At 63.5% G+C, this 57671-nt stretch carries 48 protein-coding genes and 1 tRNA gene (1 of these 49 running past the window's edge); 30 read left to right on the forward strand and 19 right to left on the reverse strand.

The window, feature by feature from the left end:
- From HXS66_RS14350 to HXS66_RS14370, 5 genes are all read right to left on the reverse strand, one after another.
- Positions 1–3122, reverse strand: a 3122-nt coding sequence (locus tag HXS66_RS14350) for a retention module-containing protein (protein WP_176503929.1), incomplete at its 3' end; no start/stop codon positions are given.
- Between the two features lie 217 nt (positions 3123–3339).
- Positions 3340–5418 (reverse strand): DUF3488 and transglutaminase-like domain-containing protein, encoded by a 2079-nt coding sequence (locus HXS66_RS14355; protein WP_176503930.1) that lies wholly within the window; start codon positions 5416–5418, stop codon positions 3340–3342.
- Entirely contained in the window at positions 5415–6365 is a 951-nt protein-coding gene (locus HXS66_RS14360; RefSeq protein ID WP_170877499.1) for a DUF58 domain-containing protein, read from the reverse strand. The genes HXS66_RS14355 and HXS66_RS14360 overlap by 4 nt, the downstream gene beginning before the upstream one ends.
- Positions 6366–6409: 44 nt before the next feature.
- Positions 6410–7339 (reverse strand): MoxR family ATPase, encoded by a 930-nt coding sequence (locus HXS66_RS14365; protein WP_077380031.1) that lies wholly within the window; start codon positions 7337–7339, stop codon positions 6410–6412.
- 100 nt (positions 7340–7439) lie between these two features.
- Entirely contained in the window at positions 7440–7952 is a 513-nt protein-coding gene (locus HXS66_RS14370) for an NUDIX hydrolase (protein ID WP_254696562.1), read from the reverse strand.
- A 153-nt stretch (positions 7953–8105) separates the two neighbouring features.
- On the opposite strand from HXS66_RS14370, the gene HXS66_RS14375 reads away from it, so the two are divergent.
- Both HXS66_RS14375 and HXS66_RS14380 read left to right on the forward strand, forming a co-directional pair.
- Entirely contained in the window at positions 8106–9800 is a 1695-nt protein-coding gene (locus tag HXS66_RS14375) for an acyl-CoA dehydrogenase family protein (RefSeq protein ID WP_176503931.1), read from the forward strand.
- Positions 9801–9822: 22 nt separating this feature from the next.
- Entirely contained in the window at positions 9823–10317 is a 495-nt protein-coding gene (locus tag HXS66_RS14380; RefSeq protein ID WP_176503932.1) for a copper chaperone PCu(A)C, read from the forward strand.
- 124 nt (positions 10318–10441) lie between these two features.
- Here the strand turns inward: HXS66_RS14380 and HXS66_RS14385 are convergent, their stop codons facing one another.
- Together HXS66_RS14385 and HXS66_RS14390 are read right to left on the reverse strand one after the other, a co-directional pair.
- Positions 10442–11053, reverse strand: a complete 612-nt coding sequence (locus HXS66_RS14385; protein WP_084209598.1) for a LysE family translocator — start codon at positions 11051–11053, stop codon at positions 10442–10444.
- Between the two features lie 1182 nt (positions 11054–12235).
- Positions 12236–12321, reverse strand: a tRNA-Leu gene (locus HXS66_RS14390).
- Between the two features lie 334 nt (positions 12322–12655).
- On the opposite strand from HXS66_RS14390, the gene queA reads away from it, so the two are divergent.
- The 5 genes from queA (at position 12656) to secF (ending at position 18305) form a co-directional block, all read left to right on the forward strand.
- Positions 12656–13747, forward strand: coding sequence for a tRNA preQ1(34) S-adenosylmethionine ribosyltransferase-isomerase QueA (gene queA, locus HXS66_RS14395; protein ID WP_077380204.1), 1092 nt, complete (start codon positions 12656–12658; stop codon positions 13745–13747).
- A gap of 112 nt (positions 13748–13859) precedes the next feature.
- Complete coding sequence (gene tgt, locus HXS66_RS14400; RefSeq protein ID WP_084207905.1) at positions 13860–14996, forward strand: tRNA guanosine(34) transglycosylase Tgt; 1137 nt, start codon at positions 13860–13862, stop codon at positions 14994–14996.
- A 131-nt stretch (positions 14997–15127) separates the two neighbouring features.
- Positions 15128–15463 carry a preprotein translocase subunit YajC gene (yajC, locus tag HXS66_RS14405; protein WP_077380041.1) on the forward strand — a complete coding sequence of 112 codons (336 nt, stop codon included), beginning with the start codon at positions 15128–15130 and terminating at the stop codon, positions 15461–15463.
- Between the two features lie 73 nt (positions 15464–15536).
- A complete protein-coding gene (gene secD / locus HXS66_RS14410; protein ID WP_077380043.1) occupies positions 15537–17387 on the forward strand; it encodes a protein translocase subunit SecD in 1851 nt (616 codons plus the stop codon).
- Between the two features lie 12 nt (positions 17388–17399).
- Positions 17400–18305 carry a protein translocase subunit SecF gene (gene secF / locus HXS66_RS14415; protein WP_077380045.1) on the forward strand — a complete coding sequence of 302 codons (906 nt, stop codon included), beginning with the start codon at positions 17400–17402 and terminating at the stop codon, positions 18303–18305.
- A gap of 122 nt (positions 18306–18427) precedes the next feature.
- Here secF and HXS66_RS14420 read toward each other — a convergent pair whose 3' ends face one another.
- Positions 18428–19222, reverse strand: coding sequence for an inositol monophosphatase family protein (locus HXS66_RS14420; protein WP_077380047.1), 795 nt, complete (start codon positions 19220–19222; stop codon positions 18428–18430).
- Positions 19223–19576: 354 nt separating this feature from the next.
- On the opposite strand from HXS66_RS14420, the gene trmJ reads away from it, so the two are divergent.
- The 14 genes from trmJ (at position 19577) to der (ending at position 34294) form a co-directional block, all read left to right on the forward strand.
- The gene (gene trmJ, locus HXS66_RS14425) at positions 19577–20374 is read left to right on the forward strand and encodes a tRNA (cytosine(32)/uridine(32)-2'-O)-methyltransferase TrmJ (protein ID WP_077380049.1); all 798 of its coding nucleotides are present in this window, start codon (positions 19577–19579) and stop codon (positions 20372–20374) included.
- A gap of 9 nt (positions 20375–20383) precedes the next feature.
- Positions 20384–21280: a serine O-acetyltransferase gene (gene cysE / locus HXS66_RS14430; protein ID WP_077380051.1), complete on the forward strand. Its 897-nt coding sequence runs from the start codon at positions 20384–20386 to the stop codon at positions 21278–21280.
- A gap of 142 nt (positions 21281–21422) precedes the next feature.
- Positions 21423–21896, forward strand: a complete 474-nt coding sequence (gene iscR, locus HXS66_RS14435) for a Fe-S cluster assembly transcriptional regulator IscR (protein WP_077380053.1) — start codon at positions 21423–21425, stop codon at positions 21894–21896.
- A 30-nt stretch (positions 21897–21926) separates the two neighbouring features.
- On the forward strand, positions 21927–23075 hold the full coding sequence (locus HXS66_RS14440; protein ID WP_176503933.1) for an aminotransferase class V-fold PLP-dependent enzyme: 1149 nt from the start codon (positions 21927–21929) through the stop codon (positions 23073–23075).
- Between the two features lie 15 nt (positions 23076–23090).
- A complete protein-coding gene (locus tag HXS66_RS14445; RefSeq protein ID WP_077380057.1) occupies positions 23091–23417 on the forward strand; it encodes an iron-sulfur cluster assembly accessory protein in 327 nt (108 codons plus the stop codon).
- A gap of 241 nt (positions 23418–23658) precedes the next feature.
- On the forward strand, positions 23659–24084 hold the full coding sequence (ndk, locus tag HXS66_RS14450) for a nucleoside-diphosphate kinase (protein WP_043333812.1): 426 nt from the start codon (positions 23659–23661) through the stop codon (positions 24082–24084).
- Between the two features lie 357 nt (positions 24085–24441).
- Positions 24442–25599 carry a 23S rRNA (adenine(2503)-C(2))-methyltransferase RlmN gene (gene rlmN, locus HXS66_RS14455; RefSeq protein WP_077380059.1) on the forward strand — a complete coding sequence of 386 codons (1158 nt, stop codon included), beginning with the start codon at positions 24442–24444 and terminating at the stop codon, positions 25597–25599.
- 269 nt (positions 25600–25868) lie between these two features.
- Positions 25869–26678, forward strand: coding sequence for a type IV pilus biogenesis/stability protein PilW (gene pilW, locus HXS66_RS14460; RefSeq protein WP_077380061.1), 810 nt, complete (start codon positions 25869–25871; stop codon positions 26676–26678).
- A 362-nt stretch (positions 26679–27040) separates the two neighbouring features.
- Positions 27041–28045, forward strand: a complete 1005-nt coding sequence (locus tag HXS66_RS14465; protein ID WP_176503934.1) for a RodZ domain-containing protein — start codon at positions 27041–27043, stop codon at positions 28043–28045.
- Positions 28046–28056: 11 nt separating this feature from the next.
- On the forward strand, positions 28057–29172 hold the full coding sequence (gene ispG, locus HXS66_RS14470) for a flavodoxin-dependent (E)-4-hydroxy-3-methylbut-2-enyl-diphosphate synthase (protein ID WP_077380065.1): 1116 nt from the start codon (positions 28057–28059) through the stop codon (positions 29170–29172).
- Between the two features lie 113 nt (positions 29173–29285).
- On the forward strand, positions 29286–30569 hold the full coding sequence (hisS, locus tag HXS66_RS14475; RefSeq protein ID WP_255303288.1) for a histidine--tRNA ligase: 1284 nt from the start codon (positions 29286–29288) through the stop codon (positions 30567–30569).
- An 87-nt stretch (positions 30570–30656) separates the two neighbouring features.
- A complete protein-coding gene (locus HXS66_RS14480) occupies positions 30657–31313 on the forward strand; it encodes a tetratricopeptide repeat protein (RefSeq protein ID WP_084207900.1) in 657 nt (218 codons plus the stop codon).
- Complete coding sequence (gene bamB / locus HXS66_RS14485) at positions 31310–32470, forward strand: outer membrane protein assembly factor BamB (protein ID WP_077380072.1); 1161 nt, start codon at positions 31310–31312, stop codon at positions 32468–32470. Before HXS66_RS14480 ends, bamB begins: the two co-directional genes overlap by 4 nt.
- A gap of 399 nt (positions 32471–32869) precedes the next feature.
- Positions 32870–34294, forward strand: coding sequence for a ribosome biogenesis GTPase Der (gene der, locus HXS66_RS14490; protein ID WP_077380074.1), 1425 nt, complete (start codon positions 32870–32872; stop codon positions 34292–34294).
- A gap of 142 nt (positions 34295–34436) precedes the next feature.
- Here der and HXS66_RS14495 read toward each other — a convergent pair whose 3' ends face one another.
- The gene (locus HXS66_RS14495) at positions 34437–35300 is read right to left on the reverse strand and encodes an ATP-binding protein (protein WP_176503936.1); all 864 of its coding nucleotides are present in this window, start codon (positions 35298–35300) and stop codon (positions 34437–34439) included.
- A 239-nt stretch (positions 35301–35539) separates the two neighbouring features.
- On the opposite strand from HXS66_RS14495, the gene HXS66_RS14500 reads away from it, so the two are divergent.
- Both HXS66_RS14500 and HXS66_RS14505 read left to right on the forward strand, forming a co-directional pair.
- Positions 35540–36379, forward strand: a complete 840-nt coding sequence (locus HXS66_RS14500) for a M48 family metallopeptidase (RefSeq protein ID WP_170877501.1) — start codon at positions 35540–35542, stop codon at positions 36377–36379.
- 284 nt (positions 36380–36663) lie between these two features.
- Positions 36664–37851, forward strand: a complete 1188-nt coding sequence (locus HXS66_RS14505) for an EAL domain-containing response regulator (protein ID WP_164850252.1) — start codon at positions 36664–36666, stop codon at positions 37849–37851.
- Between the two features lie 241 nt (positions 37852–38092).
- Here the strand turns inward: HXS66_RS14505 and HXS66_RS14510 are convergent, their stop codons facing one another.
- Complete coding sequence (locus tag HXS66_RS14510) at positions 38093–40504, reverse strand: ATP-binding protein (RefSeq protein WP_176503937.1); 2412 nt, start codon at positions 40502–40504, stop codon at positions 38093–38095.
- A gap of 48 nt (positions 40505–40552) precedes the next feature.
- Entirely contained in the window at positions 40553–41092 is a 540-nt protein-coding gene (locus HXS66_RS14515) for a hypothetical protein (RefSeq protein WP_240499648.1), read from the reverse strand.
- Positions 41093–41322: 230 nt separating this feature from the next.
- Between HXS66_RS14515 and HXS66_RS14520 the strand changes: the two genes are divergently transcribed.
- On the forward strand, positions 41323–42048 hold the full coding sequence (locus HXS66_RS14520) for a response regulator transcription factor (protein WP_077380082.1): 726 nt from the start codon (positions 41323–41325) through the stop codon (positions 42046–42048).
- Between the two features lie 144 nt (positions 42049–42192).
- Here the strand turns inward: HXS66_RS14520 and aroE are convergent, their stop codons facing one another.
- From aroE to HXS66_RS14535, 3 genes are all read right to left on the reverse strand, one after another.
- The gene (gene aroE, locus HXS66_RS14525; RefSeq protein ID WP_103751502.1) at positions 42193–43026 is read right to left on the reverse strand and encodes a shikimate dehydrogenase; all 834 of its coding nucleotides are present in this window, start codon (positions 43024–43026) and stop codon (positions 42193–42195) included.
- 45 nt (positions 43027–43071) lie between these two features.
- Positions 43072–43992, reverse strand: a complete 921-nt coding sequence (hemF, locus tag HXS66_RS14530) for an oxygen-dependent coproporphyrinogen oxidase (protein WP_077380086.1) — start codon at positions 43990–43992, stop codon at positions 43072–43074.
- A gap of 154 nt (positions 43993–44146) precedes the next feature.
- On the reverse strand, positions 44147–44728 hold the full coding sequence (locus HXS66_RS14535) for an L-threonylcarbamoyladenylate synthase (protein WP_077380089.1): 582 nt from the start codon (positions 44726–44728) through the stop codon (positions 44147–44149).
- A gap of 255 nt (positions 44729–44983) precedes the next feature.
- Here HXS66_RS14535 and HXS66_RS14540 point away from each other — a divergent pair, with 255 nt between their 5' ends.
- Positions 44984–45877 (forward strand): 5'-nucleotidase, lipoprotein e(P4) family, encoded by an 894-nt coding sequence (locus HXS66_RS14540; RefSeq protein ID WP_176503938.1) that lies wholly within the window; start codon positions 44984–44986, stop codon positions 45875–45877.
- 190 nt (positions 45878–46067) lie between these two features.
- Here the strand turns inward: HXS66_RS14540 and dprA are convergent, their stop codons facing one another.
- Together dprA and HXS66_RS14550 are read right to left on the reverse strand one after the other, a co-directional pair.
- Positions 46068–47327 carry a DNA-processing protein DprA gene (dprA, locus tag HXS66_RS14545; RefSeq protein WP_255303289.1) on the reverse strand — a complete coding sequence of 420 codons (1260 nt, stop codon included), beginning with the start codon at positions 47325–47327 and terminating at the stop codon, positions 46068–46070.
- A gap of 56 nt (positions 47328–47383) precedes the next feature.
- Positions 47384–48436, reverse strand: coding sequence for a LysM peptidoglycan-binding domain-containing protein (locus HXS66_RS14550; RefSeq protein WP_218015102.1), 1053 nt, complete (start codon positions 48434–48436; stop codon positions 47384–47386).
- Positions 48437–48675: 239 nt separating this feature from the next.
- On the opposite strand from HXS66_RS14550, the gene def reads away from it, so the two are divergent.
- The 5 genes from def (at position 48676) to HXS66_RS14575 (ending at position 54878) form a co-directional block, all read left to right on the forward strand.
- On the forward strand, positions 48676–49185 hold the full coding sequence (def, locus tag HXS66_RS14555) for a peptide deformylase (protein ID WP_077380095.1): 510 nt from the start codon (positions 48676–48678) through the stop codon (positions 49183–49185).
- A gap of 175 nt (positions 49186–49360) precedes the next feature.
- Positions 49361–50365: a methionyl-tRNA formyltransferase gene (gene fmt, locus HXS66_RS14560; RefSeq protein WP_077380097.1), complete on the forward strand. Its 1005-nt coding sequence runs from the start codon at positions 49361–49363 to the stop codon at positions 50363–50365.
- Entirely contained in the window at positions 50362–51813 is a 1452-nt protein-coding gene (gene rsmB, locus HXS66_RS14565) for a 16S rRNA (cytosine(967)-C(5))-methyltransferase RsmB (RefSeq protein WP_084207894.1), read from the forward strand. The genes fmt and rsmB overlap by 4 nt, the downstream gene beginning before the upstream one ends.
- A gap of 160 nt (positions 51814–51973) precedes the next feature.
- Complete coding sequence (trkA, locus tag HXS66_RS14570) at positions 51974–53347, forward strand: Trk system potassium transporter TrkA (RefSeq protein WP_077380101.1); 1374 nt, start codon at positions 51974–51976, stop codon at positions 53345–53347.
- Positions 53348–53429: 82 nt separating this feature from the next.
- The gene (locus HXS66_RS14575; protein ID WP_077380103.1) at positions 53430–54878 is read left to right on the forward strand and encodes a TrkH family potassium uptake protein; all 1449 of its coding nucleotides are present in this window, start codon (positions 53430–53432) and stop codon (positions 54876–54878) included.
- Between the two features lie 106 nt (positions 54879–54984).
- Here the strand turns inward: HXS66_RS14575 and HXS66_RS14580 are convergent, their stop codons facing one another.
- From HXS66_RS14580 to HXS66_RS14590, 3 genes are all read right to left on the reverse strand, one after another.
- On the reverse strand, positions 54985–55857 hold the full coding sequence (locus HXS66_RS14580) for a tRNA-uridine aminocarboxypropyltransferase (RefSeq protein WP_077380105.1): 873 nt from the start codon (positions 55855–55857) through the stop codon (positions 54985–54987).
- A 110-nt stretch (positions 55858–55967) separates the two neighbouring features.
- Entirely contained in the window at positions 55968–56912 is a 945-nt protein-coding gene (locus HXS66_RS14585) for a bile acid:sodium symporter family protein (protein ID WP_077380107.1), read from the reverse strand.
- Positions 56913–56992: 80 nt separating this feature from the next.
- Positions 56993–57671: the 3' portion of a Sir2 family NAD-dependent protein deacetylase gene (locus tag HXS66_RS14590; RefSeq protein WP_077380110.1), read on the reverse strand. Its footprint extends 71 nt past the window's final position; 679 of the gene's 750 nt are visible here — the last part of the coding sequence; its start codon lies beyond the right edge, outside the window — the gene reads right to left on this strand; it ends in the stop codon at positions 56993–56995.

Raw genomic sequence — 57671 nt, forward strand, 5'->3', positions numbered from 1 at the left:
GCATTCGCTTCTGTCAGACTGGCCGCGGCACTGTCGTCCGCGTCCACACGGATCACCGGGGCATCATTGTCACCGGTGATCGTCACCGTGACGGTCGTGGTCGAGCCATCGGTCAGCGCGACGGTGTAAGTCTCGGTGACGGTCTCGCCCGCGGCCAGTGCCTGGGTCTCGGTGGCGTCATTGTCGAGGGTGTAGGTCCAGCTGCCGTCGGCGGCGACCTCGAAGCTGCCGTAGACACTGCTGTCATCGGTGGCGGCGACGAAGGCCAGATCCGGGTTGTCGGCATCCGTGGCCGTCAGCGTGCCAGTGGCTTCCAGAGTGCCGTCTTCTTCCACGGCGCCAGAATCGGCCGTGATGACCGGCAGGTCGTCGGTGCCGGTGATGACGATGTCGACCGTGGTGGTCGAGCCATCGGTCAGCGCGACGGTGTACTGCTCGCGGATGGTGTCATCCGGCGTCAGGCCCTGCACCGCGGCCGAGTCGTTGGCGAGGGTGTAGCTCCAGTTGCCCTCGGCATCGACCGTGAAGGTGCCGTAGTCGCTGTCATCGGTCGCGGCGACGAAGGCCAGATCGGCATTGTCGGCGTCAGAAGCGCTCAGCGTACCGCTGGCGTCCAGGGTGATGTCTTCTTCCAGCGCGCCTGCATCGGTGGTGATGACCGGGGCATCGTCGGTGCCGGTGATGACGATGTCGACCGTGGTGGTCGAGCCATCGGTCAGCGCGACGGTGTACTGCTCGCGGATGGTGTCATCCGGCGTCAGGCCCTGCACCGCGGCCGAGTCGTTGGCGAGGGTGTAGCTCCAGTTGCCATCGGCGGCGACCTCGAAGCTGCCGTAGACACTGCTGTCATCGGTCGCGGCGACGAAGGCCAGATCCGGGTTGTCGGCATCCGTGGCCGTCAGCGTACCGCTGGCTTCCAGGGTGGTGTCTTCGGTGACTTCACCGCTGTCATCAGAGATCACGGCGCCGTCGTCCACGCCGGTGATGACGATGTTGACCGTGGTGGTCGAGTCATCGCTCAGCGTGACGGTGTAGGTCTCGGTGACGGTCTCGCCGGCAGCCAGTGCCTGGGTTTCCGTCGCGTCATTGTCGAGGGTGTAGGTCCAGCTGCCATCGGCGGCGACCTCGAAGCTGGCGTAGACACTACTGTCATCGGTGGCGGCGACGAAGGCCAGATCCGGGTTGTCGGCATCCGTGGCGGTCAGCGTGCCAGTGGCTTCCAGAGTGCCGTCTTCTTCCACGGCGCCAGAATCGGCCGTGATGACCGGCAGGTCGTCGGTGCCGGTGATGACGATGTCGACCGTGGTGGTCGTCCCATCGCTCAGCTCGACCACAAATGACTGGCTGACAGTATCGCCTGCATCCAGCCCCTGGACGGCAGCGGCTTCGTTATCGAGCGTGTAGGTCCACTCACCTGACTCATTGACGCTGAAAGTGCCGTAATCATCGCTTTGGGAGCCAGCGACCACATCGGTGCTTTCAACATCGACAAGCGTGCCAGAAGCTTCGGTAACGCCATCCTCTGTTACCGCGCCAGAATCACTGCCAACCAGTGTGCCCACGTCATTGCTGGTCGCGGTGTTGCCGGCCGGGTCGGTGACAGTGGCTTCGACGCTGTACTCGCCTTCGCTCAGCGGCGTCTCGGTATCGACGCTGTAGGTGCCATTCTCGACGGTCGCGGTAACGGTCTGCTCGTTGCCTTCACTGTCGGTGATGAGCAGCGTGACGGTGCTGCCATCTTCGGCATCGGTGGTACCGACGATGGTCGGCGTGGTGTCGGAGGTCAGCGCCGGCGCATCGACGGTCAGAGCCGGAGCGGACAGATCGATCTCGCCCACGTCATTGCTGGTCGCGGTGTTGCCGGCCGGGTCGGTGACAGTGGCTTCGACGCTGTACTCGCCTTCGCTCAGCGGCGTCTCGGCATCGACGCTGTAGGTGCCATTCTCGACGGTGGCGGTGACGGTCTGCTCGTTGCCGTCACTGTCGGTGATGACCAAGGTCACGGTGCTGCCGTCTTCGGCATCGGTGGTGCCGACGATGGTCGGCGTGGTGTCGGAGGTCAGCGCCGGCGCATCGACGGTCAGAGCCGGCGCGCTTGCGTCGATCTCACCCACGTCATTGCTGGTCGCGGTGTTGCCGGCCGGGTCGGTGACGGTGGCTTCGACGCTGTATTCGCCTTCGCTCAGCGGCGTCTCGGCATCGACGCTGTAGGTGCCATTCTCGACGGTCGCGGTGACGGTCTGCTCGTTGCCGTCACTGTCGGTGATGACCAGGGTCACGGTGCTGCCGTCTTCGGCATCGGTGGTGCCGACGATGGTCGGCGTGGTGTCGGAGGTCAGCGCCGGCGCATCGACGGTCAGGCTCGGCGCGCTTGCGTCGATCTCGCCCACGTCATTGCTGGTCGCGGTGTTGCCGGCCGGGTCGGTGACGGTGGCTTCGACGCTGTACTCGCCTTCGCTCAGCGGGGTCTCGGCGTCAACCGTATAGGTGCCGTTCTCGACGGTCGCGGTAACGGTCTGCTCGTTGCCGTCACTGTCGGTGATGAGCAGCGTGACGGTGCTGCCGTCTTCGGCGTCGGTGGTGCCGACGATGGTCGGCGTGGTGTCGGAGGTCAGCGCCGGCGCATCGACGGTCAAGGCCAGGTCGGTTTCCGTCGACTCAGGATCCAACCCGAGGCCATCTTCGTCTTCATCGGTATAGGTGGGATCGGTGAACCCACCTTCATATTCGTAGGAAGTGCGCTCGACACGGCCATCCCGGCCGACGCCAGAGGCATCCAGGAAGCCACTGCGACTGCTGCCCGGAGACCCTGCATTTTCCCCCGCTGCCGGTGCCTCCTGGATGGCCGTCGGGTCTTCGCCTCGGGCAATCGCTTCGCGCAATGCTTCTACCGTCGGGTCGACAGGTGCGTCATCGCGAGACTCAGCGAGCAGCACCTCGATACCGATCGGGGCCCCTTGCGGCACCACCAACCGAGAACCGTCTTCCAGCACGATGATCGCTCCCTGCGGCGCGATCAGGGTGGCAGTAGGTTCAAGCGTCATTCCATCGACGACACGCTGCGACTCGTTAGTGGCGGAAACAACAAGTACTGTGCCTTCTGTGCGAATGACCTGAACCATGGGGACTTACTCCTGCTGGGGAAAGGTGCTGCATCATGCTGCGAAGGGCGCAATGGCATGATCGACAAAATCAGATGGTTACATTTTGATACACAAAAACACTTACCGCAACCTAGCAATTTTCCGTAGTGGTGCCACGCAACGAGACTGAGATACCTAATCTCGAAAAATACCCAGAAAACAAGGAATCACACACCACCACGATGGAAAACGTGAACTATGACAACTTACGGCATAACGCTGACCACTGGCGACGCATGCTACGAGAAGACGAGCCGCCGGCATGAGAAGCGCCCTCTTGCGCGTCATCATTGTAAATCCATTGTTCAACGACTTCCGACAACTGTAACAATTCTTTAACATTATCCGGCTGCAGCCGTGCGACACGCCGCAGGTGACTGCCGGGCGCCTCACCCGGGCCAGGGCCAAGCCCGGAGCGCTCCAGACGCTTCGCCAGACGACGGTAGGCTCTGACACCGGCATGTGTCGTTACCTCACGGCCAGACCAGAGCACCAGCACCGCCCCTACCAGTACCACACAGGCCAGCAATCCGAGTACCCCCCAGACCAGCCACTCCCAGCGAAACTCGCCGAACATCCGCTGCCACAGACTACGCTGCTGTTCCAGGCGGAACCCCACGACACTTCGCTGCCAGCGGTACTCGAAACGCTCCCACTGACGCCTCAGATCACGAAGCATGGAATTATTCAGCGTGAAGGCGCGCAGACCGGCATCTGCCATGAAACCCGGCTGACCTTGCAGACTGAGCGCCCCCTGGGCAATACGCTCGGGAGCCACCGCCGCCGTCGGGTCGAACCGGTGCCAGCGCCCACCATGGAACACCTCGACCCAGGCATGGGCGTCATACTGCCGAATGCTCAACTCACGCTCACCGCTCGCGGCGCCACCCTGCGCCTCTCCACCGAGATAGCCCGCCACCATGCGCGCCGGGATTCCTGCTGCCCGCGCCAGAAAGACGGTAGTCGATGCGTAATGCGTGCAATACCCCTGCAGGCTATCAAACAGGAAATCGTCCACACGATTCATGCCCTCAAGACGCGGGGGCGTGAGGGTGTAGTGGTAAGGCTGACGATGGAAATGCTGGAACAGGAGGCGAAGGAAGCCTTGGGGGTCTCCACCCGCCTGATGCATCAGATCACGAGCGAATGCGCGAGCACGGAGGTTGCCATCCTCAGGCAACAGCAGATCCAGACGCTGCATCCATTGTGGTGCCGCCAAGGGAGGCTGACCGGAGGAACTCAATTTCAGCAATGCACGGGTGTTGAGTGACGACATCCCTTCCAGAGTGCCGTCCACCAGATAACGCGCCTCCTGATCACTCGACAACGGAGCGCCGAGGCTTGGCCGCCAAGGGCGCGGGTCCGGCTCCAGCAACAGCTCATAACGGTGCCGGGGGCTGCCGCCGCCCACGCCCCTGCCACGCACGGCATAGCGCGACGCCGGCCCACCCAACGCACTCTGCAGCCTATCAGGGGAGGCACGTGACCAGCGCACGCCATCAAACAGACTCAAGGTATAGACACGCCAGTAGCGCTCTGAAGCTGCCGGCAAGGCACCGTCGAAACGGGCTCGGAAAGCCAGCTCGTCACTGCGCCCCAGCGCTGCGATATCACCGGGCGATACGCTATCCGTCAGACCGGTCGTGGCCTCTTCCAGCTGAGGAACGTTCCAGAGTGGCGGCAGACGGGGAAACAGCACGAACAATCCCAGCATCAGCGGCAATGACAAGCCCATCAACCAGCAAGTCTCACGCAGTGCCTCACCACTGCGGCGCGCTCCGGCGATCAGGACCAGACCACCGATCAGCCAGCCAGCGGCCAGAATCGCCGCAGCTGCCATCACCGGCCCCTGATCATGCAGGAATGCGGAGGCCAGCACGACAAACCCCAGCCCACAGACCACGCGACCATCACGCAGGCTGTCAGTTTCCAGCAGCTTGAGCAGATAGATTCCCACCAGCAGGCCGATCATCGCCTCCAGGCGCAACATCTGCCCGTATTCCAGAAACAGCCCTGCTGCCACCAGACATACCGCCGCCAGCCGCAGCAGAATGCCGGCACGCGGCACGCGGGCGCGCAATTGCTGAAACCGCCATAGCGCCGCCAGCAGCGCAGGGAGTGCAAGCCAGATCGGCATCCACAACAGATGCAGCGCCAGCACGAGACACTGGCCAATGAACAGGTGGCGCAGTTCAAGCCAGCCAAGCGCCTGATCAGGCGTCAGAGGTTTGCGTTGCCACCAGCGGCGAGAGACATTGCCATGTGCTCGCGTCATGTCTTTGCCCTCCCGGCCAGCTCTCGAGACGCCACGGCCTGCTGCTGAACCTCCCAGGGCAGCACCGTCTCTCCTCCAAACAAGGCCAGCGCTTCCAGTACGCGTCGCCGATGCGCCCCACCACTGGCGATGGCCAGCGTCTGGCCCGGCAGGCGCAGCCCATAGGTCGCCTGTGACTTCTCCGCCGCCAGCACGCGTGCCGTCAATTCGCCGAGACGCTGTTCCATGTCGCCATGGCACGCCTCGTAGTCCAGCCACAAGGAGGGGCGTGCCGGCGTCTCGAAACGCTTGGTGACCAGCTCACCGCTGCGCCCCCAGTGCTTCCAGGCCACATGCGCCGGTGGATCACCGGCCACATAGCGACGCAGGCCGGCGAAGTCGCCCTGCTCGACCTGTTCCAGCGTATTGCGACTGCCCTGCGGTGCGGCCGGCATCTGCGGACAGGGGTGGATCATCACCGGCATCTCGATCGCGACCCAGGACCACAGACGCACCAGCCCCAGCGGCCAGCGAGACTCCAGCGTCAATGGCGGCAAGGTGAACTGCCCACGAAGAGCGACCGGCAGCCCCATAGGCGCACTGCCCTCTCCGGCATGAATCTCGAGACGCTGACGACTATTCCCGAGACGCACATCGATGGCGCGCGCCCGCGCCCGCCCGCTCAGCCGGACCAGCAGGCGCAACTCACCGCCTGCGTAGGCCTCGCCATCCGCGATCAACTGGACGCGCACACCGGCAAGATTGCGCCAGCTTCGAAAGATGCTGATCACCGCCAGCGAGAACAACCAGAATGCGAGCGCATGCGCGAGGGAATTCTCGTAGTTGATCCCCAGCAGCAGCAGCATGCACACCAGCACCGCCCAGAACAGGCCGAAGGGCGTGGGCAGGATCATCAGACGGGCATGATGGAGCGCCTCACCGCCGGCGATGGACATCCTGCGCAACATGCGCGCCTTGAGTCGGCCCCATGGTCCGACACTGGCCGCTCGTGTCATGCAGGCACCACCGCCACCTGCCCCAGCAGATGGCGAGCCACGGCATCTCCCTCCGCGACACTGCCCTCGCTCAGTCGATGGCCGACCACCGGCGCCCAGACGGCCTGGACATCCTCTGGCAGCACGTAGTCACGCCCCGCGAGCAACGCCCAGCCACGCGAGGCGTTGGCCAATGCCAGCACGCCTCGCGTCGACAGGCCGTAAGGCACTTCCGGCGACGACCGTGTGGCAGCGACCAGTGCCTGCAGGTAATCCAGCAGCGGTTCAGAGAGACGCACGCGCGTCACGGATGCCTGCCACTCGCGCAGTACCTCGAGCGGCAACAGGGGACGCAGCGCCTCGATGTGCTGGCGACCGGCATTGCCTCTCAGTATCTCTCGCTCAGCCGCAGGCTCTGGATATCCCAACGAAAGACGCATCAGAAAGCGATCCAGCTGGGACTCAGGCAACGGGAAGGTACCGGATTGCTGAAGCGGGTTCTGAGTGGCGATGACGAAGAAAGGCTCCGGCAGACGACGCGTCTCGCCCTCCACGGTCACCTGTCGCTCTTCCATGGCCTCCAGCAGCGCACTCTGGGTCTTGGGCGTGGCACGATTGATCTCATCCGCCAGCACCAGCGAGTGAAAGACGGGGCCCGGATGGAAATGGAAGGCGCTCTCACGAGGGTCGAAGACCGACACGCCGAGAATGTCGGCGGGCAGCAGATCACTGGTGAACTGGACGCGCTGCATGTCGGTGCCGATCAGACGCGCCAGCCCCTGGGCCAGCGTCGTCTTGCCAAGCCCGGGCAGATCCTCGATCAGCACGTGGCCCTGACACAGCAGGCAGCACAGAGCGAGCCGGATCTGATGCGGCTTGCCCGCCAGCACGCTCGACAGTGCAACCTCCACCTCTTCCAGCTGTTGGGGCGATACCTTGGCATTCATGCGCAGACTCCAGCACAGAGAGTGGTAGGGAGAGTGGGACAGAGAAAGCACATGCAGGCGCGCGCAGGGACATGGCGCGCCGCCGACAGGCCATCATTGCCTACTCTTCCATGGCAGAGACGAGAAAGCCCTCACGAATGAGGCGTTCAAGCGCCATACGGCTGTCCGGCGTTGAAGGATGCAATTCCAGCGCCTGTTGCGGTGTCACCCAGAAGGCGTCAGCCACCTCCTCGGCCTGAAGCGTCAAGGGACCGTCATAACGTGCGAGGTAGGCGCTGCCATAGACATGATTGGTGGCATCGCGATAGCAGAAATCGAAGCAATGTCTGAGCGCGACGCCCCGGGCACCGATCTCCTCCTCCAGCTCGCGTCGTGCGGCCACGTGGACCGCTTCGCCCGCGCCGACCACACCTCCGCTGGCGAGGTCGAAATACCCTGGAAAGACTTCCTTGCTCATGGTGCGTTTCTGAATGCACAGCTCTCCACTGGCATTGAGCACGAAGGCATAGGTCGCTCGATGCCAGTAGCGATAACGTCGCATCTGGCGACGAGGAGCCGTACCGCATGGGCGATTGCGTGCATCAACCAATTGAATGATTTCGTCCTGGATCACCGTACCCTGTCCTTTCCCTGTGCTGATCGTCGCGATGCCACGCACCGACTGATGCCCCCACGGTAGCAGAATGCGACGCAGCTGCCTTCCACTCCGCCAGCAGGCCGCAGGTGTTCTACGCTCAAGGCATACCTCTCATGACAGGACCCCACGATGCCCGACTCGCTGCCTGCGTCCTCGACTGAGCACTCTCGTGAAGAGGAGCGGCCTGCTCCATGGCGCGATGAGGTGCTCAATCAATCGGCACCACCGCTGCGCCATGCCTTCGTCGATGACCTCCCCTTGCGTGAGGCGCTGCGCTGCCACGCGCCTGGGCTCTCGGCGGACCTGCTCACTCGCCTGGCCGACCTCGGGGCGCAGGTGGGCACGCTAGAGACCCGCGCGATGGGGTTTGCCGTCAATGCGCATCCGCCGGTCCTCCACACCCATGACCCACAAGGGCGGCGGCGGGATGACGTCGAGTATCACCCCGACTATCACCGGCTGATGCGCATCGCTCTGGAAGGTGGCTGGCACAGTGTCGCCTGGGAGGCGGAAGGCTGCGGAGGACATCAGGCCCATGTCGCCGCCCTTTACCTGCTCACCCAGGCCGAACCCGGTTTCTGCTGCCCGATCACCATGACCCATGCCGCCTGGCCCGCGCTGCGTCAGGATGAATCTCTGGCCGCCTTCTGGGGCCCTCGCCTGCGGGCCCGCAGCCACGACCCGAGAACCTGTGCCCCTCGCGACAAGCACTGCGCGACCTTCGGCATGGCCATGACGGAACGTCAGGGCGGCAGCGACGTCCGTAGCAACCTGACACAGGCACACGCTGAGGGTGAAGGCTATCGCCTCAACGGTCACAAGTGGTTCATGAGTGCCCCGATGTCAGATGCCTTTCTGACTCTGGCGCAGCTCGAGGAAGGGCTGACCTGCTTCGTGGTACCGAGGCGACGGGAGGATGGCAGCCACAATGGCCTGCAACTGCAACGCCTCAAGGACAAGTGCGGCAATCGCGCCAACGCCTCAAGCGAAGTCCGGCTGGTCGATGCGCGAGGGCAGCGCCTTGGTGAGCCAGGACGTGGCATCACCACCATTCTCGAGATGGTCCACCAGACCCGACTGGATGCTGCCACCGCACCGGTGGCACTGATGCGCCAGGCACTGGTCGAGGCACTGCACCACTGCCAGCAACGTCATGCCTTCGGCAAGCCGCTGGCCAGTCAACCTTTGATGCAGCAGGTGCTGGCAGACATCGCACTGGAAGTCGAAGCCGGCATCGCACTGTGTCTGCGCATTGCGCGACAGTTCGATGACGCCACACGGGAACCGGATGCGCGCCCCCTGGCCCGCCTTGCGCCGGCGATCGCCAAGTACTGGCACAATCGTCGTGCACCGCCACTGCTGGCAGAGGCCATGGAATGCCTGGGCGGCAATGGCTACATAGAGGAACACCTGACAGCGCGCCTGTATCGCGAAGCCCCTGTCAACGCCATCTGGGAAGGTTCTGGAAACGTGCTGTGTCTGGATGTCCTGCGCACTCTGGCCCGTCACCCCGACGCAGGCGAGGCGCTGCTCAGCGAGCTCAGGGACGCCCGGGGGCAGAGTCCTCGCTATGACGCCGCACTGGCCACCTTCGAACGCGGCAACCTCCTTCATCACGCCGAGGAAGCCCGAGCCCGGCAACTGGTCCAGTCACTGGCCGTGCTATGGCAGGCTGCCCTGCTGATTCGCCATGCCCCTGCCGACGTGGCCGAGGCCTTCTGCGCCACACGACTGGCAGGCACCGACATCCCCGGCGCCACTGGCGTACATGGGCTGCCGCCGGGCATGTCACCCCGCCATCTGTTGGCACGGGTACTGCCATGAAAGGCCAAGGAGACGACACCACGTGACACGACTCTCACGCGCGAGCCTGATGCTGGCAATCGCCATGAGCGGCATCCTGTGGATGCGCACCGATGCAAGCACGGCGACGCCCCCCGTGGCGACAGACCCCATGCTGGAAAATCCCGTACTGGAAGATGCCTTCGCACTACCCACGCCTCCGGGCGCGACGACCGCTGCACTCTATATCACGCTCTCGCTCCCCCGAGGCAAGGTCACGCTGACAGGCGCCAGCTCTCCCGTGGCGCAGAGCATCGAGCTGCACGAGATGCAGATGCGCGAAGGCCGGATGCACATGCGCCAGCTGGGACACCTGACCCTCTCCCCCGAGTCCCCACTGGAGATGCGGCCGGGAGGTGGGCCCCATCTGATGCTGACTGGGCTGACTCAGCCCATCTCGTCAGGCGATGAAATCCCCGTGACCCTGCACTTTCAGGCACGTCCGGACCAGCAGATCCGGGTTCCCGTGAAGGATTACTCCGACATCTTCACTCCGTGATCTTCCGGCTCCACCAGCCACCCCCTGCAACGCAACGCGGCCCTGACATCACCTGTCAGGGCGGCCGTCTTCTACCAGGCAATCTCATTCCTCAACGGTGCATGTCACTCCCGACATGCGCCGGTCAGACACCCCATACGACCCGCAGCGCCAACGCCAGCAACACGATACCGGTCAGGCGATTGATCCATACCGCCCGCGCCTGAAGCCAAGGCAACACCCGAGAGTGCGACAGTGCCATCGCCACCAGCACATACCAGGCACCGTCGATGCCCATCGCCGTCACGACCACCAGCCACTTGCCCATCTCGCTCATCTCCGGCGTGATCAGCTGACTGAGCAGCGCCACGAAGAACAGGATCAGCTTGGGATTGGCCAGCGCCACCATGAAACCATCGCGAATCGCCATGGAACGGGATGTGGTGACGGCCTGAGCCTCAAGCGCCCCGCCACGGCCCGCCCGCAATGCCTTGACGCCCAACCAGGCCAGATAGGCCGCCCCCAGAATCATGATCGCCTGGAACATGCCCGGATAATGAACGATCAAGGCACCAAGTCCCCAGGCGGTGAGCGCGGCATACAACCCGACCCCCAATGCATGGCTGATACCGGCGGCGACTCCCGCACTTCTGCCACCTCCCAGCGTGTGGCGAAGCACCATCGCCAGACTCGGCCCGGGCGACATCGCCCCCATGGCGCACAGCGCAACCAGTGACAACCACAGATTCAGTGGCATCCAATGCATGACAGTCTTTCCATGTTCCATGGCAGTTCGTGAAAGCGATGCTTGAACAGCGGTTCGCCGCCAGGCGCCCCTCGAGCATCACGCGAGTTCCATTCAAGTTCAGTACAGGTTCTGAATCCCCTGCCCGCGATGGCTGACGGGATGAGAGCGCTTTCCGTGTTCAGCCTTCCCCTCTGCAGCTCCAGCGGATACGCCCGATTGTACCAAGCGTCAGACTGGCCCGGCAGCGACATCACCATGTCATGTAGGCGACATTGGTCTTGCACATGACGTGAACCATCAAGCGAGCCGGACAGCGTCGCCAGCGAATCAGAACGATCGAACGCCACATTACATGAGAACATCTTGATATGAGACTATCTTGAAGTACACGATCTTACATACCTGAAAACTTGTGCAACAAATTAACTCTTGTACAAGTTTTCAATAATCAGTAATTTCATAATCGCTGCTCAGGGAGAGCGGCGAGTTCAGCGTAGTGATGGGCTAAGTGCACAGGCAAGTGCAGCCAGGGAAAGGCCCTGTCAGAGGATGACTCGCGAGTGTGGGGGCTATGCCACGCGGCCAGAAAGATCCGTAAGCCTGAGCTGGTGGGCTTACGAATCTTGATGACTGGCAAGCTCGCGAACTCAAGGAAATGAGACCACTACGCTGAACCTCACCGAATTCAGCCGAATGCTGAGAGGGAGAGGAGAAATGAAAGGGAAAGCTCGAGCGGCTCTGTGTTGTCCGGTATGTTCCGGCCTCAAGATGGACTATCAATACCATGCACCATCCGCCGACCATCTCGTGAACTGCCAGGATTGCCGCGAGTTCATCGGCATGTGGTCTACCCTGCGCCAGGAACTCGCGATACAGAGCACGCGCATTGCACTCCTTGACCCTTCCCTCGCAAGCAACAGCATCTACCGACGCGTCAAGAGCGTTCCACATCAGGCGTGAATCGCCGGCAGATGCGCCAGAGACAAGAAAGCCCCGACATCCGGTCGGGGCTTTTTTTATGCCTCAGACACCCAGACCATCATCTGGCAAGAGCGCGAAGAAAGGACAGAGAGGAGAGAGGAAATAGAAAGAAGAGTGCTCTGGGATCACAAGGCAATGAAGTTGAGAGCAATGAATCTGAGGCGAAGGCCAGAAACGCAAACAGCCGCTCGTGAGCGACTGTTTTCAAGATGGTGCCGGTGGTCGGACTCGAACCGACACGCCTATTAAGCGGCGGATTTTGAATCCGCTGCGTCTACCAATTCCGCCACACCGGCAATGGAGCGAAATTATACGGAAGCCTACGCCGAGGTCAACGAGTTTTCACGCCAGATCAGACACATGCAGCGCATCCCAGCGACGGATTCACGCACTGAGCGGGACAGGTCGTTCGAAAACGGGACTTCGCGCGAGCCATGCCATTCGGTATCATGAGCGACCTTTTTCGCCTGCCCAGGCTCGCCAGTCCATCCTGCGTATCGCCCCTGACCACTGCCGCTCGAGAGCGGGCAGACAGACAGACGCGCTAACGGCATGAACGCCTGCGAGCAGGGTATCTCCATTGCAGCGGAGCGCCTTCTGCGCGCCGTGCCACCAGAGTTTCCGTTGGCCATGTCACGAATCGATTCCGGCGATGCCTCTGGCGTTGCCCCCTCCGCTTCCGAGCGCCCGCTCCAGCGCAGTGATTATGATTTCAGTCTGCCGGATGAGCTGATTGCCCGCTACCCTTCCGAGCAGCGCAGTGATTGCCGTCTGCTGCACCTGGACGGCAAGAGCGGCGAGATCGTGCATCGCCACTTTCCTGACCTGCTCGAGCAGCTGGAACCCGGCGATGTCGTGGTCTTCAATGACACCCGCGTGATCCCCGCGCGCCTGCACGGCCAGAAGGCCTCCGGCGGCAAGATCGAGATGCTGCTGGAGCGTCCGCTGGATGCACACCGTGGTCTGGCGCACATCCGCTCCAGCAAGTCGCCGAAGCCGGGCACCGAGCTGATCTTCGAAGGCGGCATCACCGCCGTGGTCGAAGGTCGGCAGGACGCGCTGTTCGAGCTGCGCTTCCACGGCGAGACGCCGATGATCGAGCTGCTCAACCAGCATGGTCACATGCCGTTGCCGCCCTATATCACCCGCGATGACGAGCTGTCGGACCGCGAGCGCTACCAGACGGTCTATGCCAGGCGCGATGGCGCCGTGGCCGCACCGACGGCTGGCCTGCACTTCGATGAGCCGATCATGGCCGCCATGGCCGAGAAAGGCATCGAGACCGCCTTCGTCACCCTGCACGTCGGTGCCGGCACCTTCCAGCCGGTGCGTGTCGACAGCATTCTCGAGCACCACATGCACAGCGAGTGGATCGAGGTCGGTCAGGAAGCCTGTGACACGATCGCCCGCGCTCGTGCCGCCGGCCGTCGCGTCGTCGCTGTCGGCACCACCAGCGTGCGATGCCTTGAAAGTGCTGCCAAGGCCCACGGTGGCGAGCTGGCACCTTACTCCGGTGACACCGACATCTTCATCTACCCCGGTTATGAATGGCAGGTGGTGGATCTGCTGATCACCAACTTCCATCTGCCGGAATCGACCCTGCTGATGCTGGTCTCGGCCTTCGCCGGGTACGAGCACACCATGGCCGCCTACCAGGCTGCCGTGCAGGAGCGCTACCAGTTCTTCAGCTATGGCGATGCCATGCTGCTGGAACGCGCCTGACCCGAGCGATACCTCATCACATGAGCCACGTCATGCGCAGTTAACACGACGTGGCTTACGCTAGCCCCACACCCGCTGCGGCCTGTTTCGCCGCCAAGCCTTAGAGAGAACCATGCGCAAAGAATGCTTCATGAGCTTTGAGAAGCTCGCCACCGATGGTCGCGCGCGACGCGGCCGCATGACCTTCCCGCGCGGCACGGTGGAAACCCCGGCCTTCATGCCGGTCGGCACCTACGGCACCGTGAAGGGCATGACACCGGAATCCATCAAGGAGATCGGCGCCGAGATCATCCTCGGCAACACCTTCCACCTGTGGCTGCGCCCGGGCACGGAAGTCATCGAAGCGCATGGTGACCTGCATGATTTCGCGCAATGGGACAAGCCGATCCTGACCGATTCCGGCGGCTTCCAGGTCTTCTCGCTGGGCAAGACGCGCAAGATTACCGAACAGGGCGTTCACTTCCGCTCACCGGTGGATGGCTCCAAGGTCTTCATGGGCCCGGAAGAGTCGATGGCCGTCCAGCGCTCGCTGGGGTCCGACATCGTGATGATCTTCGATGAGTGCACGCCGTATCCGGCCACACATGACGAAGCCCGCAAGTCGATGGAGATGTCACTGCGCTGGGCCCAGCGCTCCCGCGATGCCCATGGCGATTCCCCCTCGGCACTGTTCGGCATCATCCAGGGCGGCATGTATCCGGACCTGCGCGAGAAATCCCTCGAGGGCCTGAAGAAGATCGACTTCGATGGCTACGCCATCGGTGGCCTGTCCGTGGGCGAACCCAAGGACGAGATGATCAAGGTGCTCGACTACCTTCCCGAGTGGATGCCGGAGGACAAGCCGCGCTACCTGATGGGTGTCGGCAAGCCGGAGGATCTCGTGGAAGGCGTGCGCCGTGGTGTCGACATGTTCGATTGCGTGATGCCGACCCGCAACGCGCGCAACGGCCACCTGTTCACGCCGACCGGTACGGTCAAGATCCGCAATGCCGTCCACAAGCACGATACGTCACCGCTGGACCCGGACTGCGATTGCTACACCTGCACCAACTTCTCACGCGGCTACCTGCATCACCTTGATCGCTGTGGAGAAATGCTCGGTTCCATGCTCAACACCATCCACAATCTGCGCTACTACCAGACCGTGATGGCTGGTTTGCGCGGTGCAATTGAAGCGGGTACATTGCAGGACTTCGTGGAACAGTTCTATGCCGCGCGCGGCCTGCCGGTGCCGCCGCTGGCCGACTGATCGAATCGAAGCGCGACCGGAGAGCAACCCGCTCCGGTCGCCTTGGTATCTGACTCGAGACAGGCGTGAAGCAGCGCTCGAATCACGCTCATTGCATAACAACAGTTCACTCGTAACCTCTGGAGATACACATGCTGGAATTCCTGATTCCTGCCGCACACGCGGAAGCCGAAGCGGCTGTCGCCGGCGGCGGCGCCATCGGCCAGATCGTCATGCTGGTCGGCTTCGTGGTCATTTTCTATTTCCTGCTCTGGCGTCCGCAGTCCAAGCGCGCCAAGGAACACAAGAACCTGATCAGCAACCTGGCCAAGGGTGACGAGATCGTCATCGGTGGTGGCCTGGTCGGCCGCATCACCAAGGTCAGCGAGCAGTTCATCACCATGGAGCTGAACGAAGGCAACGAAGTCAACGTGCAGAAGTCCGCCGTGGCTGCGGTCCTGCCGAAGGGCACCATCAAGTCCATCTGATCTCCCTCCTGCTGCCGGCCCCTGTGCCGGCAGCATGCTATTTCTCTCCCGCTCCACCAAGGACAGGGCTGCCATGCTCAACCGCTATCCGCTTTGGAAGTACCTGGTGATCTGCCTGGTACTTGCCGTCGGCGTGATCTACGCATTGCCGAATCTCTACCCCGAAGACCCGGCCGTGCAGATCAGTGCCGCCAGCGGCGCCGATGCCATCGACCAGCAAGATCTCGATCGCGCCACCAGCGCCCTCGAAAACGCCGGCATCACGCCCAAATCCGAGGAACTCAATGGTTCCACCGGCCTGATTCGCCTCACCAGCAACGACCAGCAGCTGCGTGCCAAGGAACTGATCAGCGACACCCTTGGCGATGACGCCATCGTCGCGCTGAATCTGGCTGATGCCACGCCGTCGTGGCTTTCCAGTCTCGGCGCCTCGCCGATGAAGCTGGGGCTTGATCTGCGCGGCGGGGTCCACTTCCAGCTGGAAGTCGACATGGACGCCGCGGTCAAGCAACGCCTGGAAGTCAACGCCAGCGCCATCAAGGAAACTCTGCGCGAGGAGCGTATCCGCTACCGCGGCAGTGAGGTCAACGATGGCACGCTGAGCCTGACCTTCTCCGACGACGAAGACCGCTCGAAGGCACGTTCACTGGTCTCGCGCGACTTCCAGAACTTCGAATACGATGAGCGCGATGTCGATCGTGGGGCCGTACTGGATCTCACTCTGACGACCGCCGCCATCAAGGAGATTCAGGATTACGCGGTCAATCAGAACCTGACCACGATCCGCAATCGCGTCAACGAGCTGGGCGTCTCCGAGCCGCTGGTGCAGCGTCAGGGCCCGAACCGCATCGTGGTCGAGCTGCCGGGCGTGCAGGACACTGCCGCCGCCAAGCGCGTACTGGGTGCCACCGCCAACCTCGAGTTCCGTCTCGAAGCGGCCAGCGACACGCCCTCCAGCGAGATGGAAACCTTCGCCTTCCGCAACCAGCCGGGGCGCACCGCCAACATCATGAAGGACGTGATCATCAGCGGTGACAGTGTCTCCAGCGCCAGCACCAGCTTCGATGAAAGTGGCCGTCCGCAGGTCAACATCAACCTGGATGGCACCGGTGGCTCGATCATGAACCGCGTCACGCGTGCTGCCATCGGCCGCAACATGGCGGTGCTGTTCATCGAGCACAAGACCCGCACGCGCACCGTGATGGAGGATGGCGAGGAAGTCGAGAAGCGCATCCCCTACACCGAGAAGGGTCTGATCAGTCTGGCGACCATCCAGAGCGCGCTGGGCAACAGCTTCCGCATCACCGGTCTGGATTCTCCGACCGAGGCGAAGGAGCTGTCGCTGCTGCTGCGTTCCGGCTCGCTGGCCGCGCCGATCTACTTCGTGCAGGAACGCACCATCGGCCCGAGCCTGGGTGCCGAGAACATCTCGCGCGGCATCCTGTCCGTCGAGCTGGGCCTGCTGCTGGTCGTGCTGTTCATGCTGGCCCGCTACAAGGCCTTCGGTGTCGTCGCCAACGTGGCCCTGACCGCCAACCTGGCGATCCTGATCGCCGCGATGTCGATGCTGGGCGCTACCCTGACCCTGCCGGGCATTGCCGGTATCGTGCTGACGCTGGGCATGGCGGTGGATGCCAACGTGCTGATCTTCGAGCGTATCCGCGAGGAAATGCGCTCCAAGATGCCGCTGCACCAGGCCGTGCATACCGGCTTCGAACGCGCCTTCACCTCCATCGTCGATGCGAACATCACCACCCTGCTGGTCGCGGTGATCCTGTTCTCCATCGGCAGTGGCCCGGTCAAGGGCTTCGCGGTCACGCTGTCCATCGGCATCCTGACGTCAATGTTCACGGCGATCATGGTCTCGCGCGGCATCATCAATCTTGCCATTGGCGGCAAGACACTCAAGAAACTCTGGATCTGAGGGGCCATCGTGATGCGACAGTTTGACTTCATGAGCAAGCGGCGCGCGGCCTTCATCGTCTCCATCGTGCTGACGATCGTGGCCATTGGCGCCCTTGTGATTCACGGCCTGAACCTGGGCCTCGACTTTACCGGCGGCACCCTGGTGGAAGTGCAATACCAGGCGGCGCCGGCGCTGGACAGCGTACGCCAGACACTGGAAGCCGCCGGCTACAAGGACGTCTCGGTCCAGACCTTCGGTGCCAGCAACGAGATTCTGGTGCGTCTGCAGCAGAGCTTCGAGGCCGGCATCGGCAATGACATCGTGGCGCACCTGCAGGCCACCGGCGATAGCGTGAACCTGATCCGTGCCGAGTTCGTCGGTGCTCAGGTCGGTGATCAGCTGCGTGACCAGTCCGGTCTCGGCATGCTGCTCGCCCTGGCCGTGGTGATGGTCTACGTGGCCTTCCGCTTCCAGTACAAGTTCGCCCTCGGCGCTCTCATCTCGCTGGGTCACGACGTCATCATCCTGCTGGGCATCTTCGCCCTGTTCGGACTCGACTTCGACCTGACGGTACTGGCCGCGGTGCTGGCCGTGATCGGCTACTCATTGAACGACACCATCATCGTCTACGACCGCATTCGCGAGAACATTCGCAAATCGCGTACCGATGACATGCCGTCGATCTTCAATGACGCGATCAACGCGACGCTGTCACGCACGCTGTCCACCTCCGGCACCACCTTGCTGGTGCTGCTGGCGCTATTCTTCCTGGGCGGCGACATGATCCACAACTTCGCCATCGCGCTGATCATCGGCGTGGTCGCGGGGACCTTCTCGTCCATCTACGTGGCAGCGGCGCTGTTGCTGGTGGTCGGCCTGAAGCGCGTGGATCTGATTCCCCCGCCCAAGGAGCAGTTCGAGGACGGCGCGCCGTAAGCGCCTCGCTCGACAGCCCGGCACGGATCGCCAGGCACAAAAAAACCCCACCTCGCAAGAGGTGGGGTTTTTTTCGTTCTCCGTGTCGTCCTGCGGCTGGCAGGACTGCGAATCACGGCATCTTACAGGTGCGGCTGCATGGTCTGCGCCAGCGCCTTGTACAGGCGAGCACCCGCGGCCATCAGCGTGCCTTCCGCCACGACAACCGGCGTACCATCGGCGCTGCCGGCCAGTGCGCCACATTCCTTCAGGAACAGGCTGACGATCTCGCTGTCACCGGCTTCCAGACCCAGCACGTAGACGGCATCGACACGGCCGGCGGCCAGTTCGAGCACATCCAGCAGTGCACAGCCATTGGCACGCAGGGTATCGAGCTGCGGGCCGACCTGCTGGACAATGGACAGGTAGGTGGCCAGGTGACGCGGACGCTGCCAGCTTTCCGGCAGACCCATCGCCAGACGCGCACCTTCGATGGAGGTGGCATTGGTCACGCGGATACGGTGGCCGGAATGCTGGGCGCCACGACCACGGCTGACGATGTACTCTTCGTCGGTGAACGGCGCGATGACCACGGCGTGCTCGGCACGCCCCTTGAACAGGCAGACCACGGACAGCGCGAAGCCGGAAGAGGCGGATGCCAGGTTGGAATACCCGTGCACCGGCTCGATGCGCCAGTGGTAGTCAGCGCCCTGGCCTTCGCCATCACGATGGTCGGTGTAACGGCCGGAGAGGCCGTGCTGCGGATAGCCGCGTTCCAGCTGACGCACGATGTGCGCTTCGGCGCGGCGTGCGGTGTCAGCGATGAAGGTATCGAGATCGTTGTCGTTGCGCGCGACTTCGATACGTTCACGAACACGGACGAACTGCTCTGCGGCGCCGCGTGCAGCACGCAGCGCAAATTGGACCATCGGATGCATGATCAAGGCCTTGACGAGTCGGAAGCTGTTAAAGAACGGTGTGTAACGCAGCTGGCCCGGGAATCTGCCAGCGGGTGCAACGGCCACGCTCATGGCACCTGCCGGACACGGGGGTCGGCAATGCAGGAGAGCGAATACGCTACAACAGGACGGCGAAGTCTAGCAGATGCGACGCCCGGCTGCCATCGCCATCCCCGACCTTCGGCGAAGAGAGCCGGCCTGATCGGTAAGCGCCTGACTGCTCCCCGCGCCGGCTTCATGCTAGGATATCGGGTCCTGACGCACGTCCCGCCCTGCCCGGTGTCCGGGCCGCGTCGATTGCCCCGCCCTTCAATCGCTATCCTGGAAGTCCTCATGCTTGAACGTCTGCGCATTGTCCTGATCGGTACCAGCCATCCCGGCAACATCGGTGGTGCAGCCCGCGCCATGCTCAACATGGGCCTGGCCGACCTCGCTCTGGTCGCGCCGCGCTGTCAGGTGCAATGTCAGGAGTCCGCCTCACGCGCCTCCGGTGCCGATACTCTGGTCGCCAATGCCCACGTGCATGAGACGCTGGAAGAGGCCGTGGCGGACTGCAGTCTGGTGGTCGGGTGCAGCGCACGCTCCCGCAATCTGCCATGGCCGATGATCACGCCGCGCGCCTTCGGCGCCACCCTGGCCGATGAGACCCGCCTGCCGGAGGCCCGCGTGGCCATCGTGTTCGGGCGCGAGGATTCCGGGCTCTCCAATGAAGAGCTGCAACGCTGCCATCGTCACGTCCACATCCCGACCAATCCGGACTTCAGCTCGCTGAATCTGGCCGCGGCCGTGCAGGTGCTGGCCTACGAGTGCCGCCAGGCATGGCTGGCTGATCAGGAAGCCGCCGGCGAGACCCCGCGGGCCGAGGATGACCAGCCATTCGGCATCGACTGGGACAGTCCGTTGGCCAGCCACGCAGACCTCGAGCGCCTGTTCGAGCATCTGGAAAAGACGCTGATCAGCATCGATTTCCTGGACCCGGAACAACCGCGCCAGCTGATGGCACGCCTGCGCAGACTGTACCTGCGCGCCCGCCCCGACAGCATGGAAATCAACATCCTGCGCGGGATTCTCTCGTCAGTCGACAAGCAGGTCCGCCTGGCACAGACCGACGCGGCAAACCGCACTCTTTGAGGACACGCCATGTTCACTCGACTGCGTGAAGACATCAACAGCGTCTTTGCTCGCGACCCGGCGGCACGCAATTTCTTTGAAGTCCTGACCAACTATCCGGGTCTGCACGCCCTGCTGGCGCATCGCATCAATCATTGGTTGTGGCGTCACAACGCCAAGTGGCTGGCGCGCACCGGTTCGACCCTGATGCGCTGGCTGACGGGCATCGAGATCCATCCCGGTGCCACCATCGGACGCCGCTTCTTCATCGACCACGGCATGGGCGTCGTGATCGGCGAGACGGCGCTGATCGGTGATGACGTGACGCTCTATCACGGCGTCACCCTCGGCGGCACCACCTGGAATGCCGGCAAGCGTCACCCGACCCTCGGCGATGGCGTCATCGTCGGGGCCGGCGCCAAGATTCTCGGCCCGTTCACGGTCGGCGCCGGGGCCAAGGTCGGCTCCAACGCCGTGGTCACACGCGAAGTCCCGGCCGGTGCCACCGTGGTCGGGATTCCCGGCAAGATCGTCAAGCGCGCCGAACCGGACGTGGCGGAGGAGCCGCCCGTCGATCCGGAAAGCCGCGAAGCCATGAAGGAGAAGTTCGGCTTCGATGCCTACGGCATGGGCCAGGACATGCCCGACCCGGTCGCGCGCTCCATGCACGCGATGCTCGATCACATGCATGCGGTGGACAAGCGGATCGAACAGATGTGCGGCACGCTGCGCAAGCTGGATGCCAGCTATCGCGCCGGCCACCTTCCCGAGCTGGATGATGCCGATTTCGCGCAGCTGATCGATGAGCTGGGCCCCTGTGGTGGTGAGCCCGCGGACAAGCGTCCGCAGGCCCGGCCGGTCACCCGCGAAGCCGACGCCACACCCAGCGCCTCCGGTCATGGCGAGTCCGAGCGCCAGCACGGATAAAGTTGACCAAATCAGTCGGGATTGACCCCCTCGCCGCGTCTCACCATAATGGACAGTCTGATGCGCCGTCTGCCTGCAGACGGCGCCGACACTGCGGCCCTGTCGCCGATGCCATTCGCTCCACCAGCTCACGAGTTCCGCCATGCGCCTGACCACCAAGGGACGCTACGCCGTCACCGCGATGCTCGATCTGGCGCTTCATGCCAGTTGTGGTCCGACCTGCCTTGCCGACATCTCCGTGCGCCAAGGCATTTCCCTGTCCTATCTCGAGCAGCTGTTCGCTCGCCTGCGCCGTGCCGGGCTGGTCAAGAGCGTACGCGGCCCGGGTGGCGGCTACTTGCTGGACGTCGAGCTGGAAAGCACCTCCGTGGCGCGCATCATCGATGCCGTGAATGAATCGGTGGATGCCACCCGTTGCCAGGGACTCTCGGACTGTCAGGCAGGCGACACCTGCCTCACGCACCATCTGTGGTGTGACCTGTCCGATGAGATCCATGGCTTTCTCGATGGCATCAGCCTGGCGGACCTGGTCGCACGTGAGGAGGTTCGCCAGATTGCCAGTCGTCAGCGCAAGGCCTGCGAGCCGACACCGATCACCGTCATGCCCGGCAGCTGAACCCGTTCGTCATGTCTTCAGGAAGTCACCATGTCCCAGCCGATCTACCTTGACTATGCTGCCACCACGCCCGTCGACCCACGCGTCGCCGAGCTGATGATGCGTCACCTGACGCAGGACGGCACCTTCGCCAACCCGGCCTCGCGCAGTCACATGCCGGGCTGGCTGGCCGAGCAGGCGGTCGAGGGCGCGCGCCGTCAGGTAGCCGACGCCATCGGCGCCGACCCGCGCGAGATCGTCTGGACCAGCGGTGCCACCGAAGCCGACAACCTGGCGCTGACCGGCTACATGCGCGCCAATGCCGAGCGTGGGCGTCACCTGATCACCTCGACCATCGAGCACAAGGCGATTCTGGATACCGCCAGTGCGCTGGAAGCCGAGGGCTTCGAGGTCACGCGTATCGCACCGCAGCCGGATGGCCGCATCAGCCCCCAGAGCCTGCGTGACGCTCTGCGCGCCGACACGATCCTGGTATCGCTGATGGCAGTGAACAATGAGCTGGGCAGCCTGAATGATCTCGATGCCCTCGGCGATATCGCCCGCTCGCATGGCGCGGCCTTCCATGTCGATGCCGCCCAGGCTCCCGGCAAGGTGCAGCTCGATGTCAGCCGACAGCCCATCGACATGCTGTCGCTGTCCGCGCACAAGGCCTACGGCCCCAAGGGGGTTGGCGCGCTGTACGTGCGACGTCAGCCGCAGATCAAGGTCGAGGCCCTGATCCACGGCGGCGGGCATGAGCGCGGCATGCGCTCCGGCACCCTGCCCACCCATCAGATCGTCGGCATGGGCGAGGCCTACCGCCTGTGCGCCGAACAGTTCGATGCCGACCACCAGCACCTGATCGCGCTGCGCCAGCAATTCGTCGCCGGACTATCCGGCCTTGAAGGCGTGCATTTCAATACCGATATAGACGTCAGCGCCCCCGGCATCCTCAACCTCGCCTTCGACGGCGTGGACGGTGAGGCGATGCTGATGGCACTGCGCGGCATCGCGATTTCCACCGGTTCGGCCTGCAATTCCGCCAGTGTCGAACCGTCCTTCGTACTCACCGGCATCGGGGTGCCCCGTCCACTGGCGCTGGCGTCACTGCGCTTCAGCTTCGGACGCTTCACCACCGCCGCCGACATTGAATCCGCGCTCGGCGAGCTCAGGCATGCCCTGACCTCGCTGCGCGCCTGACCCGGGAGACTGCTCATGGCACACCTGTCGATTTCCCCCTCCGCCGCCGACCAGATCCGTGTCGTGCTGGCCGAGCGCGGCCACGGCCTTGGCCTGCGCGTCTCGGTCAAGCCCAGCGGCTGCTCCGGCTACAGCTACGTGCTCGACTTCGCCGATGAGGCCAACGAGGAAGATGTCGTCTTCGTCGATCACGGCGCGACTGTCTATGTCGACAGCGAAGCGCTGGCCGTGCTCGACGGCTCCGAAGTGGACTACGTCAAGGACGGTCTGAACCGCTACTTCCGCTTCAACAACCCCAACGTCAAGGACGAGTGTGGTTGTGGCGAGAGCTTCAGCGTGTAGACCTGGCTCAGCGTGTAGATCCAGCTTCAGCGTGTAGAGCTGGCTCAGCGCGTAGAGCGTCATTGCAGACAAGACGCCTGCCATCCGCGCGTCATCCAGTATCCGCATGATGGATGCAGTGGATGACGCGAGCAGCTATAATGCCGCCCACTTTTGTCGAGCCCTGCGTCGACAGAGCCCTTTTTCCGCCGCAAGGCCCCAGGCCGTGCGGCTCTTCAAAGCTTGTCTCAGGAGATTCACCATGACCCAGCGTACTCTGTCCATCATCAAGCCGGACGCCGTCGCCAAGAACGTGATCGGCGAGATCTACTCTCGCTTCGAGAAGGCCGGTCTGCAGATCGTCGCTTCCAAGATGGTTCACCTGTCCAAGGAACAGGCCGAAGGCTTCTACGCTGAGCACAGCGAACGTGGCTTCTTCGGTGAGCTGGTCGGCTTCATGACCTCCGGCCCGGTCATGATCCAGGTGCTGGAAGGCGAAGACGCCATCACCAAGAACCGCGACCTGATGGGCGCTACCAACCCGAAGGAAGCAGAAGCTGGCACCATCCGTGCAGACTTCGCCACTTCCATCGACGCCAACGCCGTTCACGGTTCTGACGCGCCGGAATCCGCTGCTCGCGAAATCGCCTACTTCTTCGGCGACAACGAAATCTGCCCGCGCGGTTGATTTCGCCTTGTGCGCCTGATGATGTCTGTCCCTTGCGGGCGTGATATCACCAGCCGTGCATGACTCGACGGCCCTGCCTGCGTGGCGGGGCCGTCGTGGTATCGGACGTGCTGAAGCGTCGTGCGCCAACCTGCATTCCCTGAAGCAGATTCGACGCTTGAGCAGGTCCGATACGCTTTTCTTGAAGCCCTGCAGCTACCTCCGCCAGTGCCGTGCGGCCATTCCCTGCCCATTGCCTGACTGCGAGTGTCCATTGAGGTCCGCGATTCATCGCCACCTCCGCTGACAGCGCCACCCTGCAGACGTCTATCCTTGTGGCTGACGCCTGCCCATCCCTGACACGACCGGCCCGAGACCATGACTGATACCACTGCAACCGCTACCGATGCCGCGGCACCTGCCGACGTGAAGCTCACCAACCTGCTTGGCCTGCCGCGCCCGGCGATGGAAGCCTTCTTCGAGAGCATCGGCGAGAAGAAATTCCGCGCCACCCAGGTGATGAAATGGATTCACCAGGAAGGCGTCGACAGCTTCGACGAGATGACCAATCTCGCCAAGCCCCTGCGCGAACGCCTCAAGCAGGTCGCCGAGATTCGCGCGCCGGGCATCGTCTATGAAGGCGAGTCCAAGGACGGTACCCGCAAGTGGGTGCTGGAAGTCAGCGACGGCAGCTATGTCGAGACCGTGCTGATTCCGTCCGAGAACGGCAATCGTCGCACCCTGTGCGTGTCTTCCCAGGTCGGCTGCTCGCTGGACTGCAGCTTCTGCTCCACCGGCAAGCAGGGCTTCGAGCGTGACCTGACCGCCGCCGAGATCATCGGCCAGGTGTGGGTCGCCACCCGTGGCGCCGAAGACCGCAAGGACACCCGCAAGCGTCCGGTCACCAACGTGGTGATGATGGGCATGGGCGAGCCGCTGATGAACTACGACAACGTCGTGCCGGCAATGAAGCTGATGCTGGACGACAACGCCTATGGCCTGTCCAAGCGTCGCGTCACCCTCTCCACCTCCGGTGTGGTGCCCAAGCTGGACCAGCTCGGCGACGAGATGGACGTCAGCCTGGCGATCTCGCTGCACGCGGCCAACGATGAACTGCGCAACGTGCTGGTGCCGATCAACCGCAAGTGGAACATCCGCGCGCTGCTCGACTCCTGCCATCGCTACCTGGCCAAGTGTGACGACGCGCGTATCGTCACCATCGAGTACACCCTGATCAAGGACGTCAACGACCAGATCCAGCACGCCGAGGAACTGGCCGCGCTGCTCGACGAGCTGCCGTGCAAGATCAACCTGATCCCGTTCAACCCGTTCCCGCATTCCGGTTACGAGAAGCCGTCACGCAATCAGGTGATGCGCTTCCAGCAGCGTCTCTATGAGCTGGGCTACACCGCCCCGGTGCGTGCGACACGTGGCGATGACATCGACGCCGCCTGTGGCCAGCTGGTCGGTCAGGTCAAGGACCGCACCCGTCGCGCCGAGCGTTACATCAACGCCATCCAGCTCGACGCCGACTGAGCCAGAGCACTTGTCGGGGCCAGATACCTGAGGCCACCACGGTGACTCCCAGCGCCAGCCATGAGCTTTTCATGGCTGGCGTTTTCGCGCGGGGAAGCCGCAAATGGCCCATGGGGATGCCTGCCGCGCGACTGTGACGACCCCCACCGCCCTGCCTGACAAACCCGCCTTGACTTGTCTGGAGTGCAGCGCTTTGATGGAGGCGCTTCTGTTGCCTGCAGCGATCCTCGCCCGCAGGCAGATCACGAGCCTTATCTCGCGAGGATTGCATGTCGAGTCGTCTGCCACTTCATCGCTTTTCCCGCCGCGGCGCCACGGCGCGAGTTCGCGGCATGCTGCTGTGCCTGAGTCTTGCCGGCCTGACCCTGTCGGGCTGCGCGACGCGCGTGGAAACCAATGACCCTTACGCGGCCCCCGATGACAACAAGGCATCGACGGCCTATGTGGAACTTGGCGAGGCCTATCTGAGTCGTAATCAGTTGCAACGCGCGGACAATGCCTTCCAGAAGGCACTCAAGCTGCAGCAGGGGAATGCCGAAGCCAAGGCCGGGCTGGCGATGATCTATCAGCGTCAGGGCGAGAACGTGCTGGCAGATGACTACTTCAAGCAGTCCATCGCCAGTGACCCCTCGTTCACGCGGGCACGCAACAACTATGCGGCATTCCTGTACTCGCGCGGGGAATACGTCGCCGCCTGCGAGCAGCTGGAAAAAGCCACGCAGGATCTGACCTATGACAACCGCGGCCAGCTCTACACCAACCTGGGGCGCTGTCAGCTGCAGCTGGGCAAGACGAGCGAGGCACGGGCGAACTTCGATCGTGCCGTCAAGATCAACCCGCGGGAAGCCGAGGCGTGGCTCGCCAAGGCGCGCATGGAACATGAAGCCGGTGACGATGACGCTGCCCAGCAGGCGCTGAGCCGATATTTCCGACTGAACGGCACCGACAGTGACAGTCTGGAACTGGCCGTGGATGTCGCCGTGGCACGCGGTGATGCACGCCTGGCGGACCTCTACGGCCGACAGCTGGAGCAGATCAGAACACGTGAGGCCGGACGCGCGGTCATCCGCACACCATGAAACCGGGGCTCGGGCGTGGCGTGACGCGGGAAACGCCCTGCGCCCCCGGCTCACCGGGCGTCACTCGGCGACAGGTTGCTTCGTTGAGGCACCGGAAGACCGAAATGCCGGTGAAAATTCTGGCCCGGCCTTGGTATAGTGCCGACGTCAACATGGCATGACGGCTTGCCATCGCCGACGAGGTCACGTCACCGTCGTGGCATGTCAGCTCGACAGCCGGAGCGGATGGTCACTCCTGTTGGCAGTCACCCGTTTTCACGACCATCGTTCACAGCAGTTGTTTACAGTAACTGTTCACAGCAATACCGGAAGAGTGCCCGGACAGGTATCCGGTCGTCCGTTCTTCCCTACAAGGATGCGCCATGAGCGAACATCAGCCCTCCCCTGACATGCCCGTCAGCGACACACTGCCTGGCAAGCTTCTCAAGGCTGAGCGGGAGCATCAGGGGCTGTCACGTGATGAAGTGGCAACACAGCTCAACCTGCGCCCCAGTCTGGTCGATGACCTGGAACGCGACCACTACGACCAGATCCCCATCGCGGCCTACCGCCGCGGTTACCTGCGCGCCTATGCCCGCTTGCTGGGCATGGATGAGAAAGCGGTCGTCGGCCAGTACAATGCCCAGTTCGGCACCACCGAGGTGGAGCGCCATCCTCCTGCGATGAGCCCCTCGGTGCGCCCGCCCGGCAAGCTGGGCAAGTACCTGTTTCGACTCGTCAGCCTGCTGGTCATCGCCGGACTGATCGGCCTCAGCTACGTCTGGTGGCAGAGTGGAGACTATGGACGCACCTCACCGTCAGAGACGTCCGACGCCGCTCCCCTCAGCGAAGGCGCGACCGACGATGGCTCACCGGTCGTCAATGCCGATGGCTCGATCGAGCTGACCCTCTCCCAGACGGCAGCAGCGCCTGCCGCTGACGATGCCGGGGAGGCCAGCACCGGCGAATCCGTCGCGACGACACCCGGCGCGACTCCGGCCACGACTGGCGGCGACGTCAGCGAAACCGGCACCACGCCGGCGGATGCCAGCCTCGCGGCGGACACCGCAAGCGACACCGTGGCTGCCGGCGCAGAGGACACGACAGAACCGCAAGCGGTACAGGAAGCTACCGCCCCTGCCGCTGACCCGCGCAAGCTGACACTGACCTTCAATACGGATTCCTGGACCGACATCCGTGATGCTGATGGCAAGAAACTGCTCTACGGCACCAACCCGCCAGGCAGCAGCAAGACGCTGGAAGGCAAGCCGCCTTTCAAGCTCACCATCGGCAAATCCGCGGGCGTCGTCCTTGAATACATGAACGAGCCGGTTGATCTGAAAAGCGCCACACGCGGCACCGTCGCCAAACTCACACTCGGTGAATGATCCGGAATCCCATGCATAGTCACTCCCCCATCAAGCGCCGCGTCTCGCGCAAGATTCATGTCGGCAACGTCGCCGTCGGCGGCGATGCACCGATTTCCGTGCAGAGCATGACCAATACCGACACCAACGATGTCGCCGCCACCGTCGCGCAGATCAAGCGCCTCGAGGATGCCGGTGCCGATATCGTGCGTGTCAGCGTGCCGGACATGGATGCCGCTGAAGCCTTCGGTCGCATCAAGCAGCAGAGCAACATCCCGCTGGTGGCCGATATCCACTTCGACTACAAGATCGCCCTGCGCGTCGCCGAGCTCGGCGTGGATTGCCTGCGCATCAACCCGGGCAACATCGGCCGTGAAGACCGTGTGCGTGCCGTGGTCAGTGCCGCACGTGACAACGGTATCCCGATCCGCATCGGCGTCAACGCAGGCTCCCTGGAAAAGGACCTCCAGAAGAAATACGGCGAACCGACGCCGGCCGCGCTGGTCGAATCCGCCATGCGCCACATCGATCACCTCGACCGCCTTGATTTCCAGGAATACAAGGTCAGCGTCAAGGCCAGCGACATCTTCATGGCCGTCGCCGCCTATCGCGATCTGGCCACGCGCATCGAACAGCCGCTGCACCTGGGGATCACCGAAGCCGGTGGTCTGCGTTCCGGTACCGTGAAATCCTCCATCGGCCTCGGTATGCTGCTGATGGACGGCATCGGCGACACCATTCGTGTCTCGCTGGCCGCGGACCCGGTCGAGGAGATCAAGGTCGGCTTCGACATGCTCAAGAGTCTCAAGCTGCGTGCCAAGGGCATCAACTTCATTGCCTGCCCCAGCTGCTCACGTCAGAACTTCGACGTCATCAAGACCATGAACGAGCTGGAGAATCGCCTCGAGGACGTGCTGACGCCGCTGAACGTCTCGGTGATCGGCTGTGTCGTCAACGGCCCCGGTGAAGCCAAGGAGACCGATGTCGGTCTGACCGGCGGCAGCCCGGCGAATCTGGTCTATCTGGACGGCAAGCCGGCCAGCAAGCTGACCAACGACACGCTCGTCGATGATCTGGAACGTCTGATTCGAGACAAGGTCGCCGAAAAAGAGGCCCGTGAGGCCGATACCATCATCCGCCAGGGCTGAGCACGTCTCAGCCGGCTTGCGCATCATCACGATGCGCCTTCGTCTCCCCGCCTGTCGTCATGCTGTTGCATGCCGCTGCCGCGGGGAGATGCGCAAGGATTCAGGAGAGAACGTTGAGCACCAAGATCCAGGCCATCCGTGGCATGAACGACCTGCTGCCGGACCAGTCACCGGTATGGCAATACTTCGAACACCAGGTGCAGACCCTGATGGGCCAGTACGGCTATCGCGAGATTCGCACGCCCATCGTCGAGCAGACGGCGCTGTTCAAGCGCTCCATCGGCGAGGTGACCGACATCGTCGAGAAGGAGATGTACACCTTCGAGGATCGCAACGGCGACAGCCTGACCCTGCGTCCGGAAGGCACGGCCAGCTGCGTGCGCATGGCGATGGAGAACGGTCTGGTCCACAACCAGATCCAGCGCCTGTGGTATGCCGGCCCCATGTTCCGCCACGAGCGCCCGCAGAAAGGCCGTTATCGTCAGTTCCATCAGGTGGGTGTCGAAGCCTACGGCATGGATGGCCCGGACATCGATGCCGAGATGATCCTGATCTCGGCACGCCTGTGGCGTCAGCTGGGCCTGCTGGAGCACGTCACGCTCGAACTGAACTCACTGGGCAGCCTGGAAGCACGTGCTGCCTATCGTGACCTGCTGATCGAATACTTCGAGCAGCATCTGGATGTGCTTGACGAGGACGCCAAGCGTCGCCTGCACAGCAATCCGCTGCGCATTCTCGATACCAAGAACCCGGACATGGCCGCCGTCGTCGATGCCGCGCCGCGTCTCGGCGATCACCTGGATGAAGCCTCCCGCGTGCACTTCGAGGGCCTCAAGGCACGTCTCGATGCGGCGGGCATCCAGTACGTCATCAATCCGCGCCTGGTACGTGGCCTGGATTACTATTCGCGCAGCGTGTTCGAGTGGACCACCACCGCACTGGGCAGCCAGGGCACCGTGTGTGCCGGTGGCCGCTATGACAGCCTGTTCGAACAGCTGGGCGGCAAGCCGGTACCGGCGGTCGGCTTCGCCATGGGTGTCGAGCGCCTGATCCTGCTGCTCGAGACACTGGAACTGGTCCCGGAGGCCGTGCGTGAGACCGTCGATGTCTATCTGATGTCGATGGGCGAGCAGGCCGAAGCCGAATCCATGCGTCTGGCCGAAGATCTGCGCAGCGCCCTGCCCGACCTGCGCCTCGTGCTGCATTGCGGCGGCGGCAGCTTCAAGAGCCAGATGAAGAAGGCCGACAAGAGCGGCGCACGCGTGGCATTGATTCTCGGTGAGAATGAAGTCATCGAAGGGACCGTGGGACTCAAGTTCCTGCGCGAGGAGCGTGATCAGGAAACCCTGAATCAGCGCGCCCTCGGCGAGCGTCTCGCGAGTGTCTTCAGCGCCTGAGACAGCCAGTGAATATCCGGCGGGGCCAGTGCGCCCCGCCTCCCGAATGCATGTGCCGGCGTACCGGCCAGGTCAAGGAGACCGCCCGTGGCGGAAGAGCTCAGAAGCGAAGAAGAACAGCTTGAGGCCATCAAGCGCTGGTGGAGCGAGAACGGCAAGTCACTGATCGCCGGTGTCGTGCTGGCCGGTGCCGGCATCTTTGCCTTCAAGGCCTGGCAGAATTACGAGGCCAGTCAGTCCGAGGCAGCCTCCATGCGCTATCAGCAGCTGATCAGCCTCGTCAGTCAGCCCACGCTGGAAGATGCGGGTGTCCAGCGGGCACGCAACCTGATCAGTGAGCTGGAAAGCGAGCACGCCGACAGTCTCTATACCCAGATGGCCCACCTGCTGGATGCCAGCATGTCGGTGAAGGCCGATGACCTCGACGCTGCCGCCAAGGCACTGCAGAGCGTGGTGGACAGCGACGCCGACAGCTATCTCAAGGGGCTGGCCAGCCTGCGTCTGGCCCGACTCCATGTGGAGCTCGGCGAGCAGGACAAGGCCTTGAGCCTGCTGGAGAACCCGCCCACGACCCTCGCGGCACAGGCCGCCGCCGTGCGCGGGGATGCACTGGTGGCACAAGGCAAGCGTGATGAAGCCGTCGCGGCCTATCAAGAAGCCAGCCGCCTGTCCGAGCAGAGCGGCCAGCCGGTCTACGGGCTGGATCTGAAACTCGCCGACCTCGCCGTGGAGAGCCCGTCATGAAACTGAATCACCGCCTGTCGCTGCCTGTGTCACTGCTGACCGTCAGCCTGTTGGCCGGTTGCGCCAGCAGTGCCCAGCCAGAGTATGCCCCCAAGGAACTCGTCGACTTCGATGCCACGGTGGCGCTGGATTCCGCCTGGAGCGAATCGGTCGGCAACGGCCTGGGTCGCGCTCACTACCCGTTGGCCCCCATCGTGGCCAATGACCGGCTGTTCGTGGCGGCAGAAGAGGGTGAGCTGGAGGCCTTCGATGCCAAGACCGGCGACGAGGTCTGGCAGATCACCCTGCCGGCCGGCATCACCAGTGCACTGAATGCCGACCCGTCTCGCCTGTATGTCGGTACCCGCGATGGCAAGGTCAGCGCCATTGACCAGCAGGACGGCAGCATCGAATGGAGCACGCGAGTCTCCAGCGAAGTGCTGGCCGCACCTCAGTACAACGAGGAGCTGATCGTGGTGCAGAGCGTCGATGGCAGCGTGACCGCACTGGATCGCTTCACCGGCGAGGAACAGTGGGTCTATTCCGCGACCATCCCCGCGTTGACGCTGCGCGGCACCGGCGCACCGCGCGTCATCCAGCCGGTCACCTTCGCCGGCTTCGCCAATGGCAAGCTCGTGACCCTGGACAACCGCTCGGGTCAGGAGCTGTGGGACCTGCGGGTCGCGGTGCCCTCCGGGCGTACCGAAGTGGATCAGCTGGTGGATCTGGATGGCCAGCCGGTGCTGACCCGTGACGGTCGCCTGTACGTCACCAGCTACAACGGCCGCCTGATCGCGCTAGATGCTCGCAATGGCGAGCCGCTGTGGGACAAGCCTTCCTCCAGCTACCTGACACCGATCGTCGTGGGTGACTACCTGTTCAGCATCGACAACGCCAGCCACATCCTGGCGATGGATGCCAACACCGGCAACGTGCTGTGGAAATCGGAAGACCTCGAGGGTCGCTGGCTGACCTCACCCGCCTTCATCGATGGCAAGCTGGTGGTGGGAGATTATGAAGGCTACGTGCACCTGATCGATGCCCAGAGTGGGGAAATGGCTGGCCGCTACGACGTCGGTGGCGACGGCATCAGCATCACGCCGCTCACCGAAGGCAAGCGCATCTTCGTCTACACCAATGATGGCGAGCTGACCGCACTGGATCTCGAAGCTCCCTGAGTCTGGTCGGGAAGCTTCTGCAACGCATCAACGGCAGCCCCAGTGCTGCCGTTGATGCGTTGTGGGCACGCAATGCCGTCTACGCCATTGGTAGCGTCATGCTCGCAGTGCTAGAATACCGCCCCCGCTGACCACACGAGTCGGCTGACGCGCCAAGGTGTCGGCAGATTCGCTGAACTCAGCCCCGAGATCATTTCCGCAGAGAGTGCCAAGGCCCACTCTGCGGGCCATACTGGAGACACGCCTCGTCAGGCGCCTGCCGACGACGCCCTTCAGTGACCCAAGTCCGATATCATCGCTATCGCCCTGCCTGCACAAGGTGCTTTCCAGCCGTCATGGTTCGAAGCAGACCGCCCGGGGCCGGCATCGATGCTATCCCTGCGAATGCTGTGAGATTTCATGAACCCCGTGATCGCCCTGGTCGGCCGCCCGAATGTCGGCAAGTCGACGCTATTCAATCGCCTCACCAAGACCCGTGATGCCCTGGTCGCCGACTTCCCGGGCCTGACCCGTGACCGCAAGTACGGCACCGGCAAGGTCGGTGGCAAGCCCTACACCGTCATCGACACCGGCGGCATCAGCGGTGACGAGGAAGGTATCGACCTGATGATGGCGGGCCAGTCGCTGGCCGCCATCGATGAGGCCGACATCGTGCTGTTCATGGTCGACGCGCGCGCCGGCCTGAACATGGCCGATGAAGCCATCGCCAACCACCTGCGCATCAACCAGAAGAAGACCTGGCTGGTGGTCAACAAGACCGACGGCATGGACGAGGAAATCGGCAAGTCCGACTTCTGGACCCTGGGTCTGGGTGACCCGCGCGCCATCGCCGCCGAGCATGGCCGCAACGTCACCACGTTATTGGAAGAGGTGCTCTCGCCCTACCCGGAAGTCGAGGAAGGCGAAGACGAGGACCTGCATCCGGAGCTGGATGACCGCGGCGTGCGCATCGGCATCATCGGTCGCCCGAATGTCGGCAAGTCGACGCTGGTCAACCGCCTGCTGGGCGAGGAGCGCGTGGTCGTCTTTGATCAGGCCGGCACCACCACCGACGCCGTGGAGATTCCCTTCGAGCGTCGTGGCAAGCCGTATCTGCTGGTCGATACCGCGGGGATCCGTCGCCGCAAGAACGTGCGCGAAGTGGTGGAGAAGTTCTCCATCATCAAGACCCTGGAAGCGATCAAGAAGTGCAACGTCGCCGTGATGGTGCTCGATGCCCGTCAGGGACTGGTCGAGCAGGATCTCCACCTGCTGGACTTCGTGCTGACCAGCGGTCGCGCTCTGGTGCTGGTGGTCAACAAGTGGGATGGCCTGGAAAGCGAAGCCAAGGAGAAGATGCGTTCCGAGATCAAGCGTCGCCTGGGCTTTGCCGACTACGCCGACCTGCACTTCATCTCCGCACTGCACGGTACGGCGGTGGGTGACCTCTACCCGTCCATCGACCGCGCCTTCGAGAGTGCCGTGGCCCGCTGGTCGACCAAGCGCCTGACCACCCTGCTGCAGGATGCCACTCAGGCGCACCAGCCGCCGATGGTCAACGGCCGTCGCATCAAGCTGCGCATGGCGCACCAGGGCGGCGCCAATCCGCCGCTGATCGTGGTGCACGGCAACCAGACCAACAAGCTGCCGGAAGCCTACAAGCGCTATCTGACCAACACCTTCCGCAAGGTGCTCAAGGTCAAGGGCACGCCGATGCGCTTTGAGTTCCGCTCAGGCGACAACCCCTTCGACGGTGCCCAGGGCAGCGATGACCGCGAGCGCGCGAAAGAGCGTTCACTGGCGCGCACCAAGGAAGCCCGCAAGGAACGCAAGCAACGCCGCTGATCACAGCCGCCGCGCATGCTCTGAACAGGTTCCGCACCTGAACGACGCCGCCCCCGCAGATGACTGCAGGGGCGGCGTCTTCGTCTGGGCGCATTGCCTCAGGCCAGTGGCCGGTGCTGCACACCCCGGTCACATGATGGCATCAGGCTTCCAGCGTCTTCTGTCCCGCCCACAGGTTGGCGAACTGCCAGGCAGCACGCCCGCTGCGCACCCCGCGCTGAGTGGCGTAACGCAACGCCTCGGCACGCGCCGCCTCGTCGAAGCTGCCCGCGCCGAGACGCCATTCCACCCAGTGCTGACAGGTCTCCAGGTAGGCATCCTGATTGAAGGGATGGAAGGCCAGCCACAGGCCGAAGCGGTCCGACAGCGAGATCTTCTCTTCCACCGCATCGCCATGATGCAGCTCGCCATCGACGATATGGGTGTCGTGATTGTCGCTCATGTGCTCCGGCAGCAGATGACGACGGTTGGACGTGGCGTACAGCAGCACGTTCTCCGGTGGGCCCGTCAGGGTGCCATCCAGCACGCTCTTGAGCGCCTTGTAGGCATCATCGCTGCCCTCGAAGGACAGGTCATCACAATAGACGATGAAGCGGTGCGGCTGTTGTGCCAGCTCGGCGACCAGCCCCGGCAGCGCCGGCAGGTCGTGACGGTCTATCTGGATCAACCGCAGGCCTTCACTGCCCAGGGTGTTGAGCAGCGCACGTACCAGCGATGACTTGCCGGTGCCACGCGCGCCCCACAGCAGCGCGTGGTTGGCCGGCCGACCCGCCAGGAAGGCGCGGGTATTGGCCAGCAGCTCGCGCTTCTGACGGGCGATGCCGAGCAGATCCTCGAGCGTCAGGGCATCACGCGGCGAGATCGGGGTCAGGCGGCCGCCCAGGGGGTGGCGGGTCCACAAGGCGGCGACGTCTCGTGTCCAGTCCACCTCGACAGCCGTCGGCGGCAGCATCGGCTCCAGACGGTCCAGCAACTGCGAGAGGCGGTGTTCAAACTCTGGTGACATGATGACTCCCTGTCAGGTACGTGGGGCAAGGGCCGTGGCAGGCCCATGAGATCGCGCCCAGTATCTCATGCCCGGCGAGTCCGTCTGGCCTGACGTTGCTGTGATCTCAGCAACGTATCATTTCGCTGACTGCACCACTGCGCCTATCCGGTTATGCTGTCTGCACGTTTCTTGCACGTTCAGCACCGCCTTGCCGTGCACTCGAAGGTTGTCATCGTCACCATTGCCAGGAGGCCTCAATGCCAGGATTGCTCGATCACTCATCTCCCCGCGCCCTGCGCCGTCTGCTCCCGCTGGCGGCTCTTGCGGCGTCCGTCACCCTGAGTGCCTGCGCCAGTTCTCCTCTGGGCCGAAGCCAATTGACGCTCTATTCGGATCAGGAGCTGGAGAAGATGGGAGAAGCCAGCTTCAGCAAGTACCAACAGGAGCTGCCGGTGGTGGAAGGCCGCCAGGATGCCTATGTCAGCTGCGTAGCAGATGCCGTGACCGCCAAGGTGCCCGCCAGCTATGGCATCAGCGAGTGGCAGGTCAAGGTATTCGAGGATGACTCTGCCAATGCCTTCGCACTGCCGGGCGGCTACATCGGCGTCAACACCGGTCTGCTGGAAGTCGCCGAGAATCAGGATCAGCTGGCGACCGTCATCGGCCATGAGATCGCCCACGTGCTGGCCCGCCATGCCAATGAGCGCGTCTCGACCCAATCCCTGACGTCCGCAGGTCTTTCCCTGACCCAGGCACTGGCCGGGCTAGAAGGCACCGGTGGTGATCAGCTCATGGGATTGCTGGGCATGGGCGCCGAATATGGCGTGCTCAAGCCGTTCTCGCGTTCACATGAGTCCGAGGCCGACCTGCTGGGGCTGGACCTGATGGCCGAAGCCGGCTTTGACCCACGTGCCAGCATCAAGCTGTGGGCCAACATGAACGCCTCCGGTGGCGCTCAGCCTCCGGTCTGGATGTCCACTCACCCCAGTGACGAGCAGCGCATGACCGCGCTCAACGAGCGCCTCGAGACCGCATTGCCGACCTACCAGCAGGCACGGGCCGCCGGCGAGAAGCCCAACTGCGACAGGCTGCGCTGAGCCGGCTTACGCAGGAGAACGTCCCCGTCTTCCAGAGGCGCCTGTCGGGCGCCTCTGGCATCTCTGCCGCGCATTCATCGATCTCGTGTCCCGACGTCTCACCGCCGTGCGCCACTCTGAATCCGGACGACTCCACCAGGCGCATGAATGTAAAAAGGTGGCGCCAAATGTGTCGATATACGCGTTGTGAGTGGCGACGTTGCTAGTCTTCAGACATGCGCTCACCTACCCCCCGAGAAATGTCACCGTGAGCGTCCTCTCGCCCCCAGCCAAGGATGTATCACATGACGCGACATGCACTCATCATCGACGATGATCCGGACTTTCGTGAGCTGATCGCCGGACTGCTTTCCACCTTCGGATTCAGCTGCATGGAAAGTGAGGGACTGCAGGACATCGCCTGTGACCCTTCCTCCCTACAGGCAGACCTCATCCTGGTGGATTATGAACTGGGGGACTTCACCGGCGCTGATGTTCTCAGCTATCTGCGTGAGCGCAATGTCGAGGCGGGCATCATTCTGATGAGCGCCTGTCACGATGACGACATGCAGGCGATGATCAATCAGGGCCGACGCAGTGGCCTGGATATGCTGGGACAGCTCAGCAAGCCGTTCGATCTCAAGCATCTGGCGTCCATGCTCAATGATCTCGATGAACACCATAATCCGCTGACGCTCGCGGAGCTGGATGAGGCCCTGGCCCAACAGCAGCTGCATCTCGTCTATCAACCCAAGATCGATCTTGCCAGTGGCCAGCTGAGTGGCGCCGAGGCCCTCGTGCGTTGGCAGCATCCTCTGCGCGGCATGGTCATGCCCAACCAGTTCATCGCCCTGGCGGAGCGCAGCAATCGCATCGAATCGCTTACCTGGCAGGTCATCAATCAGGGATTCGGTCAGCAGCAGGAGTGGCAATCACAGGGCCTCACGCTGAATCTGGCGCTCAATCTTTCCCCACAACTGCTGCGCTCGCGTGACATGCTGAAGAAGCTTGATGCGCTTGCCAGCCAGCATCAGGTCGACCCCCATACGATCACCCTGGAGCTCACGGAAAGTTGCGGTATCGACTGTCTGACCTACGCCCGCCATCTCCTGAACGCCATTCGCGAGCGCGGTTATCGCCTGGCACTGGATGACTTCGGTACCGGCTTCTCCTCGATGATGCAGCTCTACAATCTGCCCTTTGACGAGCTGAAGATCGACCAGTGCTTCGTCGGCCGCAGCGATAGCCACCCGGAAGCCCGTGCCATCACGCGCACCATCGTCGAGCTTGGCCAGCGACTCAATCTCGCTGTCGTCGGGGAAGGCATCGAGACGACACAGCAACGCGACTACCTCTGCGATACTCGCTGCAATCTCGGCCAGGGCTATCTCTTCGCGCGACCCATGACAGTCACCGACTTCAATGCCTGGAGCCACTGCCCACCCACTGCCGTCAGTGCCCTCATCCAGCGCCATGCGCCTTCCGTTCACTGACAGACAGGCTTCCCATCAACGCATGCCCGGATCAAGAAAGCCGACTCAAGCAAGCGGATGCTCCTTCAAGACAGAAACGCCACTCATGTCACCATGGGTGGCGTTTCTGTCTTGCGAGCCCTGCACTTCCTACACTCCCTGCACTTCCTGCACTCTTTTCTCTTCCGCTTCACTTCCCTTCGCTCGCCTATCGCCCTCACATGAGGGCTCCTGCAAAAGGCACTTCAGGAGAAAAAGCCCTTCAGGAGAGCAGATATCCCTGCTCGAGAAGACTGTCGCGCGTCGGCACACTCAAGGCGCGCAGCGTGGCGACATGATGATGGGCCCGGGTCATGTCTTCGGAGATCGCGGCCTCCTCCAACGCCCTGGCACCGCTGGCGATACCGCTGCATCCCAACGAAGCAGAGGCCCCTTTCAGGGAATGCGCTTCCCGCTTGAGCTCCCCGAGATCCCTCTGCTGTAGCAGGGTCAACATCACGTCGAGTCGCCCCTCGAGGCGCGTCAGGTAATTGCTCAACAGTCGTGAGTAAGCCTCGCGACTCAGGGTGGCAAGCAGCTCCTGACAGGTCGCCTGCTGAAGCAGCGATGACGGGTTGCCCTGCAGGTCACACTGATCAGAGGCCGGATCAGCGCCAGCATGTGTCTCGTCAGATGACGGCTCCGTACCGAGCGGCGCCGCTTGCTCATCCGCCAACGGCACGTTGACGCCACTGGCGGAGGGCTCCTCCGCCAGGCTCGCCATGGCGAGAACTTCCGTGCCAGATTTCGCGTCAGACTCCGCGCCAGAGCCCACGCCAGCGTCCACGGGGATCTCCCGCTGGCGGGACGTCAGATATTGGTGCAGCACCTGCTGCAGGTCATCACGAGTGAAGGGTTTGTGCAGGACACCGTCCATTCCGGCCTCGATGCAACGGCGTGCATCTTCCTGCATCACGTTGGCAGTCATCGCGATGATCGGCAGGCGGGTCGCGGACGTCTCGGCTTCCCGTTGACGCCAGCGTCGTGTCGTCTCCAGACCATCCAGCACTGGCATCTGCATGTCCATGAAGATCAGATCAACCTCATGGTCCGCCTGCGACAGCCAGGCCAGCGCCTGCTCACCCTCCTCGACGATCGTGACCTGCTGCCCCAGATATTCCAGCATTGCGCGAGCCAGCGACTGATTGACCTCGTTGTCTTCCACCACCAGAACGCGGGCCTCGGGCAAGGGGGCTTCCCTCGCCGTCTGCTGGGGGCAGGCCTCGGAGGCTGTCAGCACCGGCAACGGCACGCGACACCAGAATCGACTGCCGAGGCCAAGATGACTCTCCACGCCGATCTCTCCACCCATTGCCTCCACCAGCCGCTTGCAGATGGCCAACCCCAGCCCGGTCCCTTCATGGCGACGTGCCATCGAGGTATCCACCTGGGTGAAGGGGGCAAACAGCTGACTCACCTGGTCAGAGGCGATACCGCAACCGCTGTCGTGGACCTCGAAATGAAGGGTCTCGTCCTCTTGCGACGATACCCGCAACCGGATGGTCCCCTGGGGACAGAACTTGAACGCGTTGTTGAGCAGGTTGGTCAGCACCTGGCGCAGACGATTGACGTCTCCCTCGACCCAGACAGGCAGGTCATCGGCACACTCCTCCAGGAAGATGCGCGAGCACCCCTTGCCGGCACCGTCTGCCTGACGGGTGTAATGCGCGGACAATGACTCGAGAAAGTCGGGCAGCGAGAAGCAGCGCCGGTCCAGCTCCAGCTTGCCGGCCTCGATCTTGGAATAATCCAGCACGTCATTGATGACGGCCTGCAGACTCTCGGCACTCTGACGCAGCATCACCAGATATTGCTGCCCACGCTGGGTCGAGACTTCCTCACCGATGAGGTCCGATACGCCGACCATGCCGTTGAGAGGCGTGCGTATCTCATGACTCATGATCGCCATGAATTCCGACTTGGCACGACTGGCGGCCTGCGCCAGCTGCACCATGCCATCCAGCTCCTGAGTACGCTCCTCCAGCTTGCGGGTCTTGGAGGCCCGCCCGCGACTCTCGACGATCAGAGCGACCACCAGGACAGTGCCGCTGAGGGTCATCAGCAGGACCAGTGACAGAGCGAGTGCATACAGATTGAGAAGCTCCGTACGCTCCTTCGTGCGCTGCAAGGCAGCCTCCGCGTTGATATCCAGCAGCAGCTTGCCTGTCTGCTCCTGAAGAGAGACCAGGCGACTGAGCAGCTGCGCGTAGAGTGCCTCTTCACGCTGCTGACGACTCGCAAGCTCCATGATGCCGTTGTCCAGCACCTCGATTCTGGGCAGCATCGCCAGCAGCTGGACATGCAGTTCCGGCATCCCCGCCAGCATGCTGCCGAGTTGACCGTTCTGCAGCAGCTGTACCCGGCTGTACAGGATGTCCAGACGCAACAGCAGCTCACTGTCATCCATCAGTTCCGGTGGCGTGGGAGACTGCTGCTCCTCGGCCACCACCATGCGCAGCTCGCGTACCTCCCTGTCGAACTGATAGACCGCCCAGATCAGGTTCTCGCGCAACTTGTGCTCAAGGGCCTGCTGGCGTTGGTAGACCAACACGCCAGTCACCAGTGCCGAGACGAAAAACAGCGTCGCGGCAATGGCGATGGCGGTTCTGAAATGCAGAGAACGAAGAGGATTCATGCACAGGCATCCTGCCAGAGCTCATCAGACGGAGCGGAGAATGTGGGCTCAGCGTTCGATGACGATCCGCTTCACCTGCCAGACAGAGCGAGTCATGATTTCCTCGTTGAGGAGATCCGGCTGCTCGCTGAAGGGATAGATGATGAAGATCGGGCCATTGTCGCGTACCCGAAGACGCTTGCCCTCGGCCTGCATGGCCAGTATCACCGGGTAGTCGAAGTAATCCTGCACCGGGGCATTGGCCGCGTAGTCATTGAGCGCGACGATGCGCATGGTGCCACTGTCAACGCCCACCGCCTCCATCAGTGCCGAACCGAGCGGTCCGCTGAAGCTGACTTCACCGTCATGCCATGGCGTGGTGGTCACGGTTTCCCGCTGTGGCAGCGCTTGTAGCATCGCGCGATCGAAATGTGCCTCATCACCGGCATTGACGTGACGGATATCACCCGTGACGCGCAGCACGACCGGCCCTTGCGGTGCTTCCAGCGCCATGGCGAAGGGTGAGAGCGACAACGCCATCAGCAGGAGCCAGTGGCGCATGCGACGTGACGCCAGAATGAAGCGGCGTGAGAGTACGAGAAGAGGCATGAGGGAGACTCCTGTTGATCATGGGTAGCCATTGATCACGGCCAGTGATTCACCGTCGCGAGGCATCATCGCCAATCACGAGCCACCATGAGCAGAGGTGCACGACAGCAAGAGAGCAGCTGGAAACGAGTATAAGCCGCCATCGTCGGGCCAAACGTGAACCATTGTGACGCGGTCTCACGCAAGGGGCGCGTAGACTGCTGGTCATACCCACGCAGGGAGGCAACGACATGCATATCGGCATTCTCGAAGATGACCATGATCAACGTGATTATCTGACCCTGTGTCTCGAGTCCCAGGGGCATGAAGTGGCAGGATTCGAACGCGCGAGCCAACTGTTGCGCGCATTGCGTGAACGCAGCTTCGACCTGCTGATCATCGACTGGCAGCTGCCGGATGCCTGCGGCATGGAACTGACGCGTACGCTGCGCAATGAACACGGCTGGCAGGGGTTGATCCTGTTCATCACCGCAAGCCAGGGAGAGGAGGATGTCGTGCATGCCTTGCAGCATGGTGCCGACGACTTCCTGAGCAAACCCATCAATCCCAGAGAGCTGTCAGCCCGGGTGTCCGCGCTGGGACGACGCCTTGCCAACAGCAAGGCCAGCAATGGATCGCAGGAAGTGGAAGCGCTCCCCGGCCAGTACCGGATCGAACAGGATGAGCACACCATCTGGTGCGGCGAACATCCCGTCAATCTGACGCAGCGCGAATACCGGCTTGCCGTGCTGCTGTTGCGTCATGTTGGAGAGCTGTTCTCGCGGGCTTACCTGCTCGAGATGGTCTGGGGGATCAATGGCGACATCTCCACCCGCACCGTCGACACCCATATCAGTCGCCTGCGCCGCAAGCTGGAACTCGACGGTCGGCGTGGCCTGCGCCTGAAGAGCGTGTATCAACATGGCTATCGTCTGGAAACCTGCACGCCATCGGCGCTGTCCGCTGCCAGCGCTTGAGAATCGTACCCACCTCCTCGGTATCCACTTTCTTTTCTGCCCCGCAACGCAAGGAGCCGGCACGTCGTTGAACGAAGTGCCGGCTCCTGCATGCATCCCGGACACCCGGGCTGCAGTCACTGACTGACCTGCCTCAGCGACCTGTCAGCCGCTGACCAGCATCTTGCGCAGCATGTCCGCCACGGGTGCCGTATCCGGGCGCTTGTGGCGCCACAGGAAGTAGGACTCGGCCGCCTGCTCCACCAGCATGCCGAGACCATCCTCGCCCCGTGCCCCCTGCTCGCTGGCCCAGCGCATGAAGACGGTCGGCTCGGCGGCATACATCATGTCGTAGGCCAGCGCCTGCGATGAGAACAACGAATCCGGCAACGGCGGCAACTCACCGCCCAGCGATGCGCTGGTGCCATTGATGACCAGATCGAACTGACCCTCGATGGCCTCGTAGCTGCCACCGGAGAGCTGACAGCCATCTCCCGCCAGGTCCGCGAAGTCCTCGGCCAGCGCGCTGGCCTTGGCAGCGGTGCGATTGGCGATCACCAATGCCGCAGGCTGCTTGGCCAACAGAGGCTCCAGCACGCCACGCACGGCGCCGCCAGCGCCAAGAATCAGGATACGCGCGTCCGTGAGCGGGGCCTCGAGACGCTCGAGGTCACGGGTCAGCCCGACGCCATCGGTGGTATCGCCATACAGCTGGCCATTCTTGCCCAGCAGCAGAGTATTCACGGCACCGGCGCGACGAGCGCGCGGACTCAATACCTCGACCAGCCGATAGGCCTGCTCCTTGAAGGGCATGGTGACATTCGCCCCCTGCCCGCCTTCAGCGACGAACTCGGCCCAGCCAGCCGCGAAGTCATCCACCGGCGCCAGTCGCGCCTCATAGCTCAGGGAGTCCTTGAGCTGCTCAGCGAAGGCACGATGAATCAGCGGGGATTTCGAGTGGGCAATCGGGTTGCCGAATACAGCGTAGCGGGACATCAGGACTCCGGTGACAATCACAGTGAAACATCAGGGCCAATGACGCGATCAGGCCTCTTCGCCCAGCCAGTCGCGGGCATGCAGGAAGTCACGATAGAGCGCGGCTTCGGGACTACCTTCCTCGGGCTGGTAACCATACTCCCAGTGGACCACCGGCGGCATCGACATCAGGATGGACTCGGTGCGTCCGCCGCTCTGCAGGCCGAACAGGGTGCCACGGTCCCAGACCAGATTGAATTCCACGTAGCGCCCGCGACGATAGAGCTGGAAGTTACGTTCACGCTCGCCATGGGCCGTATCACGACGGCGCTCGACGATGGGCAGATAGGCATCGAGGAAGCTGTCTCCTACTGACTGCTGGAAGGCGAAGCAACGCTCGAAACCCCACTCGTTGAGATCATCGAAGAACAGGCCGCCGATGCCACGCGTCTCACCGCGATGCTTGAGATAGAAATACTCGTCACACCAGGCCTTGTAGCGAGGATAGACATCGCTGCCGAAGGCGATGCAGGCATCGTGCGCGGTCTGGTGCCAATGACGGGCATCTTCCAGCACCGGATAGAACGGCGTCAGGTCGTAACCGCCTCCGAACCACCAGACCGGCTCCTCGCCTTCCTTCTCGGCGATGAAGAAGCGCACGTTGCCATGACTGGTCGGGACATGCGGATTATGGGGATGCAACACCCAGCTGACCCCCACCGCGTGGAAACTGCGGCCCGCCAGTTCAGGGCGAACGGCAGTCGCCGAGGCCGGCAGCTCATGACCGAAGACATGCGAGAAATTGACGCCGCCCTTCTCGAAGACACCGCCATTCTCGATGACTCGTGAGCGGCCGCCACCACCTTCGGCACGCTCCCAGCTGTCTTCTCGAAAGTCAGCCTTGCCATCGCAGGCTTGCAATGCATCACACAGGCGGTCCTGCAGGTCGAGCAGGTAGACCTTCACGTCTTCAAGATTGGCGTGTGCCACGATGCCTCCGATGAATCGAAAAATGAAAGATGTCAAAGCGACGATAACGTCGCTGCGCTTGCCGAGGAAAACGAAAGCGCCAGCATACCCCTCCCGCGCGGGCCGGGCAGACGAACTCGACTGCGCGCCTGACCTGCATCAAGAAAGCGAACGCTCAGGCCCGCAGGACCTCGCCGGTCACCAGATCACGAATGGTACTGGGGCGAGGATTGCCGCCCAGCGGCCCCGTCAGAATCACGTCATCCGCCAGCGCCTCACCGAAGGCAGCCTGCACTTCGGCAGCCGTCATCGCCGGAGCGTCTCCCGCACGATTGGCCGAGGTGGATACCAGCGGGCCATCCAGCGCCGCACACAGCGCCTGGACCAGAGGATGATCACTGACACGTACCGCCAGACTCACGTGCTCTCCCTTGAGCAGCGGATGGGCGCGACCATTGTCAGGCACCAGCCAGGTGAAGGGGCCGGGCCAGCTGGCCATCAACCGTTCACGTTGCTGCTCGGAGATCCCTTCAAGCCAGGGCTCGATCTGCGTCACGTCGCCGGCGATCAGGATCAGTCCCTTGGACGGATCGCGCTCCTTGAGCCGGATCAGGCGCGACAACGCCTCGCCATCGTCGGGGTCACATCCCAACCCCCACACGGCCTCGGTGGGATAGGCGACGATGCCGCCACCACGCACATGCTCGGCAGCCGCCGCTACCGCGGAAAGATCGAACGAAACAGCACTGGCATTCATGATCCGCACGGACTCCTGGAAATGGACACTGGCAGAGGGGATACGGCGAGGCGGCTTGCCTGTCGCCGCATCGACAGTCGGCGGATTCTACCACGCCACTCAGCGCGAGGCCGACGCAACGCTGAGTCGCGCAGGCATGACTTATGATGGCACCGACATCACGTCATCATCCCGCAATCGCATCATCCCTGGATCACGATGACCGCAGGTCACCACGAATCCACCCTCTCCTCCCGAACAAGGAACCCCTGCCTCATGCGCCGTCTTGCGACCCTCAGTACGTCTGCCGCCCTCCTGTTGACGATGGCCGGCTGTGCCAGCTCTGGAGCCCCGACAGTGGAACAGACGCCTTCCCTGAATTCCACCGAAGGTGGGGCCCCCGCCGCCGCCCAGGCCGCTCCACTCAGCGACCAGGCCATGCTGGCGACCCTCTGGATACAACGCAGTGCTGAATTCCATGGTCTGTCGCTGCAGGCCTTCAATGTGGCGCATGATCGCCTGAATCTGGCACTCGCGCGCCGCAGTGCCGAGGACAAGCCACTCGCGGTGGTCGTGGATGTCGATGATACCGTGCTCGACACCACCAGCTATGGTGGCTGGGCGCTGCGCGAAGGCCGTACCTACGACAGCCAGAGCTGGGCGGACTGGGTAGACGACGCCGTCTCCACCGCCTCCCCGGGCGCCGTCGACTTCCTCAACTACGCCCACGACAGCGGTGTCGATGTCTACTACATCACCAATCGCAAGGCGGTCGGCAAGCAGGCCACCATCGACAATCTCGCCGCACTGGGCTTCCCGCAGGCGAATGCCGAGCACGTGATGCCGCGTACCGGCAGCTCCGACAAGACCGCACGCCGCGCCAGCGTCACGGCCGAGCACGACATCGTCATCCTGATGGGTGACAACCTGGGGGACTTCGATCAGGCCTTCCAGCAAGCCACCAGCGCGGCACGCCACGCGGAAGTCGAGAAGCAGGCCGGTGAATTCGGACGCCGCTTCATCATGCTGCCCAACCCGACCTACGGCGAGTGGGAAGGTGTCGTCTATGACGGCAACTGGGGGGCAAGCGATGCAGAGAAGCGTGCCATGCGCGAGGCGGCACTGAATGCCTGGCAACCCGAGAGCGGCAGCGTCAGCCAAGGCAAGTGAGTTCACGTTGCCGGCCATGCATGGCCGGCAACGCCCTCAGGCGAGTCACGCTCGCCTGAGGGTTGCAGAAAACAGGAACGCCCTTCAGATGCCGCCGAGGCAGCGCTGAAGGGCGTTTTGATGTCTAGAGACAGCTCGCTGCGCAAGCTTGCGTGAAACACGACGGGCCATGACGGGATGTCTGAACGGCTTACAGGCGTTTCCAGCCTCCCGGCGCCTGCACCACACGCCCTTCCAGCTCCAGCTCCAGAAGCTGCATGCTCAGGACACTCACATGCGTCCCCGAGAGCTCCACCAGTTGATCCAGTGCCAGTGGCATCGCACTCAGATAACACAGCGGGGCAGGCACAGGTGACGTCTCCGCGACAGGCCTGTCCCCCTCCAGCAGCGGCAGATTCTCGGGTAGCGCATTGCCGCGCGCCCCCGTCGGCACGGAACGGGAGGAGGAGACGCGAGGCGTGGATGGCGAGTCAACGACACCTCGAGGGCTGGCCAAGGGGCGACGCTGCTCCGTCGGCATCAGATGGCTCAGCTCGGCGAGCATGTCATCGACATCACGCACCAAGGTAGCCCCCTGACGAATCAGCTCCAGACATCCGCTGGAGGCGATGTCATTGATCCGCCCGGGCAATGCGAAGACCTCGCGGTTCTGCTCCATCGCCAGACGTGCACTGACCAACGAGCCACTGCGCAGCGTGGCCTCCACCACCAGCACGCCATGCGAGAGGCCGGTGATCAGACGATTGCGACGCGGGAAATGACGGGCATGCGCCCCGGTGCCAGGCGGATGCTCCGACAGCAGCAGGCCTCCGCTCTCCAGCAGCCGGAGCCGCAACTGATGGTGCTGGGCAGGATAGGTCACGTCGACGCCACACCCGAGCACGGCGAGAGTCGAGGGTGGCGCGGGATAGGCATCGGCTTCCAGGCGCTGCGCAGCATTCAAGGCCCCCTGATGCGCTGCGGCATCGATGCCCAGCGCCAGGCCACTGGCAACGCTCCAGCCCCGGGAGACCAGCTCGGCGGCCAGGTCATGCGCATGCGTCATGCCAGCGGGGCTCGCCTTGCGGGCACCGACGATGGCCAGCATGGGCTGCTCGAGCAGGGAGCGCCTGCCCAGGGCCCACAGCGCGATGGGCGGATCTGGCAACAGCGCCAGCATGGCAGGCCAGTCGGCATCGGCGGGGGTCAGCAGATGACGCCCCTGCTCTGGCGCATGCCAGGCAAGATCCGTCATCACCTGCTGATGAAGCGGTGAAGATGCGGGTCGCTCACACCACAGCCGCACAGGCGCGGCAAGGCGCGACGGCAGTGCCGCCAGCCACCCCTGTGGCCAGTCAGCTCGTTCAAGCAGCTTGGCCACGGTGTGCGTACCGATACCCGGAAGACGCGCCAGAAAGACGAAATCCGCCCGCGAGGGGCGGCGCTGCTCGACATCACCATCGATCGACACGCCACACCTCCCGAGCGGATGCTCACAGTTGCGGATCAAATACCGGGCATGTCTGCTCAGCCATGCGGCTCCAGCAGCTTGTCTCCGACACTCAGCGGGCGCTCCGCCCTCATCACCAGGGCATAGCTGACCTTGTCATAGATACGGAAGACCATGAGCAGGCCGCCTTCTTCGCCCGGCAGAGTGATCGGCTCCCCTGTCTTGGGGTCGGTGATCGTCTCGCCCTGACGCTCGACACCGAACACGAAGCCCGGCTCCACGCCATCCCGGCTCCCGCGGTTGAGCGCCACGATGTCATTGCGACCGATGTTGCGCAGTCCGTCCGGTGCCGCGAGGATCTCGCCGCCCGACACCTCGACGGGAGGCTGTGGCTGGAAGCTGGTGCTGATGGCCCCGCCATCGGCCGGCAACAGCAGATCACCGTTGAGAATCTCGCGATTGGCCGAGACCACATGCATCACGCCGATGTCGCCCTCGCGACGCTCCAGCTGGACATCCCCGATACTGATCATCTCCAGGCCCAGGAATTCCTGGGTGACAGGGTCCAGGTAACGCTGCCCCGTCCGGTAGATGCTGAAGGTGTCATAGGCCGGCCACTGACCACGCGCATAGACGGTATCCCCGGCACCACTGATCAGACGCGTGTCGTCACCGGCCACCACGTAGGGCGCATTCTCGAGCAGGCCAGGATCGACCACGCGGTGGTCCTTGAGGAAGGCGGAGATCTTCTCGAGCGGGATCGGTGGCACGGCCTCGCGCTTGGGAATCTTGCGAATCTTGGGCGAGAGCTTGACCACGCCGCCCTGGCCACGCTCCAGGCGCAGACGAGGCTCGCCGTTCTCGTAATAGAGCGAGATGCGATCTCCCGGATAGATCAGGTGTGGATTCTTGATCTGCGGATTGGCACGCCAGACTTCCGGCCACAGCCAGGGCTCACGCAGAAAGCGTCCCGAGATGTCCCACAGCGTGTCGCCGCGCACCACCACATAGGTGGAGGGTACGTCATCACGTACGGTTGCCGCCTGCGCCAGCGACGTCCCTGCGCTTGCCCCCAGCGTCGCCATGCCAAGGAGTGCCGTGAACACGGCGTTGCCGACCAGTCGTTTCATGCCCATTCCTGCGTCCCTTGCGTTGATGCCACCTGTTGTTGTCGGTGGTGATGGCCTGTCTCAAACCCGCGCCGAGCGCGTGCCGCCCAGCCTTGCCCCTGCCTGACGGAACTCGCGATCAATCATGACTATTGCCGCGATAGTAGCAGCATTGAAGGCCATCGGTTCCGTTCCTCGGCTGTGCACACTACAATATCAGGCAAATCTCCACTGACAGCACAACGGTAATTACACCAGTCATGGCCAAGCGCGAAATTCTTGAATTCCCCGATGAGCGTCTGCGCAATGTTGCCGCCCCGATCGACACCTTCGACGCGGAACTGCAGACCCTGATCGACGACATGATCGAGACCATGTATGACGCGCGTGGCATTGGCCTCGCCGCTACCCAGGTCGACGTGCATCGTCGTCTGATCGTCATCGACGTCAGCGAAGATCAATCCCAGCCTCTGGTATTGGTCAATCCCGAATACACGCCCATCGGCGAAGCGCAGGAGCCGATGCAGGAAGGCTGCCTGTCGATCCCGGAATACTACGCCGAAGTGCCGCGCTATCTGAAAGTACGGCTCAACGCTCAGGATCGCAACGGTGAGGCCTACGAACTCGAGGCCGAAGGCCTGCTGGCACATTGCATCCAGCACGAGAACGACCACCTCGAAGGCAAGCTGTTCGTCGACTACCTCTCCCCGCTCAAGCGTGATCGGGTGATGAAGAAGATGCAGAAGCGCCACAAGCTGCAGGAAGCGTGATCCGCACGCCGGAGGGGACTCCGGTGCGCCATGTCACATCGCAGGGAGGCCGGAGGATTTCCTCTGGCCTCCCTGCTTGTTGATGAGTGATTCACCGGCACCGCCTGAATCCCTCCTTTACCGTCAGCACCTTGAGCCTGGCCCTCGGCCGCGTTCCCCATATGAGAGCTCTTGCATGTCGAAAGCCCTGCGCATCGCCTTTGCCGGCACCCCCGATTTCGCCGCCGAATGTCTCGCCGCGCTGCTCGAAAGCCGCCATGAGATCGTCAGTGTCCATACCCAGCCTGACCGCCCTTCCGGGCGCGGCCGCAAGCTGACCCCCGGCCCCGTCAAGCAGCTGGCACTCCAGCACGACCTTCCCGTCCATCAGCCGCTCAACTTCAAGGACGAGGCCGATCGCCAGATCCTGCGCGATCTCGAGGCCGACATCATGGTGGTGGTGGCCTACGGGCTGATCCTGCCGCAGGCCGTGCTCGACATCCCGCGCCTCGGTTGCCTGAACATCCATGCCTCCCTGCTGCCACGCTGGCGCGGTGCCGCGCCGATCCAGCGCGCCATCGAGGCCGGCGACAGCGAATCCGGTGTCACCATCATGCAGATGGATGCCGGCCTGGACACCGGCGACATGCTGCTGATCCGTCGCACCCCGATCACCGCCAGCACTACTGGCGGCGAGCTGCATGATGCCCTGGCGGCACAGGGCGGCGAGGCCATCGTCACGGCCCTCGACGCCATCGCCGATGGCGATCTTCCGGCGACCCGACAGCCCGAGGAAGGTGTCACCTACGCCGCCAAGCTCTCCAAGGCCGAGGCGGAACTCGACTTCACCCGTCCCGCCGCCGAGCTGGACGCGCGCATTCGCGCCTTCAATCCGTGGCCGGTGGCCTGGACACGCCTGGACGGCGAGCCGCTACGCCTGTGGATGTCGCGCACGGGCGAGCAGCGCCTCGCAGACTTCGTGTCACCCGGCACTCTGCTGGCGCCCGGCAATGATTGCCTGCGCATCGCCTGCGGTGATGGCCATCAGGTGCTGGAGATCACCCGTGCCCAGCTGCCCGGTGCCAAGCCGCTGTCCGTCAAGGACCTGCTCAACTCACGTGCCGCGCGCTTCCCCGAGGGCCTTGTCCTCGGCGCCGACCACGCCCCTGATTCCGATTCACAGACCGAGACTTCCGCATGAGCCAGTCAGACAACCCGTCCTCCAAGGGCAACGGCAAGAAGCGCAACTCTCTGCCGCCGGCCCGCAGCAAGGGCGGTGGTTCGAAGCACGGTGGTGCACGCCGCAAGCCTGACAATGCCCCGGCCTCACCGGGCGCTGCCGTCCGGGTTGCCGCTGCGCGCACTCTGGCGCCGGTACTGGCGGCAAAGACCTCTCTGAATCTGGACGGCCTGCCGTCTGGCGTCGCCGGGCGTGACCAGGGCCTCTACAAGGCACTGTGCTTCGGTGTCTGCCGCCAGCTGCCGCGTCTGGACGCACTCGCGGGCAAGCTTTTGAAATCGTCCTTCAAGGCGCAGGACCAGGATATCCACGCCCTGCTGCTGCTCGGCCTCTACCAGCTGCTGTACATGCGCATCGCACCGCATGCGGCCGTCGGTGAGACCGCTGGCGCCGCACGCGGCCTGGGCAAGGGCTGGGCGACGGGCGTGCTCAATGCCTGCCTGCGTCGTTTCCAGCGTGAGCAGGAAGCACTGGAAGCCGAGGTCGACAAGGACCCCGCCGTGGCGCTTTCCCACCCGCAGTGGCTGCTGGACACCTTCCAGCGCAACTGGCCGGACGACTGGGAGGCCATCGCCGCCGCCAACAACGCCCAGGCCCCGATGACATTGCGCGTCAATGTCGCCGCCATCAGCCGCGAGGACTACCTCGCCCAGCTGGCCGACGCCGAGATCGACGCCGTCGCCTGCCCCTTCGCCGAGCACGGCATCACCCTGGCCAGCGCCTGCGACGTCAGCGCCCTGCCGGGCTTCGAGGAAGGCCTGGTCAGCGTGCAGGATGAGGCCGCCCAGCTGGCCGGTCAGCTGCTGGCCCCCGCCGTGACGGCCATCAACCCCGAAGGGGAAGGCGTGCGCCTGCTGGATGCCTGCACCGCGCCGGGTGGCAAGCTGGCGGACATGCTGGAGCGCTTCCCCTCGCTGGACGCCACTGCCATCGACATCGACGGCGAGCGTCTCGAACGCGTGGAAGAGACACTGGAGCGTCTGGAACTGGGCGCCGGCGTCGTGTGCGCCGATGCCAGCGAGCGCGACTGGTGGGACGGCGAAGCCTTCGATGTCATCCTGCTCGACGCGCCCTGCTCCGGCAGTGGCGTCATCCGCCGTCACCCGGACATCAAGCTGCTGCGTCGCCCGAACGACATCGGGGACCTGGCACGCCTGCAGGGCAAGCTGCTGGAGAACCTGTGGGGCATGCTCAAGCCCGGCGGCACCCTGGTCTACGGCACCTGCTCCATCATCACCCAGGAAAACGCCCGGGTGATGGATCGCTTCCTGGCCGCCACGCCGGATGCCAAGGCCGAGACCATCAAGGCCGACTGGGGCCGTGTCTCCGGTGCCGGTCGTCAGATGCTGCCGCAGGTCAATGGCCACGATGGCTTCTATCTGGCGCACATCACCAAGGCCGGCGCCTGACGCTCGGCAGGATCACCGGACAGGCGTACCGCATCCCGGCTTGCGAGATGACGCGCCTGGCACATCAGGACAGCCGTGCCCCGACTCCCGGGGCACGGCTGTCTTCCGTCATGGCACTGGTTTATCCTGTGCCGACTGAGCAACAGCGGACGAGCCGGACATGAAAATCATCATTCTGGGTGCAGGTCAGGTCGGCGGCACACTCGCCGAACACCTGGCCCATGAAGAAAATGACATCACGGTCGTGGACACCGACACCGAGCGGCTGCGCGAGCTGCACAACCGTCTCGATATCCGCACCGTCACCGGCGCGGCCAGCTATCCCCAGGTGCTGCGTCAGGCCGGCGGCGAAGATGCCGACATGCTGATCGCGGTGACCAATTCTGACGAGGTCAACATGATTGCCTGTCAGATCGCCCACAGCCTGTTCCATACCCCGACCAAGATCGCGCGGGTGCGCTCCACCGCCTACCTGACTCGCAAGGGCCTGTTCTCCCACGATGCCATCCCGGTGGACGTGCTGATCAGTCCCGAGCAGGTGGTGACGGATCACATCCGCCGCCTGATCGAGTATCCCGGCGCCCTGCAGGTGCTGGACTTCGCCAATGGTGTCGCTCAGCTGGTGGCGGTAAAGGCCTACTATGGCGGTCCGCTGGTCGGTCAGGAACTCGGTTTCCTGCGTCGTCACATGCCCAACGTGGATACTCGCGTGGCAGCCATCTACCGGCGCAATCGTCCGATCATCCCGCGTGGCGATACCGTGATCGAGGCCGATGACGAGGTGTTCTTCATCGCGGCGCGCAAGGATATCCGCACCGTGATGGGCGAACTGCGCCGCGTGGACCGCAACTTCCGTCGCGTGGTGATCGCCGGTGGCGGCCACATCGGTGAGCGCCTGGCCGAGACGCTGGAGCACACCCATCAGGTCAAGATCATCGAGCACTCGCTGGCCCGTTGCACCGACCTGTCCGAGCGCCTCGACCGCACCGTGGTCCTGCACGGCAGCGCCACCTCCAAGCGCCTGCTGCTGGAGGAGAACATCGAGGACTGCGACATCTTCTGCGCGCTGACCAACGATGACGAGGTCAACATCATGTCCTCGATGCTGGCCAAGCGACTCGGCGCCAAGAAGGTACTGACGCTGATCAACAACGCGGCCTACGTGGACCTGGTGCAAGGTGGCGAGATCGATATCGCCATCTCGCCGCAGCAGGCCACCATCGGCGGTCTGCTGACGCATGTGCGCAAGGGCGACATCGTCAACGTGCACTCTCTCAGGCGCGGCGCGGCAGAAGCCATCGAGGCCATCGCCCACGGCGATGAGCGCTCCTCCAAGGTGGTGGGCCGGCGCATCGAGGACATCAATCTGCCCGAGGGTGCCACCATCGGTGCCGTGGTGCGTGGCAAGGAAGTGCTGGTCGCGCATCACGATCTGGTGGTGGAATCCAACGACCACGTCATCCTGTTCGTGGTCGACAAGCGCCGTATCCGGGAAGTCGAGCGCCTGTTCCAGGTCGGGCTGACCTTCTTCTGATGATGGCCGCCACGATGTCTCTCGCAAGCCGGGCTCGCTGCATGGGCCGCCACATTCGCGTCATGATGCGTGGGGGTCGTGCATGAGCCTGCGCGTCATCTATCGCATCCTCGGCATTCTGCTGATGCTGTTCAGCCTGACGCTGGTCCCGCCGATGCTCATCTCGCTGGCCTTCGAGGACCACACCCTCAGCGCCTTTGCCATCGCCCTCGGCATCACCCTGCTGACCGGCTTCGCGCTGTTCTATCCCAACCGGCATGCCCGCAAGGAGCTGCGCAACCGCGATGGCTTCTTGATCACGGTGCTGTTCTGGACGGTGCTGGGTGCCTTCGGATCGCTGCCCTTCCTGCTCGCCGAGGACCCGAACCTGTCGATCATCGACGCCATGTTCGAGTCGTTCTCGGGACTTACCACCACCGGGGCGACGGTGATGACGGGGCTCGATCTGCTGCCCCACTCCATCCTCTACTATCGCCAGCAGCTGCAGTGGCTGGGCGGCATGGGGATCGTGGTACTGGCGGTGGCGATCCTGCCGACTCTAGGTATCGGCGGCATGCAGCTCTATCGCACCGAGATCCCCGGGCCGCTGAAGGACTCCAAGCTGACGCCGCGCATCACCGAGACGGCCAAGGCGCTCTGGTACATCTACGCCGCCCTGACCCTGGTGTGCTTCGCCAGCTACTGGGCCGCCGGCATGAGCTGGTTCGATGCCCTCGGCCACAGCTTCTCCACCGTCGCGGTGGGCGGCTTCTCGACCCACGATGCCAGCATCGGCTACTTCGATTCCGCCACCATCGAGATGATCTGCGTGTTCTTCATGGTGGTGTCCTCGATCAGTTTCGGCCTGCACTTCGCCGCCTGGCGCGAGGGGCGGATCAGTCATTATCTGCGCGATCCCGAGACGCGCTTCTTCCTGATCCTGCTGCTGATCCTGACCTGCGTGACCATCGCCGGCCTGCTGCTCACCGGCAGCTACGATGACAGCAAGGCGCTGCGCCATGGCCTGTTCGAGGCCGTCTCGGTGGCCACCACCACCGGCTTCGGCGTCGCCGACTTCACCGGCTGGCCGGGCGTATTGCCGATGATGCTGTTCATCGCCGCCTTCATCGGCGCGTGCTCCGGGTCCGCCGGCGGCGGCATGAAGGTCATCCGTATCCTGCTGATTCTCAAGCAGGGCGTGCGTGAGGTGCATCGTCTGATCCACCCCAACGCCATCCTCTCGGTCAAGGTGGGCAAGATGCGCATCTCCGAAGGGGTCGCGGAGGCAGTGTGGGGCTTCTTCTCCGTCTACCTGCTGCTGTTCGTGCTGATGATGCTGGGCATGCTGGCCACCGGACTGGATCAGGTCACGGCCTGGTCGGCGGTCGGCTCTGCGCTCAACAACCTGGGGCCGGGACTCGGTGAGGTCGCGACCCACTATGGCGATATCCCGGGGGCGGCCAAGGGCATCCTGATTCTGGCGATGCTGCTGGGGCGTCTGGAGATCTTCACGGTTCTGGTTCTGTTCACGCCGGCCTTCTGGCGACGCTGAGTCCTGCCCGTCGAACAGGCGGAGCGGACAAGCTCCTGCCCGCCCCTGAACGCGAACGCCCCCGCCGGATGGCTCCGACGGGGGCGTTCTCACTTCTGTGTCACGGCTATTCGCCGGCCTTGGCCTCACGGCGAGCCAACAGCCGACGCATCGGTGCGGTCGGCTCCAGCACATAGTGAATCCGGCTGGCGCGATAGCAGTCGTTGAAGGCGTCGAAGTAATCATCCAGCACGTTGGCCGCCTCCTCCTCCCCCGCCTGACGCAGCAGCTCCGCCGCCACCTCCGCCGTGCACAGATGTGACTGGGACGCCGGCTTGCGCAGGTGATAGCGCGTCAGACGCGTGGTGTGCAGCGGCAGTACCGGCAGACCATCCAGGTAAGGGCTCTTGCGGAAGATGCGACGCGCCTGACGCCAGGTCCCGTCCAGCAGGATGAAGACCGGAATGCGCTCCTCGCCACTGGCGGTATGCGTCGCCACCTCGGGCCCGACACCGGCGATGGCGTTCACGTCGACCACGCGATCAGCGTAGTCCGGCTGATCGTCCGGGAAGATGATGAACGGCTGATAGCGCTCATCTTCCAGCAGCGCCAGCAGGCGGGGGTCGGGCTCGACACGATACCAGCTGAAGACCTCGGTGCCCGCCAGCACATCCGCGATCAGGCGCCCGGTATTGGTGGGCTTGTAGTGCTCAAGCGGGTGGGTGATCAACCAGAACGTGATCCGTGACTGCGCGCTGACCTGATACGGGCACAGGCAGTTGAGCCTGGGCAGACGGCAGGCCTCGCAACGGATCACCTGGCTGCCACGCGCCTTGAATTCCCGTCGCGGGTGGCGTCCGTGCCACTCATCCGGCTCGCCACTGGGAAGCGTCGTGATACCGCTGGCCTCGCCCGGCTCGGTCGACTCCGGGGCGGAGGAAGCGGCTTGATCAACGCTGGCGGGATGACCAGCGGCCGGCGTAAGACGGGAATCACACATGATGGGTGGTCAGTACCAAAGAAAAAGGGACGCGCATTCTAGCATGCGTGTCCCTTTCTCATGTTGCCGTCTCATGTCGCCGAGCGTGGTTCACTCAGCGAGTGTCGCGGCTATACCTCGTAGCGGTGCTTGCCGCCGGTCACGAACTTCGGCGGCCGACGCTTCCAGTAACCGGCCAGCAACGAGCCGGAGACGTTGTGCCAGATGGAGAAGATCGCTCCCGGCAACGCCGCCGTGGCGGAGAAGAACTGGCTGGCCAGTGACGCCGCCAGTCCGGAGTTCTGCATGCCGACCTCGATGGCGATGGTGCGCGAGGTACGCTCATCCAGTCCGAACAGGCGCGACAGGCCATAGCCGGCGCTCAGGCCGATGGCGTTGTGCGCCACGACGGCCAATGCCACCAGCGGGCCCAGCGTGGCCAGGCGACCGACATTGAGCGACACCACGATGGCGATGATCAGCACGATCGCCAGCATGGCCAGACTCGCCAGCGCCGATTCCCACTCGCGGATGGCGTCACGCGCGAAGTGATGCACGATGACACCCAGCACGATGGGCGCCACCACCAGCTTGGCGATGCTCAGCAGCATGCCGCTCACCGGCACGTCGATGTCCGTCCCCAGCAGCCACCAGGTCAACAGCGGCGTCATCACGATGGAGAGCAGTGTCGAGGCCATGGTCATCGAGACGGACAGGGCCACGTGACCACCGGCGAGCCAGGTCATCACGTTGGAGGAGGTTCCCCCCGCAGTGGCCCCCACCAGCACCATGCCGACCGTCAACGCGGGGTCCAGCCCCAGCAGCCGCGCGATCAGGAAGGCAGCCAGCGGCATCACGCTGTATTGCAGCAGCAGGCCCAGCGCGATGGGCCCCGGGCGACGTGCGACACGCATGAAATCCTCACGCGACAGCGTCAGTCCCATGGCGAACATGATCAGGGCCAGCAGCGGCTGGATGACATCCTTGAGGGCCACGAAAGGCGCCGGCGCCAGCACGGCGAGGCCGGCGAACAACAGAGCCCACAGCGGGAAGAAACGATTCAGCGTCTCAAACATGCTTTCAATTTCCGGTCACCGAAGGTTGCTTGCCTCCGGGATTGCTGGCCCACCGCCCATGGCAGGCCTGAAGCCGCGCATCATAACGTATCAGGCAGGCCCAGGTGTCCCTGATACAACCAATGGCGCACAAGACGTGGCACTGCCTGCCCGGCGCTTTCCGCCAGGGGATGCACGCCGGGCTCCGCCAGCTCATGGGCATTCGGGTCCACCAGCACGATGGGGGCATCCAACGGTGCCGCTGCATAGAGATTCGAGGCCGGCATCACCTTGAGCGAGGTCCCCACGATCAACAGCAGATCCGCTTCCGCCGCGATGCCTTCGGCGACGCCGTAAAGTGGCACTGCCTCACCGAACCACACCACGTCCGGGCGCAACTGACTGCCCTTGTCACACAGGTCTCCCAGCCGAATGCCACCGCGCGGCAGCGGATAGCGCAAGCCGTGGTCGACGCTCGAGCGTGCCTTGAGAATCTCGCCATGCAGATGCATGACCTCACGCGAGCCGGCGCGCTCGTGCAGATCATCGATATTCTGGGTAATCACCGAGACACGAAAACCGGCCTGTTCAAGTTCTGCCAGTGCCTTGTGCGCCGCGTTGGGCCTGGCCCGCCGGACCTGGGCACGGCGATCATCATAGAAGCGCAGCACCTTCTGCGGATCACGCCGAAATGCCTGCGGAGTGGCGATCTCTTCCAGACGGTGCTCTTCCCACAGGCCATCTTCCGCACGGAAGGTGCGCAGACCGCTTTCCGCGCTG

Origin of the sequence: Cobetia sp. 5-11-6-3, from assembly GCF_013374055.1 — a bacterium.
GTDB lineage: Bacteria > Pseudomonadota > Gammaproteobacteria > Pseudomonadales > Halomonadaceae > Cobetia > Cobetia marina.

Coding starts and splice junctions, on each gene's coding strand:
- pilW (WP_077380061.1), top strand. CDS start 25,869: ATGTCGAGTCGTCTGCCACTTCATCGCTTTTCCCGCCGCGGCGCCACG.
- HXS66_RS14580 (WP_077380105.1), bottom strand. CDS start 55,857: ATGTGTGATTCCCGTCTTACGCCGGCCGCTGGTCATCCCGCCAGCGTT.
- ispG (WP_077380065.1), top strand. CDS start 28,057: ATGCATAGTCACTCCCCCATCAAGCGCCGCGTCTCGCGCAAGATTCAT.
- secF (WP_077380045.1), top strand. CDS start 17,400: ATGCGACAGTTTGACTTCATGAGCAAGCGGCGCGCGGCCTTCATCGTC.
- HXS66_RS14465 (WP_176503934.1), top strand. CDS start 27,041: ATGAGCGAACATCAGCCCTCCCCTGACATGCCCGTCAGCGACACACTG.
- HXS66_RS14550 (WP_218015102.1), bottom strand. CDS start 48,436: ATGAAACGACTGGTCGGCAACGCCGTGTTCACGGCACTCCTTGGCATG.
- HXS66_RS14520 (WP_077380082.1), top strand. CDS start 41,323: ATGCATATCGGCATTCTCGAAGATGACCATGATCAACGTGATTATCTG.
- cysE (WP_077380051.1), top strand. CDS start 20,384: ATGTTCACTCGACTGCGTGAAGACATCAACAGCGTCTTTGCTCGCGAC.
- HXS66_RS14365 (WP_077380031.1), bottom strand. CDS start 7,339: ATGAATGCCAAGGTATCGCCCCAACAGCTGGAAGAGGTGGAGGTTGCA.
- HXS66_RS14445 (WP_077380057.1), top strand. CDS start 23,091: ATGGCACACCTGTCGATTTCCCCCTCCGCCGCCGACCAGATCCGTGTC.
- HXS66_RS14510 (WP_176503937.1), bottom strand. CDS start 40,504: ATGAATCCTCTTCGTTCTCTGCATTTCAGAACCGCCATCGCCATTGCC.
- HXS66_RS14515 (WP_240499648.1), bottom strand. CDS start 41,092: ATGCCTCTTCTCGTACTCTCACGCCGCTTCATTCTGGCGTCACGTCGC.
- rlmN (WP_077380059.1), top strand. CDS start 24,442: ATGACTGATACCACTGCAACCGCTACCGATGCCGCGGCACCTGCCGAC.
- HXS66_RS14375 (WP_176503931.1), top strand. CDS start 8,106: ATGCCCGACTCGCTGCCTGCGTCCTCGACTGAGCACTCTCGTGAAGAG.
- iscR (WP_077380053.1), top strand. CDS start 21,423: ATGCGCCTGACCACCAAGGGACGCTACGCCGTCACCGCGATGCTCGAT.
- HXS66_RS14495 (WP_176503936.1), bottom strand. CDS start 35,300: ATGTCACCAGAGTTTGAACACCGCCTCTCGCAGTTGCTGGACCGTCTG.
- HXS66_RS14540 (WP_176503938.1), top strand. CDS start 44,984: ATGCGCCGTCTTGCGACCCTCAGTACGTCTGCCGCCCTCCTGTTGACG.
- HXS66_RS14355 (WP_176503930.1), bottom strand. CDS start 5,418: ATGACGCGAGCACATGGCAATGTCTCTCGCCGCTGGTGGCAACGCAAA.
- HXS66_RS14440 (WP_176503933.1), top strand. CDS start 21,927: ATGTCCCAGCCGATCTACCTTGACTATGCTGCCACCACGCCCGTCGAC.
- trkA (WP_077380101.1), top strand. CDS start 51,974: ATGAAAATCATCATTCTGGGTGCAGGTCAGGTCGGCGGCACACTCGCC.
- tgt (WP_084207905.1), top strand. CDS start 13,860: ATGCGCAAAGAATGCTTCATGAGCTTTGAGAAGCTCGCCACCGATGGT.
- HXS66_RS14535 (WP_077380089.1), bottom strand. CDS start 44,728: ATGAATGCCAGTGCTGTTTCGTTCGATCTTTCCGCGGTAGCGGCGGCT.
- HXS66_RS14500 (WP_170877501.1), top strand. CDS start 35,540: ATGCCAGGATTGCTCGATCACTCATCTCCCCGCGCCCTGCGCCGTCTG.
- der (WP_077380074.1), top strand. CDS start 32,870: ATGAACCCCGTGATCGCCCTGGTCGGCCGCCCGAATGTCGGCAAGTCG.
- queA (WP_077380204.1), top strand. CDS start 12,656: ATGTCACGAATCGATTCCGGCGATGCCTCTGGCGTTGCCCCCTCCGCT.
- HXS66_RS14585 (WP_077380107.1), bottom strand. CDS start 56,912: ATGTTTGAGACGCTGAATCGTTTCTTCCCGCTGTGGGCTCTGTTGTTC.
- HXS66_RS14420 (WP_077380047.1), bottom strand. CDS start 19,222: ATGCATCCGATGGTCCAATTTGCGCTGCGTGCTGCACGCGGCGCCGCA.
- HXS66_RS14575 (WP_077380103.1), top strand. CDS start 53,430: ATGAGCCTGCGCGTCATCTATCGCATCCTCGGCATTCTGCTGATGCTG.
- trmJ (WP_077380049.1), top strand. CDS start 19,577: ATGCTTGAACGTCTGCGCATTGTCCTGATCGGTACCAGCCATCCCGGC.
- bamB (WP_077380072.1), top strand. CDS start 31,310: ATGAAACTGAATCACCGCCTGTCGCTGCCTGTGTCACTGCTGACCGTC.
- yajC (WP_077380041.1), top strand. CDS start 15,128: ATGCTGGAATTCCTGATTCCTGCCGCACACGCGGAAGCCGAAGCGGCT.
- ndk (WP_043333812.1), top strand. CDS start 23,659: ATGACCCAGCGTACTCTGTCCATCATCAAGCCGGACGCCGTCGCCAAG.
- rsmB (WP_084207894.1), top strand. CDS start 50,362: ATGAGCCAGTCAGACAACCCGTCCTCCAAGGGCAACGGCAAGAAGCGC.
- HXS66_RS14360 (WP_170877499.1), bottom strand. CDS start 6,365: ATGTTGCGCAGGATGTCCATCGCCGGCGGTGAGGCGCTCCATCATGCC.
- def (WP_077380095.1), top strand. CDS start 48,676: ATGGCCAAGCGCGAAATTCTTGAATTCCCCGATGAGCGTCTGCGCAAT.
- secD (WP_077380043.1), top strand. CDS start 15,537: ATGCTCAACCGCTATCCGCTTTGGAAGTACCTGGTGATCTGCCTGGTA.
- fmt (WP_077380097.1), top strand. CDS start 49,361: ATGTCGAAAGCCCTGCGCATCGCCTTTGCCGGCACCCCCGATTTCGCC.
- HXS66_RS14505 (WP_164850252.1), top strand. CDS start 36,664: ATGACGCGACATGCACTCATCATCGACGATGATCCGGACTTTCGTGAG.
- HXS66_RS14385 (WP_084209598.1), bottom strand. CDS start 11,053: ATGCCACTGAATCTGTGGTTGTCACTGGTTGCGCTGTGCGCCATGGGG.